This is a genomic window from Edaphobacter acidisoli (assembly GCF_014642855.1).
Classification (GTDB): domain Bacteria; phylum Acidobacteriota; class Terriglobia; order Terriglobales; family Acidobacteriaceae; genus Edaphobacter; species Edaphobacter acidisoli.
This window is the reverse complement of sequence record NZ_BMJB01000001.1, coordinates 2,936,080-2,993,750: the sequence shown is the minus strand read 5'-3', so window position 1 is coordinate 2,993,750 and position 57,671 is coordinate 2,936,080. Positions and strand designations below refer to the sequence as shown.

The window sequence follows — 57,671 nt, the reverse complement described above, 5'->3', positions numbered from 1 at the left end:
TGCGCGCTGTGGCTATGCTGCCGCTCATCACTGGGGCGTGGCAGTACAAGGGCGGCGGCGTGCAGCTTTCGACCTCTGGCGCATTTCCCTTCAACTCGAAGGCGCTGCAGATGCCCGAGCTGATGCAGGCGAGCCCGCTTGGCCGTGCGGCCCGCGTGGTGAACATGGCGCAGCTTGGCCGCGCTCTCACTGCGCTTGGCGAGAAGGCAGAAGATGGCCCGCCGGTGAAAGCGCTCTTCGTCTACAACTCGAATCCGGCGGCGATTGCACCGAACCAAAACGATGTGTTGCGTGGGATGCAGCGCGACGACCTCTTTACCGTCGTGCACGAGCAGTTCTTCACCGACACGGCCGACTACGCTGACATTCTGCTGCCAGCCGCAACCTTCCTCGAAACCAAGGACGTGCAGGGAGCCTATGGGCATCTCTTCGCGCAGTTGAGCGAGCCGGCGATTGCGCCGCTCGGCGAGGCTCGCAACAACGTTGCCCTCTTCGGCGCGCTGGCTCAGCGTATGGGCTTCCCTGAGGCCTGCTTTCGCGACGATGAAGACGCGCTCATCGACCAGACACTGGCGTCGGGCAATGCGTGGTTCAGCGGAATCACGCGCGAGCGGCTGGAACGTGAACACCGCGCTCGCGTGCAGCTTCCAACGAATGCCGCTGGCGATGCGCTTCCGTTCAGCACGCCTGACTGGTTTCGGACGCCTAGCGGCAAAGGCGAGCTGACGCCTGTGCCGGTCTTCAACGCACCGGCGGAGTCACGCGCTAACGCCGGCAGCGCATATCCGCTCGAGTTTCTGCCACGCAAGGCTGATAACTACATGAACTCGACCTTCGCCAACATTCCGGCGCACCAGCATATGCAGGCTCGCACGGCGGGTGTGCTGGAGATGCACTCCGCTGACGCAGCCGCGCGCGGCATCGCCACGGGAGATGAGGTCGAGGTCTTCAACGCACGCGGACGCATCGCTCTGCGCGCAGTGATCAACATGCAGGTGCAGGCTGGCGTCGTCTCGGCGCGGCTGGACTGGAACAAGCTCTCTGCGCATGGCGGCAATGTGAACCGCCTGACTTCAGACCGCCTAACTGATATCGGTGGCGGGCCTACGTTCTATTCGACGCTGGTCGAAGTACGCCGCGCGTAAGCTCAGAGCCGCGCCAGCGTTGCCTGGGTGATCTCGCGCAGACGCGATCCGAGTACAGGATGCGCCAGGTATGCTTTTGCCTCTGCGAGGCTGGAGATAGCGAATTGTACGGCCATCGCGCTGGACCCCAGCCCGTGAATCTGCGGGAAGATGAACCACATCCAATGGCTGCGTTTTTCGCCTGCCTGGACCTCAGTCAGAGCACGCGAGTATATTCCCTCCTGGGCCTCGATAAACCGTTCCAGATCATACGCTTCGCGCATCTTCGCCTCTCCCCGTCCATGACCCGCAATCCGCTGTGGACAAGCATTTACCACGATGGTGCGGCTTTATCGCAACCCGATATCTGCCTCAGGCATCTATACTTTCGAGCCATCTGGAGCGGGTTTGGATCAGAGCGCCTTCGGCTGTGGAAAGTATTTTCCTTTTCACTATGCTGCAAATTGCTTTGATTCGTCTAAACTTCGCCCGGGTGAGGAGACAGGGTATTGAAAATACTCGAATGACCTGTTCTCCGCCAGGATTGGCACGAGACGTGCTGCTATGCAAAACGTAGCACACGGGGTCGGAACGCCGACCCAGGAAAGCAGGAAAACAAATGGCAGTATCACCAACATTTACGTGCGTATGTGGGGTCCAGAAGAAAACCAGCAATCACTGGATTCTGGCCAAGGTAACGTCGCGCGGTATCACCTTTATGCCGTGGGACTGGGACCTGGCTCTCTCCAACGACATTATCACCCTCTGTGGAGAGGGCTGCGCTTCGGCGCTACTGAGCCGTTCCCTGGGCGATTGGAAGCGCCCGGCAGTCTCAACCACTGAGCCCACGCCCATCCGGGGTGAGGAGCGAGAGCTGGCTGTAGCCTGACGACCCGGCAGCGGCGAGACAATCCCCAATCTTCCGCCTGATCCAACCTGTGCGCTAAAACCTGAGCATCACTCGCGCTACGAGCAGGCCCAACTATGCAAACTGCCCCATTTGGCATCTGTGGGGAGAACGCAGCGCTGTGCCTGCGGGGCGCGAGTGGCTGACTACTCTTTCGCCTTCAGGCTCGCTTCGTTCTTCTGGATGAAGTCCTCGATCTCGGCTGCCATGCCGAGGATCTTGCGCCACTGCTCCTTGTAGAGCGTCACGGGAAACCGTCCGATGCCGTAGAGCGAGACTGCGCCTTTTTCGCTGACCTTCAGGCTCAGGCCGCGCACGCCCTTGCTCTTCAGCCGCTCGTTCTCTGCCTTCAACCGCTCCAATTCTGCTCTCAGGTCTTCTTCCGACATGCGTGTCTCCTATTTGTGCTGAATCTTCGTCCCTATTTCATCACATGGACACGGACTCTCACCACTTCTCATAACCACCTCTGCACTCCGCGCGGTTTTCCGCAAACAAATCTCTGACAATTGTTAGAGACTTGAACCAGAATATGACGAAAAAGCATCCAGCGAAAAAGCTCCGCGTCGGTGTCCTGTTTGGCGGCCGCTCGGGCGAACACGAGGTCTCGCTCCTCTCCGCAGCCTCGATTCTGAAGGCGATCGATAAGAAGAAGTACGAGGTTGTCCCCATCGGCATCACCAAGCAGGGCCGCTGGGTTACGTCGCACGACGCGCATGCGCTGCTCACAGGCCGGTTCCCGCCGGAGAACCCGCTCCAGGCAGGCGATCCGGAGGCTACGCCCACGGCTGCAGTGCTGAAACGCGGCGAGGCTATCATCGTTCCACCTGTGCCGGCGGAGTCGCTGCAACCGCTCCAGCTTTCGACACGCACCGATCTTGCGCCTGCACATGCGAGCGCGCCGCTTGATCTGGATGCGATCTTTCCTGTTCTGCACGGCACCTTCGGCGAAGACGGTACGATTCAGGGCTTGTTTGAATTGGCTGACATCGCTTATGTCGGCTCCGGGGTGCTCGGCTCGGCCACTGGCATGGACAAGGCCGCGATGAAGAAGCTCTTTAGCGCCGCGGGCCTTCCGCAGACACCGTATCTTGCCCTGCTGCGCAGCGAGTGGCGCGCTGACCCAAAGAAGTGCAGGAAGAAGATCGAAGCCGCGCTTCGCTACCCGCTCTTTGTGAAGCCCGCGAACCTCGGCTCTTCGGTTGGCATCAGCAAAGTCCACGACCGCAGCGAACTTGCCGCAGCGATGGATCTTGCCGCCGGCTTTGATCGCAAGCTTGTCGTTGAGCAAGGTGTCGGCGGACCGGGAGCGAAGCCGCGTGAGTTGGAGGTCGCCGTGCTCGGCAACGATGCGCCTGAGGCGTCGGTTGTTGGCGAGATCGTTCCCGGCGCTGAGTTCTATGACTACGAAGCAAAATATGTCTCTGACACCAGCGTGCCGATCATTCCGGCGAAGCTTACCAAGGCCGAATCGAAGCAGATTCGTGAGATGGCCGTCGCCGCCTTTCGCGCATGCGACTGCGCCGGACTCGCGCGTGTCGACTTCCTGATGGAGCCTGCGCGCAAGGGCAAGAAGCCGCGCATCTATCTGAATGAGATCAACACCATGCCCGGCTTCACCTCGATCAGCATGTATCCGAAGCTGTGGCAGGCCACGGGCATCCCCTACAAACAGCTTATCGACCGGCTCATCGGCCTGGCGATGGAACGCCATCGGGAGAAGCAGGAGACGACGTTCACGCGGAATTAGAGTGTGTCTTCTATTGCTTTCTCAACCGGCAAAGGAACCTAAATCACACGGCTGTAGATATAACCGCCGGAGTCTAGCGCAGCCAACAGCTCTTTTACCTGCTCCGGGCCGCGTGTTTCAAGGGTGATGTCGATGGCTGTGTCGCCCAGGTTCACGCCATAGTAAGCGCGGTTGTAGAGGGTGTCGACGATGTTGGCGCGATGATGCGCAATCAGCCGCGTCAGCTCGGCCAGCGCGCCGGGCTTGTCGAGCAGGTGGATTCGCAGACGAATCATGCGGCCGTCCTGCACCAGACCGCGCTCGATGATCCGCGACAGCAGCGTGACGTCAATGTTGCCGCCGCCAACCACCACCGCTGTGCGCCCGCCTTTGAGCGAGGTCTTCCGCTGCAAGAGCGCAGCAAGTGCCGTTGCGCCTGCGCCCTCGGCGAGCATCTTCTCGCGCTCCAGCAACACCAGAATCGCCGATGCGATCTCGTCTTCATCGACGGTCACAATCTCGTCGACATACTTTTCGACTACTGGAAATGTAATGTCTCCCGCGCGGCGCACGGCGATGCCGTCGGCAATCGTCGTTCCAGGCTCGACCGTTACGATCTTGTGCTCCGCTACTGCCGCAGCCATCGAAGGCAATCGCGAGGTTTGTACGCCCACGACGCGGACTTCGGGCCGTGATTCTTTGATGGCGCACGCAATGCCACCAATGAGGCCGCCGCCGCCAATCGGCACTACGATGGCTTCAAGATCGGGCACCTGCTCAAGCACCTCGAGCCCAATCGTGCCCTGGCCCGCCATGACGACCGGATCGTCGAACGGATGGATAAACGTCATGTCCTGCGCCGCGCACAGCCGCAGCGCTTCTTCGCAGGCTTCGTCATAGTTGGCACCATGTAGCACCACCTCTGCGCCGAAGCCGCGCGTTGCCGTCACCTTTACCAGCGGAGTCGCCAGCGGCATGACAATGGTGCTGCGAATCCCGCGCTTGGTCGCGTGATAGGCCACGCCCTGCGCGTGATTTCCGGCGCTTGCCGCCACCACGCCGCGCGCTGCCTGTTCCGGCGTAAGTGTGGCGATACGGTTCAGCGCGCCACGCTCTTTGAACGCGCCCGTCATTTGCAGGTTTTCGAGCTTGAGAAAGACCTCTTGCCCAGTCAACTGTGACAGCACCACAGAGTGTGCGCACGGTGTGTAGTACACGGACCCACGAAGGCGCTCGCGAGCTGCCGCGATGTCGGCCAGCGTGATATTGAGATTGCTTGTTGAACTCACAGGGTTAGACATTCCTTCCCGTTTCAGCTTATGACATCTCGAAAGGCTTAACACCGATTTGCACCGATGCCACCGATTCGATTACGGATCGACGCGGGCTCGAGTCATGAATTGCTTTGCTTTGCGCGGCACGGCATGGAGCAATCCGCGTCTATCCGTGGTCGTTCTTAAGATCGGTGCTCATCGGTGTCCATCCGTGTCAGGCCTTCCTTACCGCCGTCGCCGGAACTGATTTGCCAGCTCAAACTCTTCGCGCAGCTCAGGCGTGCGCAGGTTTTCGCGCAGATGTGTCAACCTCTGCTCGAGCGCCAGCAGCGTGTCGGCAATCGGCTTCGTGTTGGTCATCGCTACATCGCGCCACATGCTGTACGGGCTCGCGCCCAGCCGCGTCGTCTCGCGCAGCGCGCGGCCGCCGATTGCACTAATCTCCGCTGCATCGGCGAACGTGTCTTCTAGCAGAGCTGCCAGCGCCGTCGAGAGCATCTGCGGCAGATGGCTTACCCACGCGCAGATCTCATCGTGCCGCGCAGCATCCATGTCGAGCGAACGCGTGCCGAAGCAGCCGATCCAACCCCGCCACTCCTTCTCCGCAGCAGTCGGCTTTTCCGAAAGAGGCGTGAACAGCCACATCGCGCCGTCGAACAGCCCGGCCTCCGCCAGCATAGCGCCGCCGGACTCCTTGCCCGCCATTGGATGGCCCGGCAGAAAGACCGCGCGACCATCGCCTCCATAAAGCTTCGCTGCCAGCTCTCTGATCTCGAGCTTTGTGCTGCCAACGTCTGTGATGAGCTGCCCGGCGCCAACGATCGGCGCCAGCGCCTGCATCCAGTCCTTGATTGCAAGCACCGGCACAGCCAGCACAATCACGTCGGCAACACGCGCAATCTGAAGCGCAGCCTCGCGACTGGCGGCCTTGCCATCGATAGCGCCCATCTGCTCTGCAGCGGCAAGCTCCAGCGAGCTCTGGTCCCAGCCATCGATGCGACCCACGAAGCCCGCCGACCGCAGGGCAAGCCCCACTGAGGCGCCAATCAGCCCTGTGCCAACGATCAGAACCCGTTCCATCATCGCGTGCGCCGTCCTTTATGCAGGCTAAGCAATCTTCCGCCCGACCACTGGCGCCAGCTTCCGCAACTGCGCCATCAGCTTCTCCAATTGTTCAGGATACAAGCTTTGCGCGCCGTCGCTCATCGCCTTCTCCGGGTCCGGATGCATCTCCATCAGCAGGCCGTCTGCGCCGGCAGCCACAGCGGCCAGCGCCATCGGTGGCACCAGGTCGCGGATGCCCACGCCGTGCGATGGGTCGCCAAGCACTGGCAGGTGCGTCAACTTCTTCAGCACCGGAATCGCCGAGATGTCCATCGTGTTGCGCGTGTAGGTCTCGAACGTGCGGACGCCGCGCTCGCACAGCATCAGGTCGTAGTTGCCGCCGGAGAGAATGTACTCCGCGCTCAAGAGGACCTCTTCAATTGTCGCCGCGATGCCGCGCTTCAGCAGACATGGCTTGCGCACGTGGCCCAGCTCGCGGAGCAGGTTGAAGTTCTGCATGTTGCGCGCGCCGATCTGGAAGCAGTCGATGTAAGGCAACATCACCTCGATCTGCGATATCTCCATCACTTCAGTGATGACCAGCAGCCCGGTCTCGTCGGCAACTTCGCGCAGCAGCTTCAGGCCTTCGAGGCCCATGCCCTGGAAGCTGTACGGCGAACTGCGGGGCTTGAACGCGCCTCCGCGCAGGAACTTCGCACCCGCGGCCTTCACCTTCTTCGCGCTGTCCAAGATCTGCGCGCGCGATTCGACCGAGCACGGCCCGGCCATGACGACAACCTCTTCGTTGCCCACGACGACGCCATTCGGGAAGGTAATCTTTGTGCCCTCGGGGCGGAAGCCGCGGCCGGCGAGCTTGTATGGCGACGAGATGCGGTACGCATCCTGCACCCCGGTCAGCACCTTGAACTCGTTTACGTCAAAGTGTGACGGCGTCCCTACGCCCGCAAGGATTGTCTGGATTTCGCCGGTTGTTCTGTGGACGTTGAAGCCAAGCTCCACCATCCGCTCGATGACGTGTTGAATATTCTCTTCAGTTGCATGGTCCTGCATCGCTACGATCATGGATTTCGCGCCACTCTTTCTGTATGTAACTAAAATTGATACAAATGACGCCGTCGTTCAGGCCAGCTAGGCGTCCCGTCGTTGCAGAGTCCGCATCACGTCGATGATGCGCTCATACACGTGCTGAATCTCGGCGTCCGCCAGAGGTCCAGCATTGACGGAACGAACGTGGTCAAACACGATCTGTTCGCGCCTGGGCTCATAAACGGGAAGGTCCGACACGCGTTTGAGCTCTCCAATCGCCCGCGCCGCCTCTGCGCGTTGGTTGATGAGCCGCACAATCTGCTCATCGAGCTCATCAATCTTCTTCCGCCAGTCGGAGATCTCCATTGCCATCCCTCATGTTCGAGCTGCGCGCCATCATGCGTCGCGTGCCGCGAAAATTTTCCGTACGCACCATGATAAACGGCGGAGTTGCCTGCGTTCTTGCTGTCAGCTATCACCCGCGCACCTCCCGGATGAACTTGCCTACGGCTGCCGCGGCTCCGTCCGCGCCGGTTTTTTCAATCAGCGCCACCAGCGCGCTGCCGATCACAGCCGCATCGGCAAACTCGCCTACGGCGCGCACATGCTCGGGCGTCGAGATGCCAAATCCCACGGCGATCGGCAGCTTCGTGAACTTTCTGAGGCGCGCCACCAGCTCCGGCGCGTCGCTCGCCACCTTCTGCTGCGTGCCCGTAATTCCCACGCGCGAGATAGCGTAGACAAATCCCTGAGAGACTTCGGCGATTGCCTTCAACCGTGCATCGGGGCTCGTCGGTGCGGCCAGAAACACCGGAGCAAGCTTGTTCGCGTGCATCGCTTCGAGGTATTCGCCCGCCTCTTCGACGATCATATCGGTCAAAAGCACTCCGTCCGCACCCGCCTCGGCAGCGCGCTCCGTGAACGTCCGCATCCCCATCCGTACCACGGGGTTCAGGTACGAGAACAGCACCAGCCCTGCTGAAGGACGCGCCGCGCGCAGCTCCTTCGCAAGAGCAAGCACATCCACCAGCCGCGTTCCACGCGCAACGGCCCGCTCGCTCGCCCGCTGAATCACCGGCCCATCCGCAAGCGGATCGCTGAAGGGCACGCCCAGTTCAATCACATCCGCGCCGTTATCAATCGCCGCCAGCGCAATTTCTCTCGTCGCCGCAAGATCAGGATCACCCGCGGTCAGATACGCAACAATTCCTGGCTTCTTCTTAAACTCAATCGCCATCCGTTTCTGCTCCTGTCCCTATACGCCCTGTATCTTCAGCTCTCTCGACAAAATCCCCATGTCCTTATCGCCTCGTCCTGACAGATTCACCATCAGGACATCCGTCTTCGCCATTGTGGGAGCAAGACGAATGGCTTCGGCGACTGCGTGTGCGCTTTCGAGCGCGGGCAGGATGCCTTCTGTGCGCGAGAGCGTTACCGTAGCCTTCAACGCCGCGTCGTCCGTGCATGATGTGTAGGTGGCGCGGCCTGTGTCGTGCAGCATCGCGTGTTCCGGGCCTACGCTCGCGTAGTCGAGACCCGCGCTTACTGAGTGCGTTGTTGCCACCTGGCCGTTCTCATCCTGCAGGACGTAGCTGTATGTTCCTTGCAGTACGCCTGGCACGCCGCCGTCTACCTTCTGGAAACGCGCCGCGTGTTCGCCCAGCTTTGGCCCGCGTCCGCCAGCTTCGACGCCAATGAGTTGCACATTCTTGTCGCCAAGAAATTCGTAGAACGCGCCAATGGCGTTCGAGCCACCGCCTACGCACGCGACGATCGCGGTTGGCAGCTTGCCCTCGCGCTCGAGCATCTGCGCCTTCGCCTCGCGGCTGATGACGCGGTGAAAGTCCCGCACCATCGTCGGGTAAGGATGTGCGCCAAGCGCCGAGCCGAGGATGTAGTACGTTGTCCGCACATTCGTGACCCAGTCGCGCATCGCTTCGTTGATCGCGTCCTTCAGTGTCGCCGACCCCGCCGCCACGCCGCGCACCTCAGCGCCCAGCAGACGCATCCGGTAGACGTTCAGCTCCTGCCGCCGCATGTCCTCTTCGCCCATGTAGATGACGCACTCCATGCCCAGCAGCGCGCAGACGGTGGCCGTGGCCACGCCGTGCTGCCCCGCGCCCGTCTCGGCGATGATACGGTGCTTGCCCATCCGCCGCGCCAGCAGCCCCTGGCCGAGGGCGTTGTTGATCTTGTGCGCGCCGGTGTGGAGCAGGTCTTCGCGCTTCAGGTAGATCTTCGCGCCGCCACACTGCTCCGTCAGCCGTTTGGCGAAGTAGAGCGGCGTCGGCCGCCCGCAGTAGTTCCTGAGCAGATCGTCCAGCTCTGCCTGAAACGCTGCGTCTTCCCTGGCCGCGTTGTACGCTGCTTCCAGCTCCTCAAGCGCCGCCATCAGCGTCTCCGGCACATACCGCCCGCCGTACGCTCCAAACCGTCCAGCCACCGACCGCGCTGGATTCACTATCGTCGCTGTCGTACTCATCACACGCTCCTTACCGCACAAAGCAAGGGCCGCGACTCTTGTGGTCGCGGCCCGGGTGGATTTCGCTTCAACTGAATACTGCTAACAATCCTTCAGATGAGCCTACTCCGCCGTCGCCGCTACCGTGCGCCAGTAGCGGAAGATAAAAATTTGGCTGGAGAAGTTTGTCATCTTGTTATCCACAATACACGCGAGCGCCCTTTCACCGCAACCCGCCGCCCTAAATCTTCTGTGCGCGCTGCACGTCGAGCACACCTGGCACGCGCCTGAGCCGTTCCACCAGACGATTCAGGTGGCGGAGGTCCACTGTCTCGACGACAAAGTCGACGACGGCGTTGCCATCGTCGACATCGCGCGTGTCCACACTGCGGATATTGGTTCCATCGTCGGAGATGATTGCGGTGAACTCTTTGAGCATCCCCGTGCGGTTTTCGCAGGTCACGGACAGTTTCACAGGGTAGGTTTGCTGCTTCACTGTTCCTGGCTCTGTTGGTGTCGGCGCCCACTCGACCTGAATTCTGCGGTCGGACTCGTACAGCAGGTTCTGCACATTTGGACAGCTTCGCGCGTGGACCGCTACGCCCTTGCCGCGCGTAACGTAGCCGATAATCTCTTCGCCGCGAATCGGGTTACAACAGCGCGCGCGGTACACGAGTAGGTCGTCCTTGCCCTCGACTTGCAGCGACTCCGAACCTTTGCCGAAGAAGACGCGCTTCACTGCCTCGGACATCTGGCCCAGCGCGTTGCCTACGCCGGCCTCGGGCGCAGCCGGTTCAGGAGAGGCCGTGGCGCCGGGTTCGAGCTTGTTCAACACCTGCCGTGCGGAGTACTTCCCAAAGCCAACCGCAGAGAGCAGATCCGCGTGCGTGCCCAAACCGTACTCGCCAGCCACGCGCACATAGTCTGTTTCGCCGAACTTCGTGAGTGCGACCTTGTACTTGCGCGCCTCACGCTCGATCAGCTTTCGGCCAATCTCCACGGCGCGCTCGCGCTGGTGTTCGTTGAGCCAGTGCTTGATCTTGTTGCGTGCTCGCGAGCTCTTCACGAAGCTCAGCCAGTCGCGGCTCGGCGCGTGGCCGGTCTGCGTGATGATCTCGACGATATCGCCGTTGCGCAGCCGTGTCCGCAGCGGCACGATGCGCCCATTTACCTTCGCGCCGACTGTCGTGTCGCCTACCTGCGTGTGAATCGCGTAGGCGAAATCGACTGGGCTTGCGTCCTTGGGCAACACTACGACCTTGCCCTTCGGGGTGAAGGTGTAGACCTCCTCCGGGTACAGGTCGATTTTGAGTGTCGACATGAACTCGTTGGGGTCGGACATCTCGCGCTGCCACTCCATCAACTGCCGCACCCACGCCAGCCGCTGCTCGTCCTTTGCGCTGACGTTGTCGTCGGCCTTGTACTTCCAGTGCGCTGCAATGCCCTCTTCGGCGACGCGATGCATCTCCTCGGTGCGAATTTGCACCTCAAACTGATGGCCGCCTTCGGCAATCAGCGTCGTATGCAGCGACTGATACATATTCGGCCGCGGCATCGCGATAAAGTCTTTGATCCTGCCCGGCACCGGCCGCCATATCGAGTGCAGCAGGCCGAGCAGCGCATAGCAGTCCTGCACCGTCGTGCAGATGACCCGCACGGCCAGCAGGTCGTATACCTGGTCTACAGGAATTTTCTGATCGTTCAGTTTTTGCTGGATCGAATAGAGCCGCTTGATTCTCCACTCAACGCGGCCCTTGATCTTGAATTCTTTGAGCTTCGCTTCAAGCTGCGTGCCAATCTTTTCAAGGAACTCTTCGCCAGCGCCACGCAGCGCATCGACCTCATGCGACACGCGCTCGTATCCGTAAGGATCGGTATACCGAAACGCGAGGTCTTCCAGCTCGCCGCGCAGCTTGCCCATGCCGAGCCGGTGCGCCAGCGGAGCGTAGATGTCCAGCGTCTCCTTTGCAATCTTCTGCTGCTTCTCGGGCTTCAAGTGCTCCAGCGTGCGCATGTTGTGCAGCCGGTCGGCCAGCTTGATGATGACCACGCGCACGTCCGTCACCATGGCCAGCAGCATCTTGCGAATGTTCTCCGCCTGATGGTCCTCGCGGTTGGCAAATTTGATCTTGTCCAGCTTCGTCACACCTTCAACGATGTGCGCCACCTGGTCGCCAAACCGCTTCGCAATCTCCGGCGAAGTCACATCTGTGTCTTCGACAGCATCATGCAGCAGCCCGGCCGCAATCGCCGTCGAGTCCATCTTCAGCTCGGCTAACACCTGCGCCACTTCGAGCGGATGAATCACATACGGTTCGCCGCTCGCGCGCTTCTGACCCTCATGATGTTCGAGACAAAACGCCCACGCCTTGCGAATGATTTCGAGATCATCCCCCGGCCGGTTCTCGTGGACCGTCGCCAGCACCTTCTCAAACTTGTTATCGATGGTCTTGATCTCGTCAGGTGAAAGCCCCGTCAGACGCGAAGCAGCCGAATTCGGCACTACAGACTCTTCTGGCAACACCGCGCCAGCAGTCGGCGAAATCCCTTGCGGAAGAGCCACTTCCGGCCCGGCTCCATTTGGCCCAACGGCCAAATCCCGAGATTTCGTCTCATCCTCAACGCGCGACTCGACGCCAGCCCCCGATGGGACTGAATTTGCGGGAACCATATGTAATTATAGGCCGACCCGTCAACCTCGCGCCGTTCGTAGCATTTGCGGGGCTTAATCAGAGCATCGTGGAAGCTCTTCGAGCCATCGACAAAAATAGAGCCTCCACTACGTGCCGTCGGACGGCACGTAGTGGAGAGGGTTTATCGCCGAACTGACTACACGACAGCACTAGCCAAGCGAGATCATGCGTCGCCGCACAAGACCCGCGATGCCAAGCATGCCGGCACCCAGCAACGCGATCGAAGCTGGTTCCGGAACTGCGGCCGGTGTAGCAATGGCTGAAGCCGAGTACGTGGTACTCGTTTGTCCATTCACGAGTTGAGAGGTGAAGGTAAAGCTGCCTGGGCTCGACGTGTATGCGGTTGGGCCCGAGGCTGTGAAATAGCCATCACCTGTTACGTCCAGACAAACTGCTCCGCTCAGACATCCGCCACCGCTGGAATAATCGGCGGTGTAGTCCTGCATGATGAAGTTGAAGATTTCATTGTTCGATGCAGTCGTCGTGAAGAGCGTGAGCGGCTGAAGAGTGGTCGGCACTGTGTTGAACCCCTGGTTGTAAGGCAGGGGGGTTGATGATGGAAAAGCAGGAAAGAACGTAATGTGCGTTCCATCGGACAGGACACTGAAGCTGCCTGTATTTGCGCCTGCTCCTCCATTCACTTCTCCATCTGTGCCGAACGTGATCGTAGAGGAAGTGAAGGTATCACTGCCCTGGGCCGACAACGTTCCAGAGATAGGATCAGCAAAAAGAACAACAGGCAACGTCAACGCGGCAGCCAAGGCTACGAGTGATTTGAGCATATTGAACCTCCGGGGGAAGTGCGGATGCGTCTTCCGTCGTGCTTCTTGCTCGCATCGATACTTATTACGGATGCCCGTGGTTCGCGCGATGTCGCCTATTCACGTTGCCTGCAGATGATGATGTTTCTCGTCCTGACGAACAAGAAATTCGTCATGCGAAAATATTTCGAGGCCGATGGCGAGACAGCGCATGAAACTCCTTGTAGACAAGGACAATAACTACTCTGTGCATCATCCGCGCACATTTTCTTCTCATGCACGAACGATGTAGGCATATCAAAAACGAGGAGGAGAACGTCTTCACGCTCTCCTCTCACTTCAATTCAAATTCGCAAAAAAATGTGCACGCTGAACTACCACTGCAACAGAAGTAATTCTGAACAGAATGCTGGTCCCATGGCGCCCATCATGCTGTAGCAGCCTGGACTGCCCGGACGATTCAGCAGAAAGTCCTGCATCACTGTCAGGACCGATGCAGACGACAGATTGCCTCTTTGCCGCAGACTGTTCCACGAGGCGGACAGTGCATGCGGAGGCAATCCCAGACTGCTTTCCATTGCCTGCAACACTTTCGGTCCTCCGCTATGGAAGATGAAGCTGCAAATCTGCTCCATGCGCATACCGTTCTCTTCCAAAAAGCCTTCTACCGTGGAACGCAACTCCGCCTTCACAAGCTGAGGCACATCTGCGGACAGCACAATGTTGAAACCGCTCTCATTGATGTTCCATCCCATCAAGTGTTCTGTGTCGGGATAAAACGTTGAGCGCGTTGCCAATATCTTTGGACATGGGTTCTTCACGCTTGTCGGTCTCTTCGCCAGCTCGGTCTCTTCGCCAGCCAGAACCACGGCCGCCGCGCCATCGCCAAAGAGTCCGCAGGCAACAAGTGCGGCCATCGAGCTGTCATTCTCCTGCCACGTCAACGAGCACAACTCGACAGAGAGCAGCAAGGCATACTGCTTCGGATAAGCACGCACATAGTCTGCCGCACGCGAGATTCCTGCTGCACCGGCCACGCACCCCAGTCCAAAGATCGGGATCCGCTTCACGCTGCGCGGAAAGCCCATCTTGTTTACCAGCCGCGCATCAATACTTGGGCAAGCAATGCCGGTCACTGAGGTAAAGAAGATCGCGGAGATGTCCTTCGGCCTGAGTCCCACGTGATCGAGCGCCTTCTGGATCGCCTTCTCGCCTAGCTCCATCGCTCCCTTGATCCAGAGATCGTTGGTTGGGCCAAATCCCGAGATGGTTCCCAGCGTATCCAGCGGAAACATGATGTGGCGGAAGTCGACGCCGCAATTTCCGTGGAGCCGGTCCATCACGTCTGGCATGTCCAGCTTGTCTCTCATCTTTTCTTTAATCGCTCCCGTGATAACGGCTTGCGGATAACGGTGAGGAGGAAAAGCTGTGCCTACGGATGCAATATGCATGGAGTCGTTACCTCTGCGGTGATCTGAGAGGGGAAATACCCTCAATGGACGCGACACAAAAAGGAGTTCGTGTCCTATTGGCAGGAAAAAATACCTGTGGGGTATTGGGCCGGCGACTCGTCAGCCAGACACAGGTGAAGCGCCGGGGGAGGCAATAGACGAAGTATAGAACAGTGCAAAAGGTTGCCTATTCATGCGGGGATTTATTCAACATCGGGTCATCTCGCATGAAATGACCGACTTCCAGTATTGCTCTCAATTGGCGCGAAGGTGTCTGAAGTGTAAGAGAAGATGCTAACTCATGCATAACAGGCTATCTATCTGTACGAGGCCGGTGCGCACTCATCTGTCAAGGCCCTATTTTGAAAATTCGCGCTACGCTGCTCGCGCCAGCTTGCATGCTTAAAATATTGATTGCAGATCCTGTGCTTGCTGAACCGAATAGTTGCAAATCATTGCAACAAAAGCCGGCTTGCACCTGCGACACGATCGAGTCTCAGTGAGTCTCGTTTGATGGGGTAAAAAGAAAACCGCTTCCTATCAATATCTCCATTGTTTTCCTCATCCGCATCGCATCCATTCAACCAAAATTGACCTTCCTGCAACGTCTTCACCACAACCTCCGCATAAATCTCGTTAGCGGAGGTATGTAATGAAAAAAGCGATCGCTCTCCTTATGCTTGCAGCTCTCTCTTCAGCAGGCATCGCCGCCGCGCAGGACTTTGACCATGGCAATCACGACCGGGTTAAGCATGTGCTTCTCATCAGCATCGACGGCATGCACGCTGTCGACCTTGCCAACTGCATCCACGGCGTCAGCACGGTGAATAACGGCGAGTCTTACTGCCCTGCGCTCGCCGCGCTTTACAGCACCGGCGTTAACTATGTGGCGGCCAGCACCTCACGGCCATCGGACTCTTTCCCAGGCCTGACGGCAATCGTCACCGGCGGCAGCCCCGCGCTGACCGGCGTCTATTACGACGTTGCCTACGCTCGCAACTACGATGCCCCCGCGACAACCACCGGCAACGGCGTCGCTGCCGGCCCCTGCACTCCCTATGCTGCACCGACCGGCACGACGACCGAGTATGAGGAAGGCATCGATATCGACAAGACCAAGCTGAACGGCGGCGCACCCGGCGCTTCGCTCACCGATGGCGGCCTCAATTCCATCGACCCGAAGAAGCTTCCCCGCGATCCGGCCACTGGCTGCCAGCCCGTCTTTCCGTGGCAGTTTGTCCGCACCAACAGCATCTTCAGCGTCATCCATCAGGCTGGCGGCTACACCGCGTGGTCCGATAAGCATCCGGCGTACTCGTCGGTTGCCAGCGGCGTTGGGCCTTCCGCGCTCGACGATTTCTATGCGCCTGAGATTAACTCGACCGTCGTAGCGCTTCCCAACGTTCAAACACCCACCGGCCTTGCCTGCAGCACTATTCCTGACCCAGGTTCGGACGTAACCGCCTGGACCAATAGCTTCCAGAACATCCAGTGCTATGACACTCTCAAGGCCAACGCAATCCTGAATGAGATTGACGGCAAAGACCACCTCGGCGTCAAGAGGACCGAGGTGCCCACGATCTTTGGCATGAACTTCCAGGCCGTCAGCGTTGGCCAGAAGCTCATCGAGGCGAGCAACAACACCAAAGGCGGCTACCTCGATGCGGCGGGAACCCCGTCTGCAGCCCTCGTTGGCGAGATCAAGTTTGTCGATGCGTCTATCGGCAAGTTTGTCGCCGAGCTCAAATCGAAGGGCCTCTACGACTCGACCCTGATCGTCGTCACGGCCAAGCACGGCCAGTCGCCGATCGATCCCAACCGCTACGTCTCCAACCTCATCAATGCCTCTTCGCCCGTAACCCTGCTCTCGAATGCAGGCTTCATTCCCGACTCCGAGTCGACCAACAACCCGACCGGTATCGGTCCCACCGAGGACGATGTCTCGCTGATCTGGCTGAAAGACTCGTCCTACACAGCCCAAAGCGTCTCTATTCTTGAGCAGAACGCGGCACAGATCGGTCTCGGGCAGATCTACTATGGCCCCTCGCTCGCGCTCAACTTCAACGACCCGACCAAGGACCCGCGCACGCCGGACATCATCGTGACCCCGAACGTCGGCGTCACCTACTCCGGCAGCACGGCGAAGCAGGAAGAGCATGGCGGATTCGCCCATGACGACACCAACGTCATGTTGCTGGTCTCGCACGACGACTGGCAGCCCAGAACCGTCTACGTGGACGTCGCAACCTCGCAGGTGGCTCCAACCATCCTCAAGGCGCTCGACATCAACCCGGCGTATCTGGATGCAGTTCGCATTCAGGGTACGAGCGTTCTGCCCGACCTGAACCTTGGACGATAAATCATCCTGAATTAACCAGACAGCGGACGCCCTCGGGCGTCCGCTATTTTTTCTGATCGTGCTGTTGGTCCTGAGGTTTTGGTCCCCTTTTTAAAAATCGACTACGGTCAGGTCGAGAGGAAATTCCTGACTTCTGCTGGAGGAAGTTTTATCGAGGCCCTCGTTCCACTCGCCATCGATCCCGGTCTTGTCGAACTGCTCGCGGGAGAGCTGGCCAGCGACCTGAAAGTGGTCGATGACGTAAGGCAGGCCGGATGAGCCCAGCACCGAGGGGCCGTCCATCAGATGAAAGTGCAGGTGCGGCGCGGAGGAGTTGCCCGTGTTGCCCAGCAACGCCAGAACCTGGCCGCGCTTTACGTGCTGTCCTTTGACGACCAGCAGCGAGTTTTTCTGGAGATGCGCGTAGAAGGCGTAGCGGCCATGTCCGAGATCGAGCACGATGTGGTTGCCGTCCACATTTTCGAGCGTGATGGTCTTTGGATCGGGCAGCGAGCCGACCGGCTGGTCATCCAGGTTGGAGAGCGTCTCGACCACGGTGCCGTCGGCCACGGCGATTACTTTGGCGCCGTAGTCCGCATAGTCGTGGACGTCTTTGCCGTCTCCGTGGCTGAATCTTCGGTCGGCGTCGAGCTGCATCCAGTCGATGGCGAAGCGTTGCGCATAGTGGATCTCACCGTTGACCGGCAGGCCTGTGCCCCGATGCGCGCCTGTGGGCTCGCAGCAGCCATTCAGCGCGACCCAGTCCTCGCCGGCAAGCGGCGGGCTAATCACTGCGATGTCTGTGCTCACTGCGATTGGGGCGATGGTGTAGGTGTACGGCACGGCCTCATCTTTCGGCGAGCCGGGCGGCCCGGAGGCCAGCAGGTGAAACCGGTGCAGGAGGGTGTGGGGCACGTGGCTGTTCCCGTCCAGGGTGAAGTCGGCGAGGAAGAGCCGCGTTCCGTTTGGTTCGATCTGCGGTGTCGTTGCGAGTGCGCGTCCCGGGGTCCACAGGCGCACGAGGAGCGCCTCGCCTTCAAACACAGCAAGTGCCTTTGCGGGAGAGTCCTTATCGACGACCTCGATCTGCTGGAGCGTCGCTGGTGCGCTGCCTGTATTGGTGATCGTCAGCTCGTAAACAAGGTGCTGTCGATGGTCCGTCCCTTGAAAGGCGAACGCGGTGGGACGGAGCGGAGACGCAATTACAGGAGTCAGAACATCCTGCGGCTGCGCGGGCACGGTTGACAGAAGAAAACAGAGAACCACCGCGAGAGAAGAGACGACACGCATGGCAGCACGCCCTGGTAACGGAGATTTTCGCTGACAGGCCCGGCTCAGAATAAAGAGCAGGCACATTAAAGCAGAATCTGTTACACGATGGCACCTGTCAGTGCGGCGGGCGCCCCGGTGAGGAGCACCCGCCATGCGCGTTCAGCCTACGCCTTCCCTGCCAACTGGCGCAGCACGTATTGCAGGATGCCGCCGTGCTGGTAGTAGAGAATCTCCTGCGGCGTGTCGATCCGGACCGTCGCGGAGAACTCGGTTGTCTTGCCCTTGTCGGACTCGGCGAAGACGGTGATCGTGCGACCGTTGGCGAACTTGCCGTCGAGCATTGCGCGCAGCTCGCCTGGCTCGCCTACGCGGAAGACCTCTTCGCCCGTCAGGTGGAGCGATTCGGTGTTCTGCCCGGGGAGGAACTGCAGGGGCAGGATGCCCATGCCGACCAGGTTCGAGCGGTGGATGCGCTCGTAGCTTTCGGCAACGACGAAGCGGATGCCGAGCAGGCGCGGACCCTTCGCCGCCCAGTCGCGCGAGGAGCCGGAGCCGTACTCCTTGCCCGCGAGGATGGCGAGCGGAGTGCCGCGCTTCGCGTACTCGACCGAGGCGTCATAGATGGACATGCCTGTGCCCTCTGGCAGCAGGCGCGTGACGCCGCCCTCGGTACCCGGAGCGAGCTTGTTGCGCAGCCGCACGTTGGCGAAGGTGCCCCGCACCATGACCTCGTGGTTGCCGCGACGGGAGCCGTAGCTGTTGAAGTCCGACGCCTTCACGCCATGATCGGTGAGGTACTTGCCCGCCGGGCCGTTCAGCTTGATCGAACCTGCGGGGGAGATGTGGTCGGTCGTGACGGAGTCGCCGAGCAGCGCAAGCACACGGGCACCGTGGATGTCCTCGACCGCCGCAGGCGTCGCGGGCATTTCGTCGAAGTACGGGGCCTTGCGGATGTAGGTCGAGTCCTGCTCCCATCCGTAGGTTTCGCCCTCGGGGAACTTGAGACCCTGCCAGTTCTGGTCGCCCTTCGAGACGGTCGAGTACTCCTTGTGAAACATCTCGGAGTCGATGGAGGCGGCGACGGTCTGGGCGATCTCCTGCTGGGTGGGCCAGATGTCGCGCAGGAAGACGGGCTTGCCGTCCTTGCCCTTGCCGAGCGGGTCGGTGTCGAAGTTGTGGCCGATGTGTCCGGCCAGCGCGTAGGCGACGACCAGCGGCGGCGACATCAGGTAGTTGGCGCGCACGTCGGGCGAGATTCTGCCCTCAAAGTTGCGGTTGCCCGAGAGCACCGAGACGGCGACCAGGCCGTGGTCGTCAATCGCCTTCGAGACATCGGTGGGCAGCGGACCCGAGTTGCCAATGCAGGTCGTGCAGCCGTAGCCCACTATCTGGAAGCGCAACGCATCGAGATACGGCATCAGCCCGGCCTTCTCGTAGTAATCCGTCACGACGCGCGAGCCTGGTGCGAGCGAGGTCTTCACCCAGGGCGGCGTCTTGAGTCCCTTCTCGACGGCCTTCTTCGCCAGCAGACCAGCGGCGAGCATCACCGAGGGGTTCGAGGTGTTCGTGCATGATGTAATCGCGGCGATGACAATCGAGCCGTGGTCGAGGTACTTGTCCGGATCGATCCCGAACCGCGACCTGATCGACACGTGAGGGGCTTCGAGCGCTCCCTCAACCAGCGTGGCCACAGGTACGCTGGGCGACTCGACAACTGCGGCCGCCATGCCAACACTGCTTCCAATATCGCCCGAGGCAGAGGCGGTGCCGCCTTCGCCCTCCCAACGGACCATCTGCCGCGCCTCGTTCTTGTTGCCGTTGGGTCCGAGCAGCGCAGGGAGCTGCTCCTTGAAGTTCGCGCCTGCCTGCGAGAGCAGCACGCGGTCCTGCGGACGCTTCGGTCCGGCCACGCTTGGCTCGACTGTGGCGAGATCGAGCGAAATGGTCGCGGAGTACTCAGCTTCCACTGCATCCTTCGTGTGGAAGAGTCCCTGCTCGCGGAGATAGGCTTCGACGAGCGCGATGTGCTCTTCACTGCGGCCGGTGAGGCGCAGATAACGCAGCGTCTCGGCATCGACCGGGAAGATGCCGCAGGTGGCGCCGTACTCGGGCGCCATGTTGGCGATGGTGGCGCGGTCGGCCAGAGGAAGCTCGGCGATGCCGGGGCCGTAGAACTCGACGAACTTGCCGACGACGCCGAGCTTGCGCAGCATCTGCGTGACGGTCAGGACGAGGTCGGTCGCGGTCGCGCCTTCGCGCAGTTTGCCGGTCAGCTTGAAGCCGACCACCTGCGGAACCAGCATCGAGACTGGCTGGCCGAGCATTGCGGCCTCTGCCTCAATACCGCCGACGCCCCAGCCGAGCACGCCCAGGCCGTTGACCATGGTTGTGTGCGAGTCGGTGCCGACGAGTGTGTCAGGATAGGCCCAGACTTTTCCGCTCGCGTCGGGCGCGGTGGTGAAGACGACGCGCGCGAGGAATTCGAGGTTTACCTGGTGGCAGATGCCCATGCCGGGAGGCACGGCAGAGAAGTTGTTGAACGCCGACTGGCCCCACTTGAGGAAGGCGTAGCGCTCGCGGTTGCGCTGGAACTCGAGCGCGGCGTTCATGTCGTAGGCGCGCAGCGTGCCGAACTCGTCCACCTGCACGGAGTGGTCGATGACCAGCTCGGCGGGCTGGAGCGGATTGATCTTCTCTGGGTCGCCGCCGAGCGTCTTCATGGCGTCGCGCATGGCGGCGAGGTCAACGATGGCAGGCACGCCGGTGAAGTCCTGCATGAGGACGCGAGCGGGCATGTAGGCGATCTCGCGGGAAGGCTCGGCCTTCGGGTCCCACGCGGCGAGGAATTTGATGTCGTCCGCGGTGACGGAGCGACCGTCTTCGTGGCGAAGCAGGTTTTCGAGCAGGATGCGCAGCGAGAACGGAAGGCGCGAGAGATCGCCGGGTTTCTTCTCCAGCGCCTTCAGGCTGAAGTACTGGCAGGTGGTGGAACCGGACTTGAGCGTAGCGAGGCTCTTGAAGGAATCGGGATGCGATTGAGTGGGCATGGTTTCTTCTCCGAAGGCGCGGCTGATTGGTCAGATGCGTCAGCGCGCGAGGTGAGGGCCGTGGCGGCGAACTCAGGCCACGGACAGCGACGGTTGGAAGCTTAACAAAACTTTGGGTGGGTAATCGAGCACAAGGCGATCAGCGCCCGCGGTCGGGGCGGCCATGCCGAAAGCGCTTCGGTCTGGGCAGGCGGCGTGCCATCGGGTTTATTTTACTGCCGATTTGCTGTGGCGCGGTAGCCCCTGTTGCCCGAAGGCTCCCCGCTATGGCCCCACTCGTGCAATCATTCCAATGCCACGAAAAATCACTGCTATCTCTTCCGAAAACAGGAGAATCCCATGAAGCGCCTTCTTGCAGCAGCCCTGATGATGATGACCGCAACCTTCGCCCTCGGCCAAAGCTCGGGAGCGCTCCGTGTCTACTTTGCCGATGTGGAAGGCGGGCAGGCCACGTTGTTCGTGATGCCCTCTGGAGAGAGCCTGCTGGTCGATACCGGCTGGCCCGACCACAACAACCGCGACGCCGATCGCATTGTTGAACTCTGCAAACAGGCCGGCGTGAAGAAGATCGACAACCTGCTGATCACGCACTTTCACATTGACCATGCGGGTGGCATTCCACAGCTCGCCGCGAAGATGCCTATTGGCCGCTTCATCGACCATGGCCCGAATCGCGAGACCACTGACAAGCCGACTGAGGATAGCTGGAATGCCTATCAGAAGGTGTTGGCTGATGGCCACTACCAGCATATGGTGGCGAAACCGGGAGATATCCTACCTGTGAAAGGCATGCATGTCGAAGTCATCAGTGCGGACGGCAACCTTATCAGTACGCCACTTGCCGGTGCGGGACAAGCTAACCCGTTCTGTGCCTCCAGTCCGCTGAAGCCCATCGAGAACTCAGAGAACGACCGCTCGCTTGGCACGCTGATTACGTTTGGTCAGGTTCGCATCCTCGATCTTGGCGACCTGACGTGGGGCGAAGAGCGGCCGCTGATGTGCCCGGTGAACAAGCTTGGCAAGGTGGATATTTACGTCGTCTCGCACCATGGCTTCGACCGCAGCTCGAGCCCGGCGCTGGTGGATGCGATTGCCCCGCGTGTCGCCATTATGGACAACGGCGCAGTCAAAGGCGCCGATCCCGGCGCGTGGACGATTATCCGCAACTCGCCGCGCATCAAAGACCATCCGGGCAATCTGTGGCAGCTTCACACCGCAATCCACAACGATGCCGCGCACAATACGGAGGATTCGCGCATCGCCAACCTTCCTGGCCCTGACGCGGGACACTACCTTGTGCTGACGGTTCGGCATAATGGCAGCTTTTCGGTCACGAACGAGCGCACGCAGACGACTGTTGACTATCCGGCCAAGCACTAATCCTGTGATTGCTTTAAGATTCTCTTGAGCTTCTCTTTTTCTGCCTTTAACTACTGCTGTGCCCTAACCCGCGCCGAATCAGTTAATAAGAAGAATCTGCGGAGGCCCTGGCGACAATGCGCGATGAAGCGCATCTCACAAGCAAAATGCGGGTTTAACCCGGCAGGAGAACGAGGAAGATGCTAGACCCGGTCACCAAATCGATTACGAAGTTAGGGCGCGGCACGATGCTGAGCGCCGCGCTGGCCATGACCACCTTTACCGGAGCAGTGCTGCTGTCGGGATGCCCGAGCAGTTCGGCTCATGCCCAGCAGGTTGACAACTCCAACGTTGACCCCGCGGATGCCAATATGGCTCCAGTCGACGGCAGCCAGGCTGCTGATGCGCAGCAACCGGTCCAATCCAACCAGGACCCGTATCAGGACCAGAGCCAGCAGGCCGTCCAGCAGCCTTCGACCGGCGGCGCGCCCGTCTATCGTCAGGCCCCGCCCGAGAACGAGAGTCAGCAGCAGGCTGACCAGTACAACCAGAATGGACAGAACCCGCCGCAGGCTGCGCCGAGCGATCAGGGTGACCAGTCCTATAATCCTGACTACGACAACCAGGTCGATGCAGGACAGGCCGCACTGGATGATCAGGAGACTGCCCCGCAGGCGCCGCCACCGCTGCCCACCTATCAGCAGCCCGAGGCCCCAGCGCCTGACTATATCTGGACGCCAGGCTATTGGGATTGGGCGCCGGCAGGCTACTACTGGGTGCCGGGCGTGTGGTGCGCTCCGCCGTACTATGGCGCGCTGTGGACCCCCGGTTATTGGGGCTTCTACAACGGCGTCTTCCGCTTCCATCGCGGTTACTGGGGCCCGTACATCGGCTTCTATGGCGGCATCAACTACGGCTTCGGCTACGTTGGCACCGGCTACTACGGTGGCTTCTGGCGTGGAAACCGCTTCTACTACAACACGGCCGTCAACCGCGTGAATGTGACGCGCATCACGAACGTGTACAACCGCACGGTGGTCGTGAACAACTACACGCGCGTCTCTTACAACGGCGGACGTGGCGGCCTGACGGTGCGTCCAACTACGTCGGAGATGGTAGCGATGCGCCAGACCCGCACCCCCGCGATGAGCCTGCAGGTGCAGAACCGCCGCAACGCTGCTGCAGACCGCTCGCAGTTCTACAACACAAACCGCGGACGCCCCGCCATTACCGCTGCACCGCGACCTATCGCTGCCGACCGTGGCATCGCACGTCCGGCGATCCGGCCTGCAGCGCAGGTGCTGCGTCCGTCCAATCGTCCGAACCAACCACAGGTAAGGCCGAATCAGCCGCAGGTTCGACCCAACCAACCGCAGGGACGGCCTGAGCAGCCGCAAGTACGTCCGAACCTACCGCAACAGAGGCCGAATCAGCCGCAGGTAAGGCCCGAGGCTCCGCAGTCGCGGCCTCAGCAACCGCAGGTGCGCCCGAACCTGCCTCAGGAGAGACCGAACCAGCCGCAGGTGCGTCCTGAGTCGCAGCCGCGGCAACAGGAAGCGAGGCCACAGCCTCAGCAATATCGGCCGCAACAACAGCAGTACAGGCCTCAGCAGCAACAGCAATACCGGCCTGCACCGCAGCAGCAAAGACCGCAGCCGCAACAGCAGTATCGACCACAGCAGCGCACGGAACAACGGTCGGCACCTGCACCTCGCTCGGCGCAGGAGCACGGCGATCGGCGTTAGTTCGTTGCAACATCAACAGAGAGGCCACCTGAAACAGGTGGCCTCTCTTCTTTTGCTATCGGAAGAACGCTACTGGCATCCGGCGAACGCCAGTGCTGTCACAGGCAGCGTGGTTCCTGCGACCGGCGTGATCGGAGTTGCCTGTTGCTCGCTCGGTGAGCAGTCCAGCGTGCCGCCTGACGATGGAACTAACGCGATTCCATCAACCGTGTAGGACGCGGGCAAGACGCTCTGCGCAAGTGTCGTGCCGCCAGCCGCGAATGCACCGACATACGGCACGGCTGCGGGCAGGAGCAGCGTGTAGCTCACACAGTCCTTAGCGGCCGGACATGTAGTACTGCTTCCCGTCGTCAGGGCCAGGACTGCGTTAGCTGTGCTTGGAACCTGCGGCATTGTCACCGTCAGGCCAGTGGCTACCTGCTCCAGTGCGCTCACCTGCACGTCGATGCTGGTTGCCGCCGCGGGCGTAGCTCCGTTCTGCGAGGTCACCATGCCTTGCAAGCTTGCGGCCGCCGAAGCAACTGTCGAGGGATGGAGTTGCACTGTACCCAGTGCTGAACCGGTTGAGACACCGGTGATTACGGTCGGTGCATAGACGGCCGATGCGCTCGTCTCGCCCACGATCACCACATCGTAGGTGCCGCTGGGCAACGGACAGAAGACGAACTGGCCGCTGGTGTTGGTCAGTGTGTTCATGAAGACACGATCCACACCATTGGCGTCCTTCTGCTCCAGCGCTACCAACACTGGGCCAGTGGTCGGATTGCCGGTGACGCTGTCGATCACCGTACCGTTGATCGAAGTCGCCGATGTGGTCACTTCGCCGGCGTGAAGGACGGGCTTCAAGCGAAACACGCCGTTGCCTTGCTCGACGATCGACACGCAGGTGTTGAAGTCGATATCGAGCTCCTTGGTGTCGCCTGCCGCTACTGTCAGACCACCATTGGCGATCTGCCCGGGTGGGATTTTGATGCCGGTGTTCGCCTCACTCGAGAGCTGAAGCGTATGTACTGTGTTGTCATTCAGCACAACGCAGTTGGCCACTCCGTTCGTGCAAAGGTTGTTGGGCAGCTCTTTACTGTCCGTGGCCGAGGTGTTGTCTGTGAGGATGACGCGAATCTGCTGATACTTGCCTGGTTGCAACTCCTGCGGATCGCCGAGCGAGGCCAGAAAACACTGGTTGGACGCCTGCCCCAGCAGGTCGATCTGCACCGGGTGACCGGAGAGCCCGGGAGTCAGATCAACCCAGCCTGAATCGCTCGAGCCCGCGCTGCTGCTGACGTTCGCCTGTACATCGGCGATTGTCACATACACATGCTCGAAGGGCCCATTCGGCGCCTGGCAGGTCGAAGGATCGCTTACCTGCAACTGCACGTGCGCCATGCCTGAGGCCGGCGCCGTAGTGTTTCCACTGCAACCTGCGATGACGGCGGCGACAGTGCCTACGGACAGCAATGCCGGTAACAAATATCTGGTGGAGAGAAGAGATTGTTTGAGTCGAGAGGATTGTCGATCACAACTTTTTGCTTCCATGGCCGGATTCACCCTATTCTTTCGGTTAATATTTCTGGGATTCGGTCAAGGCAGCTTCAAAGAGACTCAACGAGACAGGCAGGATAATTGGCATCTTTGGCAGAGTAGAGACGCCGCTCCGGGTGACATACAACTCTTAACGATTCGCGCTGCTCGAAGGAACGGGTCGTAGTCCTGAGGTCTGCAAGCGGTGTGATGCCAAAATCTTTGCGCAAGGTTTTTCATAGTTGTAAGCTATTGCACCTTCTACTAGCAACCGCGAAGCATCTGTGGCATATTCCTGGCTCGATTCGCACTATTGGCTATTTACTTGCTCCACTGGCTATTATTTGCTGCAAATCCAGCGGATACAGCAAGATAAAACGCACCGAACGAACAGCCCGGTATCCTAGCTTGTGGGAGACAATACCTCCATGCGCATCGCGCTCTTTGGCGGCACGTTTGATCCACCTCACCGTGGGCATCTGGCCATTGCCAAAGCCGCCGCTGACGCCTTGGAGCTTGATCGCGTTCTGTTTGCGCCGGTGGGGCGTCAGCCGCTTAAGCTGGACGCTCATTCGTCCACTTACATTGATCGGCTCTCCATGGTGATGCTGGCCTCGAAGCACGACCATCGCTTCCAGCCTTCGTCGCTCGACGCACCCAACCCCAACGGCAAGCCCAACTACACCGTGGATACACTCACGCTGCTGCGCGCGCTTTATCCCGACGCAGCTCTATTCAATCTTGTCGGCGCGGATAGCTTTCTGGCGCTGCCGCATTGGCGGGAGCCTGCGCGTTTGCTTGAACTTGCCGAATGGATCGTCGTCAGCCGTCCTGGCTTTCCGCTCGACAGCATCGCTGCGCTCGGCCTGACTCCTCAGCAGAGAGCGCGTGTTCATCTGGTGGAGAGCGTTCACGACGATGTATCGGCTACGGAGCTTCGCCAGCGCCTTCATGATGGTGACGCGTGCGAGGACCTTCTGCTGCCTGAGATACTCGCTTACATTCGCGAGCACAACCTTTACGTTTGAACTTCGTTTCCATAAGACAGGCAGGCGGCAACGTGCTATCGTGTGGAGTCGCACGAAGGGATTGCTGCGCCCATGTCGCTAACTACACCTGCGAACCTCACGCCCGGGTATGCGCCGGATGGATCGGCGCAGGTAGATGTCGTTGACCTGCAGCAGCAGATTGCGCGTTTGCAAGCGCTGCTGGAGACCTCGCGGCAGGTGCACTCGACGATTGAGCTGAACGAGGTGCTGGAGGCCGCACTGCGCATCGTTGTGCGCGAGCTGGAGCTTCCCGGCGCGCTCATTACCGAGCCGCGGACGCTCTACGGCATGATGCCGCCCGAGCCGTGGAATGGCTGCGAACGCTTCCCGCTGCGTGCGAAGGATGGCTCTACCTGGGCCGAACTGGTTGCGGCGCCTCCGCCAGATCGTGAGCTTTCGCTCTCTGAGCAGGACTTTCTCGAAGGCCTTGCGCTGCAGACTGAAGTTGCCGCTGAGAATGCGCGGTACCACCAACGCAATCTGGAGTGGATGCGCGTACAGCGCGATCTTGAAGCTGCGCGGCTGATTCAACGCAGCCTGCTGCCACAGACGCTGCCCTCGATTCCTGGCTACTCCATCGCCTTCCGCTCGACGGCCTGCTACGAGGTGGGCGGCGATTACGTGGATATTGTCGAGCTGCCCGGAGGCCGCCAGATCATGGCTGTGGCCGACGTAGCGGGCAAAGGATTGGCCTCAGCCATCGTCTGCACTGCATTTCGTGCAGCGTTTCGTGCGACTGCCTTTGCTGGCGTTCCTCTGGCCGAGCTTGCCGCACGCCTGAACGGGCAGCACTACGCCGAAGGCCCGGAGACGCGCCGCCGCTACGTAACGGCAATCTTTCTTGGGCTCGATCCTGCTACGCATACGCTTGAGATCGTCAATGCTGGCCATAACCCGGGGTTCCTTTTGAGCAAGGGCGAGGCACATCAGATTGCCGCCAGCGGTACACCTATCGGGCTGGTGCCCGGTATGCAGTACGCTGCGGAACAGTTTGTCTTTCCAGCAGGATCGCGGCTGCTCTTCTACACGGACGGCCTGACAGAGGTATTTCAAGGCGATGATGAATTTGGTGCCGATCGGCTGCTGGCCTCATTTCAGCGATGCAACCTGACCGAAAGTGCTGCTATTCTCGAAACGCTGTGGCACGAACTCGACGATTTTTCCGGCGGAGCGCACCAGCAGGACGATATGACCGCACTCGCGCTCGTCAGAGAGCAGGCGTAGACGCAGATGGCCAACCCCAAAGGCAGACCTGTTGAACTGCACATCCCCTCCCGCATCGGGTACGAGAAGATTGCTATGGGCACCGCAGCCAGCGTGGCTAAGCTCATGGGCTTCCCCGACGACCGCATCGAAGATCTGAAGACCGCTATCTCTGAGGCGTGCATCAACGCAATCGAGCACGGCAACAAGCTGAACGAGAACCTCTCGGTCGGCGTCAAGCTGGCCGCCCACGGCGACAGCCTTGAGGTAAAGGTGCTCGACAACGGATCCGGAATTCGCAACCAGCCGGCTAAACCCGACATCGACCGCAAGATGCATGGCGAAGAGGACCCGCGCGGCATGGGCATGTTTCTGATCCAGGCGCTGGTCGACGAGGCCGAGTGGGTCAACGATGCAAACGGCGAGGGCAGCTATGTCCGGCTGGTAATTAAACTCGACAAGGAGGCCGACTAACGTGACGACCGAGACCCGTACCAACATCGACCAGATCTCCGATGGCAACAACGGCCGTATTACCGTGCTGCGCTTTGCCGGCGATATCTCCTCCACCTCACGTTCGGCGGTGCTTGGCAGCTATGCCGGCGTCGACAAGTCCTTGCCTGTTTTGCTGGATTTCTCAAAAGTTGACTACATCAACTCCAGCGGAATCGCGCTCGTCATCCAGATGCTGATGGAGGCCAACAAGCTCGGACAGAAGGTAGCAGCCTTCGGACTTTCGCCCCACTTCCAGAAGGTCTTCACCATGGTGGGCATTGCCAAATATGCCGGGATTTACCCGGATGAAGCCGCGGCCGCTTCATCGATCTCGAGCTCTGCCAGCGCTTAAATCGCCAGACTCCTATTCCGCCGCAGAGAGTCAAGATGGTGCGTTGTCTCGCCTCCAACCGCGTTTCTTTGGGCCCACCTGTGCTGTGAGACGAACCGTTTGTCTGGCCTGAAAACGCACCCCGATTTCCGCCTTAACTGCAATCTACTGCGCTGAGAAAAAGCGGGTCTTCCGCCAGTTACCTTGTTTTTCAGGGATTTTCCTGTTGTATCCGACGTTTGCCTTTGGCATAGAACGTGCTCCGTTTTTAGCAAACGAACCGAGTTCATCGAGAATTTTCGCCTGGCGCTTTGCTCGTCGAAAGTGTGTTCGGAGGGATACAGCATGAAGCACCTTCTTCGCCTCTTCTTTGTACTTGCCTTGGTCTTTGGGTCCACTCACTATGCCCATGCAACCAACTTTCATGTAACTGTTCTCGACCCAAGCAATATCTGCGTATCGAACCCTTCGGCGTGCGTTATCTTTGACACAACTGCCCCATTCTCTGCGACGTTCTCTGCGAGTACGTGCCAGATTGCCGGCGTGCCAGGTCTTCCGTCTGACCCTACGACCTATGGTTGTCTCGGGTTATTTAACGCGACGAGCGACCCCATCACCTCGATCAACCTGAGCTTCCCTGGCCTCGGGGCTCTGACTTTTCAGTGCGACACGACTGGACCCGGCGTTATCTTCTCAGGTGCCAGTTGCGGATCATCTGGAGGCGTTGACACTTTCGACTTCTATGATGGTTCGCTTGATCCCCTTCACTTAGCCATCATCTATGAGAACGGCGCAGACCCAGACCTATTTGACGGCACTGGCACCGTCAATACGCCGGAGCCAGCCTCGCTCCCATTGCTACTGACTGGCCTGCTCTTTGCGGGTCTCTATCTTGGCAAGCGCCGCAATCTGCTTTTGGGCATTACACAGAAATAGTCGACCCGATTCATGTGCATATGAGAGACCTACACCTCCGCGGTTAGGTCTCTTTTTTTTCTGCAAACACAATCCGTTGCTACTTCCTTCAGTAAAATCCTGCCGACGACATTGCCTGCCGTGGTGTAGTCTCTAGTCGCCTCATTTTTTGTGTCGCGAGGGTCGGGTAATGCTTCGCGCTGGTCTGCTTCTGCCGCTGATGCTGTTGCTGCTGTCTCCGTCTCTGCCGGGCGAAGCTCAGCCTGCGGCGGGCGGGACTAGCGGCGTCGCATCTGCCGATCACGTGGTCTACGTGAAGCTGGGCACATCGGCAATCGAACTTTATGGTCCGTGGAAGTTCCATACTGGAGATAATCTCTCCTGGGCGCAACCCGGATTTGATGACTCCGGATGGGCGAACATGGGCCTGGTGCCGCCTGAAGGGTCCGACGGCTATGTACCCGGCTGGACTGCTCGCGGGTATGCAGGCTACTCCGGCTATGCCTGGTACAGGCTGCAGGTCGTCGTCGAAGGCACGCCGGGGCCACTTGCGCTGAAGATGCCTGAAGGCGTCGATGACGCCTATCAGGTCTTCGTTGACGGCGCGCGCATCGGTGAGTTTGGCTCCTTCGGAACAAGGCATGTCACTGCATACAGTGCGCTGCCTCGCGCCTTCCGACTTCCGCCGGACATTCGTGACAGAACAATCACCATCGCCATCCGCATGTGGATGGACAGCGCCACGCCCTTCAACAGCCCCGACGCCGGCGGGCTGCATGGCCCGCCCGTGCTGGGCTACGCCTCCATCATCGGGGCGCAGGTGCAACTCGATTGGGATGCGATCGCACACTACATCGGCAGCGGCTTTCTGGAGATGCTGATTCTTGTCATGGCGCTGGTGATGGCGCTCACCCTGTTCTGGCTCGACTGGGATGAGAAATCGTATGTGTGGCTCGCGTTCGTCTGCCTGGCCACCATCATCAGCAACGGCGTCGTGCTGCTCGACAACTTCACGACCGCCGTGGGCCAGACTGCAAGCGTGCTGGTAACGGATGTCTTCGCGACACCGTTACGCATCGGCTGCTGGGTGCTCTTTTGGGGATTTTGGTTCGGCCTGCCGCGCATTCGCAGATTGCACAGCGTCGTGTGGCCTGCTGTCTTCCTGCTTGCACTTGGAACAGCCTTGTTGCGCGCGCCGCTTTACGGGCAGCATGTGCCGGTGCATGCTGCGACGTGGATTGAGCCGCTGCGCCTCTGTCTGAAGCTCTACCTTGGCGTGCTGCTGCTGGTCGTCGCCTTTCAGGGGTTTAAGCGCAACAAAGCTGAAGGCGGTCTCGCTGCAACGGCCGTCATCTTTGCTGTCTTCGCCAACTATCAACATGAGCTTCGCATCGTCCACATACCGACGGCATTTACTATCGTCGGATTCAGCATCTCGCTGGGATCGCTCTCGACCATTGTCTCGCTGCTGCTTATCACGATCATGCTGCTGGCACGGTTTATCGCCGCACGGCGCGCGGAAGAGCAGTGGAAGCTCGAGATCGCACAGGCCCGGCACGTACAGGAGGTGCTGATTCCCAACAAGCTGCCGCAGGTCGCCGGGCTCAGCATCGAAAGCGAGTACCATCCCGCGCGCGAGGTTGGCGGTGACTTTTTTCAGATCATCCCCGGCGAGGACGACGACTCGGCGCTGGTCGTCGTTGGTGATGTGACCGGCAAGGGTTTGCAGGCAGGCATGCTCGTTGCATTGATCGTCGGCGCTGTTCGCCTGCAGGCGCAAGTGGACAACAACCCGCAGCAGGTGCTGGCGGCGCTCAACCGGCAACTCTCTGAGCGCGAACATGCCAGCGCTACATGCCTGGCGCTACGCTTTATGCCCGATGGTCTCGTTCAGTTGGCCAATGCAGGCCACTTGCCTCCGTATCTCAATGGAGTAGAGATGCAGATCGAGGGAGCGTTGCCGCTCGGCATTCTGCCAGATATAACTTATCCGACGCTCTCGTTCCGGCTCGATTCGGGTGACTCTCTTGTCCTCATGTCCGACGGCGTGGCCGAAGCTCAGGACACTCATGGAAACCTCTTCGGCTTCGGGCGCACCGAAGAGCTGCTACGCAGTTCTTCCTCACCCTCGAAGATCGCCAGAGCAGCAAAAGAGTTTGGCCAGACGGATGACATCCTTGTCTTGAAAGTGCAGCGGACCACAACAGAAGCGGCCTTTGCTGATAAAGCTGTTGCACTTGCGAACTGATCCTGCACTGGATTTGAAAGAAAAGGCCCGCCTATGGAGGCGGGCCTTTTTCACTTGATTTGTGACACCTCAGAACGTGAACTTCGCCCAGAAGCGAACGTTTCTGTTCGTGGCCACGCGGACATTCGAGGCATTCAGAAACGAGTTGCCGTTTCCGATATGCAAGACGTTCGTATCCATGATGCCGACGTCGTTGTGGTTGAAGACGTTCTGCGCCTCGCAGCGGAGCACGAACGAGCCGGACTCCAGATGCGTCCACGGAGCCGGAATGTCCTTCTCGACCGCGACGTTCCAGTTGGTTGTGCCCGGGTTGCGATAGCTGTCACGGCCGATCATCAGCGGCGTGACCTCTGCGCCGCCGTTCGGAATCAGCCAGTGGACCTGGCTGGTATCGACCGGCTTGAACGGGTTGGCTGGAGTGAAGCTCTGGTTGCTCTGGGCCGCAGCCGCAGCCGCCGAGGCGTTGGCTGCCTGCGTCTGGTAGTAGTACGTCTGGTCGTAGTAGGTGCCGTGCGCGCCGCTGTAGATCGGGTTGTTGTTCTGGTCGAGGACCGGAGCCAGATTCAGCCCATCGCTGCCAGCCGTGTTGATGGCAGCATGTGCATTGCCCACCAGCGGACGATCGTTGGCGGTGCTGCCATCATGGTTGATGTCGAGGCCGCTGACATTGAAGCTGCTCGGCGGCCCGGCCTGGAGCTGGGTTGTGCCCGAGAGGGTGAAGTTCCGGGTAAACCCGCCATAGAGGGCGTTGACCAGCGAGTTGTCGGAGTGCAGCCCGGAAGGCGACCAGGAATAGAGCACCGAGAAGTAGTTCGGGAAGTTATACGCCGAGTCGCTCCAGTCCTGCCTGCGTCCGCCCGGCGCAAGGTTGGCCGAGTAGGACGTGGGCGAGTTGAACGTGGCGAATATCTCCGAAGCATCGTCCATCGTCTTGCTGTACGTATAGGTCGCGCGGAAGTAGAGCCCGTGCGAAACCGAACGCGAGACCTCCGTCTGGAGGCCGTCATACTCCGATGCTCCCGAGTTCGTGCGGCCGTTGATGATGCCGCGCGCCGTATTGAAGCGGTTGCCTGCTGCAACTGCCGCCGGAGTAGTGTTGTTCAGGTAGTTGAGTTGCTGGTTCGCATAGAGCCTGCGTCCGCGAGTGCCGACGTAGTTGACGGTCAGCTTCAACTGCGCAGGCAGCTCGCGCTCGAACCCGAGGTTGAACTGGTACGTGGCCGGGTTGCGCAGGTTCTTGTCGATGCCGCTGGTAATCGAAGAGTACGGCCCCAGCGAGGACGGGATCGTCGGAATCAGGCCAGTTGCGGGCCCCTGCGGATTGGTCGCCGTCGCCACGAGTGTACCCACGGTCGCGTTTGGAGAAGACTGGGCGCTGTTGATGGCAATGTTGGCAAAACTGTTGTCATAGAAGATGCCGGCGCCACCATGAAATACGGTCTTGTTGCCTCCAAGCCAGCCGCCACCGGCAGGCGAGTAGGCGAAGCCAAACCGCGGTCCCCAGTTGTTGGTGTCGTTCTGGATCTTGTAGACATTCGTGATCGGTGCATACGGGTTGCTGAAGTCGAGTCCGGGATACGGAAGCGAATTCGCCGGCTCGGTCAGGTAGTCATAGCGCAATCCGAGGTTCACCGTAAGCTCGGGCGTGAGCTTGATGTCGTCCTGCACAAAATAGGCGCTCTTCCAGATGTGTGGATCGACGCGCGTCGGGCCGAGGCCTATCTGCGCATAGCCGCTCAGACCCAGTCGGTTGTTCAGGAAGTTCGCCAGCCCGGATCCGTTGTTGTCGACAGCGAAGTTCAACTGACCGTAAGGCTGCTGCGCCACCAGCAGCGTCTCGAGCACGCGGCCCACGTCCGCACCGATACGCAGTGACTGTCTGCCGATGGTCCAGCCGACCGTGTCCTGGTACTGGTAGTTGTCCTCCTTGGTGCCCTGGGGTATGTTCTGCGAGAGTCCCAGCACCGGCATTCCATTGTCAGTGAAGTTGATATTGAAGGTCTTCGCCAGCGGATTCGCCAGAGCGTCCGGCGTCGGTGCGAAAGTGAACGCGATGCGCGTCTCCGACACGCGGAACTCGTTCAGCAGAGTCGGCGTGAAGATGTGGGTCCAGTTGCCCGAGCCCAGATCGGTGTAACCGCCCACTTCGCCGTCAAAGCCCGGCAGCCCGGAGGTATTCAGCTGAATGTCCGGTAGGAAGTTATTGCGATCGTGCAGGTAGCGAAAGCCGAAGCTGTCCTTCTGGGTGGGCGTGAAGTCGATCCGGTAGAACCACTGGGTATCCGGCGACTGCTGCGCCACGGGAGGACGCTCGAAGATCGCCGTATTCACGATACATCCGCCAGCCGGGCAGCTCGCGCCGGACGGATTGCCCGCGTTCAACTGCTCCACCGGCTGCGAGGACGGCGTGAGCTGCTGGTAGTTCTTCAGGTACGAACCGTTGGCCAGCAGACCCTGCAGCAGGGCCACCTGCGGACCACCGATGGAGGTCAGTGTGGCATATCCGTCCGCATCGGGAAGCTCGATCGAGGGCGAGTTCGTGTTGCCGTAGTAGCGGGTGAACATCGTGCCGCCAAAGGCGAAGAGCTTGTCGCGAAGAATCGGGCCGCCGAGCTCGAAGCCATACTGATGCTGGTCATACCGAGCCTTGTTGGCTCGGCTCATGGAACCTTTGCGCGTCTGGCCATCGACCGAGTTCAGGCCGGAGCCCGAGTACAGCTCGAACGCCTCGCCGTGGTAGTGATTCGTGCCGCCGCGGGTGACCATGTTCACCACGGCGCCGCCTGCGCGGCCAAACTCCGCCGGAGCGGAGGTGGTATAGACCGTCTCGGACTCAAACATGTCCGGAATCTGCGGCTGGAAGGCCTGACCGTTCAGGCCGATGTCGTTGATGTCCTGGCCGTCGAGCAGGTAGTTGTTCGCTCGCGGGCGGGCGCCGTTGACCTCGACTTGCTCATACTGCCCGCCTGCACCCGCAAGGTTCAGCGACATCTGATTGATGTACTGTGCACCGGCGACGGTCGAGACCAGCTCGACTGGATTCAGGGAAAAGATGGGCACCTTCGACAGCTCCGTCGTACCGATGCTGGTCGAGAGTGCGCCGTTATCCAGATTGATACTGTTCGAGTTCGCCTCGACGTTGACGGTGGTGTTCACCTGGCCGGGTTGCAGGACTGCGTCGTAGCTGGTCACTACTGAGGGCGTCACCTTCAGCCCCTTGACGTCGAGCGCCGTAAATGCGGCTGCTTCAATATGCAGACTATAGGTGCTTGGGTTCACTGCTTCCAGACGGTATGCACCCTCTCCATTCGAAAGCGTGTTGCGTACCTCGCCAGTTAACTCACTTGTTATGACAATTTTCGCGCCGGGCACAACGGCTCCGGTCTGGTCGCGGACTACCCCCGCCAGAATTCCCTTGCTGGTTTGTGCCAGGCTGACGCCAACCATTACTGTTAGCGCAACCAAAATTGCTCCTAAATATCGAAAACGCATAGAGATGCCTCCCATCTAAAGCTACAAAGCAAACTTCAGGCGTAATCAATTTTAGAGAAATCGATCGCCCAATCGGATGCAAAAAGATACCTATCTATGGACCTTACGTTAGATATGAACCTTCGGTTCAATACGCAAATGCACAATCAGCTCTATCTTCTGTTGAAAACAATCGCTCTCCCATCTCCAGTGAAGGGCATTATTCTCCTAAGTATTTAGAAACATGCGAGTTGTTTCTACCTGTTGTGCGGGATTCCCATTCTGAAATCCAAGCATCTTTTGAGAATTAATCATGTTGCAGATTCGGACAGAAGTGGCCGATAAGTAGGTCAGAGGAGCAGTTGATCCATTTCGCGACACTAAGAGGTGAATCTTTCATCAATAGCTTCCCGTCTACCCCTTTTGCGTAACGACGAGAAACTATTGAAAAAGCTTGGTGTTGGAACCTTCAGTCCGCGTAGTCCGCATATAAGTCAGGGGCCATTATGTCTTTGAAATTGAGATACTTCGCTGTAACCGCCGTACTCTTCGTTGCCTTGGCATGTACTTTCGAGCGTCAGGCCTATGCCTATGTCGACCCGGGCTCTAGTCTGCTCATCTTCCAGACCTTGAGTGCTCTGGTCACAGGAGCGCTCTTCTACCTGCGGCGTCGCATCAAGGCGTTGTTCACCCGACAGTCCGCTTCTAATAAATCCGCAGAGTAAGTTGAGCAACGATGCCAGTAACGCCTTCGCACGCACCACTGCCTACCTTTCGCGACCCTGCCGGCAGCCTTGAGATTCGTTCCGACGGCGTGTTCCGTACCGTCCGCGAACCGTACGGCAAAGAAATCTCCGAATTCCTCGCTCTGCCGCTGGCTGCGCGTCTCGTTGCCGAGCAGCGCCTGGTAGCCAGCGAGCCTGTCGCTTCAGATCCGAGCCTGGTTCTTCGCCATCCTCGCGTCTCCTTCCAGTCTTACCCGTGGGAGTGGGCTCCGGTGCTGTGGCTGGCTGCGGCTGAGCTAACCATCAACCTATGTATCGACCTGGTGCGTGAAGGTTGGCAGCTTAAAGACGCAACTCCGCTCAATGTCCTGTTCGAGGGCACCTCGCCAATTTTTGTCGACGTGCTCTCGATTGAGCGACGTGACCCGCGCCAATCCATCTGGTTGCCTTACGGCCAGTTCGTCCGCACGTTTCTGCTGCCTATGCTCGCTTATGCGCGGCTGGGATGGCCGCTCAAGACCACGCTTACCCGCCGCGATGGCTACGAGCCGGAGGACATTTACTCCGCGCTGGGATGGCCTGCACGATTGCGCCAGCCTGCGTTCTCGGCGGTTACTCTTCCTTCGCTGTTGGCTGGAAACAAGAAGTTGGCTTCTGGCAATCTTGCGGCGCACTCGTCCAAAGACCCTGAACTCGCGCAGCATATCCTGCTGAAAACCCTCAGCGGGTTGCTCCAGCAGATGCGCCGGGTCACGCCGCACCACAAGACATCCACCTGGTCTGACTACGCCGAGACAGCGACACACTATAGTGACGATGACCATGCAGGCAAGCGCGCCTTCGTCAGTGCGGCGCTTGCTCAGGCCAGGCCGGCACGCGTGCTCGACGTTGGCTGTAACACCGGCGTTTATTCGATGCTCGCGGCTGAAGCCGGAGCGGCGGTTGTCTCCGTCGACACCGATCTTCAAGCTGTAGATCGTCTGGCAGCAAACCTCAAAGACTCGGGAAAAAACATCCTGCCGCTGTGCATTGATCTGGCTCAGCCTACGCCCTCGACTGGCTGGGAGAACCGCGAGACACGCTCCTTTCTCGACCGCGCCGAAGGACACTTCGACACGGTCATGATGCTTGCCGTCATCCATCATCTATTGCTGGCGAGCCAGGTGCCTCTCGTTCAGATCGCTTCACTGTGCAGTCGGCTCACGACGCGCCATCTCATCATCGAATGGGTCCCGCCTACGGACCCGAAATTCAAGGAACTGCTTCGTGGACGCGAATCGATCTATGGACATCTAACGGAAGCTGCGTTCCGCGAAGCATTTTCACAGCACTTCACCATCACGCAGGAAAAGACATTGGCGAACGGGCGTGTCCTGTTTCATCTCTCAAGGGCCTAAATGAAGAGATTTCTCAAGCAGCCAGCCATCACGGCTCTCGGGCTGACCCAGTTGTATCTGCTCACCCTGGTTGGACAACTGCTCTCGCCGAACCATCTCTTCCTGTATCACTGGAGCGGATCTGCACCTGGCATATTCCTGCCGACAGCGCTTGTTTACTGCACGCTTTGGATCTCACTGACGCTGCTTCTTCTGCTCGTGCGCCGGCCGGGATGGTCGAGGACAACAGTATGGATCATGCTGCTAGCGATTGCTCCAATTCAGCTCATCAAAAGCTGGCCACTCGTGTCTGGCCAAGCGCTTCCTCGCGGATTTCTTCTCACCTTCTTCGGGCTCGCCATCGTTGTCTTCCTCATCATGGTGGTGAAGTGGAGACACGAGTTTCTACAGAAATTCGATCGCGTCATCGGCATCTTCCGCACATGTCTTGGCTTTGTAGCTCTGATCGGCCTGCTCGCGCTGAGTCAGATGCTTTGGTTCGGGTGGAGGGCACGCAGGATGAATGCTGCTTTGCCGCTCCACAAGCCCCAGTTATTTGCAAAAGCAAAGCCACGAATCATCTGGGTGCTATTCGATGAGCTTTCCTATCGTCAGGTTTACGAGCGGCGTTATCCGGGACTCGAGCTTCCTGCCTTTGACCAACTCGCCGGACAGTCTACTGTTTTCACCGATACCGTTCCCGCGGGGTATTTCACCGAACGAGTGCTCCCGTCTCTGTTCACTGGGATTCCGGTCGCTACCATCAAATCCTCCGTGGATGGACATACGCTCTTTCTCTATGAGCCAGACTCTCGTTCGTGGGTGCGCTTTGATCCGACCCGGACGGTCTTTGCCGACGCCCTCAATCATGGTTACAGCACAGCCATCGCAGGATGGTACAACCCCTATTGCCGCATCATGCCCGGTGTGCTCGATCATTGTTTCTGGACCATCGATATGCCGAACTTCAGCGTGATGTCCCCTCAACATACCATCCTCGAAAACGCGCGGGACACACTGCTTCAGAAGGCTCGAACTCTGTTGCAAATGTTCGCCAGGCCTAAAAGCCCCGTATTTAATGCCGAAGACACCAGGCTTCATCAGATGGACTATACGCACGTTTCCGCGGCTGCGGATCGCCTTATTGAAGACCCGTCTGCCACCTTTGTTCTTTTGCACATGCCGGTTCCTCATCCGGGCGGTATTTATGATCGCAAGATTGGCCGATTCACCACACACGGCGCCACGTACATCGACAATCTCGCTCTGGCGGATAGATATCTCGCTCATATCCGTTCGCTTCTTGAGCAGAATGGCACATGGGACGCGTCGACAATAGTTGTCATGGGAGATCATTCCTGGCGTACCAACCAATGGAAGCTCCTGTCCAACTGGACCCCTGAAGAACAGCGTGCCAGTGATGGTGGCCAGTTTGACCCACGTCCGGGTTACATCATCAAACTCCCTTATCAGCACACCCCTTACCGCGTTAATTTCGCTTATCGAGCAATTCATACGCGCGCTTTGTTCGACGCCCTCATTGCTGGTGAGATTCATTCTCCGGAAGAGCTCTCCAAATGGGCTGCGCAGTGGCACGATAGTCCCTCTTCAGCACTGAATTCCTCTGCCAAGTAGTGCCTGACCCGAGAGGTGCACTTTGACTTGGTGTTTCGCTCGACATTTTCTCCAATCGAAGCGGGCAAACCGCTACCATGGATTGGAAGGAGCAACATGGCGTCCATTGAAACCAGCAAACTTCTGCTCGCAGCCGCGGCAGCCTGCGAAGACAAGAAGGCCGAAGACATCCGTATCCTCGCGCTCGACCCAGCAGAGAGTGGCCTGGCCGACTACTTCCTCATCACCAACGGCACCAACGAACGCCAGAATGTGGCCATCGCTGATGAGATCGAGCTGCGGCTCAAACGAGAATTTGGCATCTACGCGAACTCGGTTGAAGGCCGTCGCCAAGCAGAATGGATCCTGCTCGACTATGCGGACTTCATCGTCCACATCTTCTCTCCCGAAAAGCGGGCCTTCTACGGCCTCGAACGCCTGCGCAAATCAGCCACCTCGCTGAGCGTCGCCGACCTGAACGCAGAGCTGAAGTCCCGCATCGCAGCCTCCCGCGCGAAGCCGGCAAAGAAGAAAGTAGCGGCTAAAAAAGCAGCGCCAAGCAAAAAGACCCCGCCTGCAAAGAAAGCAGCTACAAAGACCCCCGCGAAAAAAGCTGCAAAGAAGACACCTGCAAAGCGAGCAGCACAAAAAAAGAAATAGCGCAGGCATTTACACGCGCAAAACGAAGCGGCCCGCCTTGAATGCTCAGGCGGGCCGCTTTCGGCTTATCGAAACCTAGAAGCTAAAGCTCCCATATAGTTGAAGAGTCCGTCCGTTGCTGCTGAACAACAACTCTGGATGGTTGAAGGCCGGGTTTGAAACGACCTGCATCTGCGTGGAAGACGTAAACTGGGTCGTGTTAATGTTGTCGATCGTGCCGGGTGTGTACTGCGGGTGATTGAGCACATTGTAGGCCTGCGCTCCAAATTCAAATGCAAGTCTTTCTGTGAAGTTAATCCGCTTCTTCGCCGAGATGTCGATATCGTCGATTGGACGGGTCGCAAGAGTATTGCGCGCTGCATCAGGTAGTGTGCCGATGCCAGCCTGAACGTAGTAAGCATTCGGGTTGGTTGCAACATAGCCGACTAGATTGCCAGCGCAGGTGTCTACTCCACCACAGTTACCGACAAGAGTGCTGCTGTACACCGGAGAAACGCCGGTGCCGACTCCACGTTGACCGGTAGAGTTTACAAGCGGCCGGTCGATCGCGCTGGAATCGCCATTCATGTTAGAGTTCACGCCTGACAACGTCGTTGCATATTCTGGCGATTCATAAATATAGATCGGTGAGATGTTCCAATTGCCGACCAGGTTCTTCATGAACCAGTTTGAGTTTTTGAAATATGGAAGGTCGTAGACCACAGCCAGCGTCACGCGGTTCGTGCGGTCGAGAGCCGAGCGGCTATAGTCAGCAGCAACATCCTGCGAGTTCTGCGGACGGCGCGGTGTCAGCACCGTCGCAAATACCTCAGCCGTGGCATCGTCCATCGTCTTGCTCCAGGTGTACGAAGCATTGACTCCGAGACCATGCTGGAAACGCCGCGTCAAACTTGTTTGCAGCCCGTTGTAGTTGGACGAGGAGTACGGTTGATATGAGGTGATCTTACTCGTGAAATTGTTCTTAGCGTATGCAGGAACAATATACGAGAGCGCACTTAGATTGGCCAATGTGTTCGCATTGGCAGCCGTTGTCGTTGTGAAATACGGGTTTCCATCCTGATCAGTTGCCTGAGAGATGCCTGCGCCATCGAAGGAGGTAAATAGTTGGTTAGCCGCAGTCACCGCTGGCTGAACATTAATTTGATCCTGCGTGGGCAGGTGAATGCCACGAGTTCCAACGTACCGGACTTCCGCAGTGTAGTTGGTCGCAAAGACGCGCTGAACACCGACGGTCCAGGTCTCTGAATAAGGCAGAACCTGATTCGGCATGTATGCCGAAGTTGCCGCTTGCTGATCTGCAATCGTCGGGAAGGTGGCAAGCGTTCCGGTTCCTGGAGGCAGGCCTCCCTTGGCAAGGAAGTTGGGGTCGCCGGCAGTTGGATTCGCGCCAGCCCCTACATCATTCGTTGAGGAATACTGTGGCGGAAACGAGAGCAGGCCAAGGTTGTCGAAGAGGACGTCCTGAGCCATGCCGAAGCCTACACGCACTGACGTCTTGTCATCTGGCGCCCAGTCAATACCCACGCGCGGATCGAAGTTTTTATACTGCGGCTGCGGAGAGGAAAATGTAATCAGGCCAGGAACACTAGCAGCCATATTCAACTGCTGCTCACGCTCTCCCACCGGAACCGAAGTGAACTCATATCGCACACCGTAGTTCAAGGTAACGGTTGGAAGAACACGCCAGGTATCGTTGAAATAGCCGTACAGAGCTGTCTGGTCGCCATAGTAGACAAAGTTCCCTGTCGAGCGCTCGCCAAATGCGGTGGGAGCAAGATCGTGCAGATATTCCGTCAGGTAATACCATTCATAGTCGCCGCGCACACGCTGCGTAAAAGTCTGCGGCGCGATGAATTTGCGGCCATCAAACCCGAACTTGAACTGGTGCTTGCCCTTGAGCCAGCTAATGTTATCCGTGAACTGATACAGGTTCTGAACAGTGCTCTGGGGAGCATTATCGTCGGGACCAACATCGATCCCACCAAGGTCGTAAAGATAAAGATTCGGGAACGCATCTAAGCCTGGATATTGGTAATTCCCAGCCGGATAGATGGTGTAGTAGCGGTTATAGCCCAACCTCATTTCATTTGTGAGATTTGGTGTAAACGTGTGGTACTCACTCAGCGCAAACAGGTGATACCGGAATGGCAACGTCTGGTAGAACGCTGGCAGTTCCGCGGCTGTGTCCTGAGTTCCCTCTGTATTGAAGAGGTATCTTACGCGTAGGCTGTCCTTCGACGAGATAGTCCAATCGCCACTGGTGGTCAGAGCATCGAAATTCGAAAAAGTTGGCGCGCTCACAAGATAATTGCCCACAGGAACGACATATTGTGTGCCCGAACCGTAAACAGGAGCACCTGCATTAAGCGATGTAACCGGCCCTGTCCCCACGCCAGTTCCGTCTCCACTGTTGGCTACGCCACTCCAAATGGTGATCGTCTGTGGCCCAGAAGCCTGATTGAAGCAAGCCACATCATTAGCATCCGTCACCTGCGATGGCGATGCTGGCATATATTTCTCAAAGATCGAGACGTTGGTTGTACTCAGGCCAGGGATGCTCTGGATTTGACTCATGCCCGCTGTAGTAGGCGTGCAGAGATAATGCTGCAGACTCTGCCCTGTCGTGGTGCGCTCGTAGTTGGCAAAAAAGAAGAGCCTATCTTTTAGGATTGGGCCACCGACCTGTCCGCCATAGCGGTTGTAATCATAGCGGGGATTCGGAATGTGTTGAGTCGCAGGAACATTCTCCGCATTCAGGTTACGGTTGTTCATGTACTCGTAGGCCTGGCCATGGAACTGGTTCGTGCCGCTTAGGACGTTCGTATTGAACTGTCCGCCTGAAGAGTGTCCAAATTCTGGCGAGAACTGATTTGTAATGAGCGTGAACTCTCCGACAGCCTCAGTCGGAATATAGACCAGCGGACCCGTTGTTCCCTTATCGTTATTGTCGATGCCCTCGATCGTGTAGTTGTTATTTCTGGGCCTCTGGCCACCTACTGAGGGGCCTGTCCCGATGCCGATAGCCCCGGCCGAAGCTACTCCTGGGCTGAGCAAGGACGCATTCAACACTCCATTGCCTCCACTCGCGACTAGAGGCAGGCTCTGAAGCTCCTGAGGTTCGAAGGTCTGGGTCAGGTTGGTAGTCGTCGTATCCAGAGCGACTGGTGCAACTGCCGAAACCTCCACGGTCTGAGCAGTCGACACCGACATCACTATTGGCAATGTCGATGACTTACTGACGTCGATGCGGAAGCCCTTAAGAGTGTAGTTCGTGAAGCCGCCCGCAGTTACAGTGACGTCATAATTGCCGGCTGGAAGATTCGGAATCGACACATCACCAGCGGCGCCTGTCTTCGCGGTATATGCAACGCCGGTATCTTCATTGACCGCAGTCACGATTGCATTGGGGATGACCGCACCGGTTGTATCCTTCACTGTCCCGCTCAGGTTGCCACTCGTAGCCTGCCCAAAACCGATTCCCACCGCGCATAGCAACACAACTGCGATGCCTAACAATCTTTTCATACGACGCTCCTAGAACTTCAAGACTTCAAAACTGCCAACGTTTTCTGCGACTGAACACTATGCACCTATTTAGCGATCTTGCGCCACTTAAATCCAACGTGGCCAACTGTAGACAAATCGAAAAATAGTTGTTGTGCACAGGTGTACACACCAACGTTCGCTTAGCGAGAGCTATGCAAGCAATCAACATGCCAAAGCGAAATCTCTGGATTGACCCATTACCCAAAATCGCATAACTGAGCGGTAATTCATTTATTTACATCATCTCTAAATTTTGCAGAATTTCTGATTAATATGAAAAATGAAATAAAAATGTCGGCTTCTTTGACCTCACCAACTGAATATGGAATGTTCTAAAAACTGATTCTCCAGAAAGCCGTAGAATTTTAGCCTCCTCAGGCTCGAAATCGACTCCCGCTCCCACCTGTCTCACCGACTATCAGCATGAAAACGGGCCCACCCAACGATGATCCGACCCACTTCATAACCATCCAAAGCCTTAACATGGTTCAACTGCCGCTTCGGACTCTACCTTCTCTATGAAGATCTCGCTTGCCGCCGTCGTTCCCCGCCGCGCCCGGACCAAGGCCGAGGCGAGTGAACGACTCTTTGAGGACTACGTGGAACGCGCAGCTCGCTATCTTCCCTGCGATTCGCATCTCTTCGACACCGAGGCAGCCCTGCTGGCCTGGCTTGACCGCCAACCCGGTCGCGCCCCAGCGTACGCCGTCCTGCTCGACAGCCAGGGCCAGATGTACACCTCGGAGGAGTTTGCCACCCAGATCGGCACGCTGCGCGATGCTGGAACCCAACGGCTGGTGCTCGCTATCGGTCCGGCGGATGGCTGGTCGAATGCGGCGCGTGTCCGGGCGAACAAGCTCTTTTCACTGGGCCGCATCACCCTGCCGCACCAGCTTGCCCGCGTCGTCCTGGCCGAGCAGGTCTACCGTGCCCTGACAATCCTCGCCGGCCACCCCTATCACTCCGGCCACTGACGCGACGCTCGCGGCAAATATTGCCGCCGCTACGGCTTGATTCCCGCCAGAAACTCAAGCAGCACAGAGTTGAATCGTTCTGCCGCTTCGAGATTCGGCATGTGACCCACACCCTCGAAGACCTCCAGACGAGACCCACGAATTGCCGCGCGCATCCGCTCCGCCCGTTCGCGCGTGACGTACTTGTCCTCCGTGCCAACAGCGATGAGGGTTGGAACAGTTACATGCGTGAGCGGCTCGACATAATCCTTACGCAGTGCGCGTCCTCGCAGAGCAGCAGCTGACCCCGCTGACGGAGCATGCGCAATCATGGTGAACACTTTGATGGCCAGCTCCGGATCGCGCTTCAGAGAAGCAGGTGCGAGCAGCCTCGGCAGCATCTCGCCGCCCGGCAGTACTGAACCTTCGTTGATGAACCGCTCCGCCATTGCTCGCCGCACGGCAACGCCCTCAGGCGTCTCGCCCTCGGCGAAGGTCGCGGCCAACACAAGCCCTGCCAGCCGCTCCGGATAGAGATCAGCGAAGGCCATCGCCACCTGACCGCCCATGGAAAGCCCGGCGACAACGGCACGGTCTATATGTAGATAGTCGAGCAGCGCGCGGATGTCCTTGGCCATCGTCTCCAATGTGACGGTGTCGGACTCTGGCACCTCGGATACTCCGTAGCCACGCAGGTCCGGCGCGATGACGCGATACTTCGAGCTCAGCGCGGTCACCTGCGGGTCCCACATCGTGTGGTCGAACGGATGCCCGTGCACGAAGACTACAGGCAACCCATTGCCTGCTTCGCGCCACGCCAGTGAGACACCATTGATTGAAGCCTGCTTCATCGAATCTGCGCCTAGCGCCACGATTACGCCTCCTTCTGCAACCGGATGCCAGCCATCTCCTCCATCGCCTGTACCAGCGCGTGGTTGCCAAGCCCGCCTTTGCCCTCCCGCTGCAGCTTGTTATAAAGCTGATGCACGATGCTCGTCGCCATCATGGGCACGCCCAGCTCTTCGGCAGACTCGAGCACCAGCCGCAGATCTTTCTGCTGCAAATCGATGGTGAACCCAGGCTTCCAGTAGCCGTCGATCGCCTGCGTCCCACGCTGCGAGAGCATCCAGCTTCCCGCAGCGCCTGCCTCGACCGCCGCAACTGCCTTGCGCAGGTCAAGATTCGCGGCGCGTCCCAGAAGCAGTGCCTCGCCCACCGCTAGCATGTTCACCACGACCAGCACCTGGTTCATCAGCTTCGTCATCTGGCCCGAACCGACTGGCCCCAGATGCGTAATCCGCGTGCCCATTGCCTCCAACACAGGCTTGGCGCGGTTGAACTCGTCTTCCGGTCCGCCCGCCATGATGCTCAGGGTGCCCTTCGCCGCGCCCTCGCTGCCGCCCGAAACCGGAGCGTCCAGAAAGCCGACGCCCTTCTCGGCCAGCCGTGCAGCAAAACGTCGCGCGGCCGACGGGCTGATCGTGCTCAGGTCAATCACGGTTGTGCCCTTGCTCACGCCTTCCACTACACCATCGGGACCAAAGAGCACTTGCTCCACATCCGGGGTGTCGCTGACACATACCAGCACAAACTCGCGGCCCTCGGCCACTGCGCGTGGAGACTTCGCTACGGCAACCTTCAGCTCCTTGCTCAACGCCTCGGCGCGTTCATGCGTCCGGTTCCAGACGGCGACCGAATGACCCTTCTCGACGAGGTTCTTCACCATCCCCCGCCCCATGATGCCCAATCCGATAAAGCCAATCTGAGATGCCATCGAAATCGTCTCCTTGAATCGCGCTTATGTTTCGAAGTTACACGACTCCTCGCGGCTATATAAAAAGCCGAAGTGCAGACATTGATCTGTGCAAATGCACTTCTTAGATGGATAAGATGCGGCTATAGATTCGACCGGAAAGCATTTGCCCGTCACTAGCCGTTCGTTGTCGATTTGTTCTTCACGAACAACCATCAACCTCTCGCGAGCTTCTTGAACGCGCCATGCACGAACGATCCCAGATACCATCCGTCGAGATACTTGAACGGCGTCTCGCCGGTTGTGTAGTGGCCGCACGGCAGCACCTTCGACACGTAGTCGATCCCCAACGCGTCGAAGTTCTTCAACACGTCGAGAGAAAGCTCCAGCGGAAACGTCAGGTCGTATGTTGCATGGACCACAAGCGTTCGCTTCGGATGAGCAGCGAAGCGCTGCATGTACGACATCGGACTGATGACGGCGAAGAGCTCCCGTACCTGCTCCTGAGTGAGCCCTGCCTGCTCGAACGCCGCGCGAATGTGCCGTGTGCTTTGGCCCTGCCATACCACGTCGCCGAACCACGTTGAGGCATGGTTGAACGCGCACACCTTAAGCCGCGCATCGAACGCAGCCGCGATGAAGGCATAACAACTGCCCAGCGACGTTCCCAGCACACCGAACTGCTCATAGCCCTGCTGTTCCAGCCAGTCGAGACAGCTGCGAATATCAACGACAGCCTGGCGGCATGCTTGTAGCGTGCGCCCAATGTTTGAGCTGACGGCATAATCCGAGCGCTCCAGCTCCGCAGGACGGCGAATGTCGTGGTACGGCTTTGAGAGGCGCAGTGCCGAGATGCCGAAGCGGTTGAACAGCGTGCACAGCGCATTGTGCGAGAAGGCGTCGGCGTTCCACTGCGGCATCACAACGATGGCCTGCTTCGGCTTGCCCTGCCGCTTAGCCTTCTCTTTGGCTGAAGGCTCCGGCGCAGGATACCAGCGCGCATTCACCTGGTCGTTTTCCGCGTAGCGCGTGCGCACTGCCGAGGTGAAACGCAGAAACTCTGCTTCCTCAAGCTCGCCTGTCTCGGCTTGACGCTTCAGCTCTGCGTCCTGCGCCAACGTCTCCGGACGCACGTTGGTCGGAAACAGTTGCGGATGGCGCTGTTCGATCCGGAAATCTGCTGGCGTCTCATAGCTGAAGAACTCGTCCGCGTGCGCGACAATCGCGGCGTTGAGGTCGGCCATGCGGCGCAGGTCTCCGTCGCCGGACGCTATTGCGGTCAGCGGACTATCGCCTTCAAGCCAGTCAAAGCCCCATTCGAGCGGGCGGACGATGCGGTTCGTGTCGCGTGTGGTTAGCGCCGTTTCCCAGGCATACATCCACTTCGCGTAAAGCCCTTGATGCATTGCTCCAGTTTAACGTCTACGAAAGACTTAACACCTATTCACACCGACGAGCACCGATTAAAAACGAAGACAAAATCTGAGCATCAATCTGGACAATCGTTCTTAAAAGTCGGTGCGATCGGTGCGGATCGGTGTTAGGTTTCCCCCGGATTTCGCGGCTTTTTGCTCTGTAGTGGGGCAAAAACCGGAAAAACCCGTAAAAAACCTGTGGAAACCGAAGAAATGCCATTGACAAAGCTCTCGGAAAAGCTGAAGGTGAATTGCGGTACGGTTCTCCGCGCCCGCATGAACACTGATGATTCCGCGCCAGCAAGCGGCACACGATCGGTTCACGCGAGGAGCAGATGAGCGGGCCCTTGAATCTATCTTTGAACAACGAAGGAGCAACACATTATGGCAAAGGGAATGACCAAGACTGCACTGGTACGCCACATGGCAGAGAAGCTCGAGATCACCAACAAGCAGGCAGCCGCTGGGCTGGAGCTTCTTGCCGAGACAGCCGTGAAGGAGACCAAGAAGAACGGCGAGTTCACCATCCCCGGCATCGGCAAGCTCGTCAAGGCTGAGCGCAAGGCGCGCCTGGGCCGCAACCCCCAGACCGGCGAGACGATCAAGATCAAGGCGAAGACCGTCGTCAAGTTCCGCGTCGCCAAGGTCGCCAAGGACACCATCGCTCCGCCGAAGAAGTAGTCACCGAGGGCTGGCGCCGATGGGCACCTTTTCGCACCAGTCGTAGCAACGCCCTCCCAAATCGCAGTTTGAATTACGGTTCGACCAGCAAGCTAAAAAGCCCGTTGTGACTGCCACTCAGGCAGAACACAACGGGCTTCTTTTATGGTTCGGAAAACTAGAACGGCAGATGGAAGACGATGCCGGAGCTGACCGTCTTCACCGGATAGTTGTGTCCATTGGTGCCCAGCGGATTCAGTCCGCCATAACCAAACTCCACCAGCCGGAAGTCCATCACCGGCAGCACCTTGATATCGACGCCAGCGTAGCCCATGTACTGAAAGTTGTTGTGGATTATTGGGTCGGTAACGCCATAGTCGCTTTTGGCAAAGCCGGCTGATCCCTGAATATATGGACGGATAGGGGCCCAGCGCGTCTTGAAAGACGCACGAACACCACCCAGGCCATCGTAAAGGCGGGAGCCTGAACCATTGGAAAACGTCTCGGCGCCGCGCTTGGCGCTGGAAAGCGTACCGCGCACATCGGCGCCCAGCCTGACTGGTCCAAAAGACTTGAAATCGTAATACGCGCCGAGAGTGCCTCCGAGGGTCACAACGCTGTTGTTGTAACTGATGCAGCTTGGATTAAATATGGGCTGCGTCGTGGAACAGGACCCGGAGGGTAGCACGGGAGAGCCGACGATATTGCTCAACTGGTTCACTGTGAAGGTGCCGTACACTGCAGCCTGCGCATGGGCGGCTGGTGCGGCAAGCGTGGCAATGGCGGCGGCCGCCAGGAAGAGGACTGCATTGCGGAAATTCATGTGTCGTTAGTTTACTAGTTGGACGCAGCCCTGTCCTTCCGGGAATCACGGAAATGTACTGATTTGCCAGATGCTCCGGCTGCCGGACGCGGGTGAGATTTGCTGCCTCCGGCCTCAAGGATGGGTATCACAAGCTCGAGGATCGGCCCGACCGCCTCTGCTGCGGGCGGATGCTTTGGCGTGTAGAACCACTCTTTTACCGCACCGTAAATGGCCCAGCTTGCCGTGGTCGCAACCAGCTCCGGTGAAGGCCCTGAACGCGCAGACTTAGCCGACAGCCCCTGCAAGAGCACCCGCCGAATAGCCCCGACAACAGCAGCTTCCATCAGCGGCTCGAAGAAAGTGTTGCAGTTGCAGCCCCCGGAGTTCGAGTGCGCCATCACCAGGTAGTCGCAAGCCGCGAGGATAATGGCCTCGGCCGCCGACGGGCACGATCCATCAAAGGTGACGTTGCGCTCGGCAAGCAGCTTGTGAAATCCACCCCCCACCATAGCTGCCAGCAGGGCGAACTTGTCGGTGTAGTGGTCGTAGAAGGTGGCGCGATTGACCGTGGCAGCCTCGGTAATGTCCTGCACCGATATCTCTTCCAGGCTCTTCTTTTGCATCAGGTCGCGGAGCGCGCCCTGCAAAAGCTGACGGGTGCGCCGGACTCGCGGGTCGCGCACTTCACAGTCGGAGATGGGCATGGTGGACACGAAATTCGCTCTCTTCACTTTATTAGAGGTTCAAACGAGCAAAAAGAATTAGAGGCCCAGAAGAACAAAAAGAATCCCAAAGACGACAGATGTTGTCTAAGACGATTGAACGACGTTTGTTGGTTATACGTCGCATGTTGTTCGAAGGAGATACCAGTCATGCCCACACTGCTTGAAATCAACACCAGCCCTCTCGCAACTTCCATTACCCGCGAACTTACCGCAGAATATGTCAGCGCCTGGAAAGCCAGCCACCCAGGCGGCGAGGTCGTCGCACGCGATCTTGCGGCTAACCCGTCGAAGCCACTGGACGGCACATGGGTTGGGGCTGCCTACACGCCCGAGGATGCACGCACGCCGGAGCAAAATGCGCGGCTCGCAGAGTCCGACCAGCTCATTGAAGAGTTAAAGAAAGCCGATGAATATGTGATTGGCGTCTCGATGCATAACTTCAGCATTCCGTCGGTGCTCAAGCTCTGGATTGATCAGGTGGCGCGCGCGGGCAAGACGTTCTCCTACGGACCAGATGGTGTGAAGGGCCTGCTCAAGGGCAAGAAAGCGACCATTCTCGCGGCCAGTGGCGGAGTGTATGAGGTAGGAACGCCAGCAGGCGCGTTGAACTTCGTGGAGCCGTATCTACGCTCGGTTCTCGGCTTTCTGGGCATCACGGACGTGACCTTTGTCACGGCCAGCGGCGTCTCCCAGGTGAATACAGGCAAGGTGGACCGCACAACGTTCCTCAAGCCAACGCTCGAGCGCGTGCGCACGTTGGTCGCGTAACCGGGAGCACTCGGCTAGGGAAGTCGAACGACAATGCCGGTCGTCAGGATGGTAGCGCTGGTAGAGGCTCCCTCTAGTGCACTGTAGCTGTACTCGATCACACGCCAGTCGACGCGAGGCACGATGGTGGCATCGACGCCGAAGAGCACCTGATAGTTCAGGTGTGTTGAGCTCGTGCCGCCTCCACTGGTACCGCCTACACCAACGAGTCCTTCAAGGTATGGCTTGATGCGCGCCAGCGGAGGCGTGATGGCGACGCGAGGGCCAGCGGCTCCGGTATAAAACTGCGAACCGTTGCGCGTCAGGAACGAGCCGCGCGCATCGAGCCCGATGGAGAGTGGACTGCCCCGCTGCATGTAAGCGCCGAAGAGCGGGCCAAACAGCGTGTTCGAAGCGGAGGTAACGTGACCTCCGCTGAATCCGGCATAGACGCCAATCTGTGCCGCGGCAGTTGCGGCAAAGAGTGTGGTCACAATTGTGACGAGGAGTGCTGCAGAGACGGGAAGGCGGGTCTTCATGGCGACGTCCCTCTGAACTGCTTGCAGCCGTATGATGCTGTCTGACACCGCAGCCGTTGTGAGCCTCATCGATAAACGGCGTCGGATGCTATACTCGGCGCAACTACCGCCTCATGGCTGGATCAGGCTCAACGAATGCTCTTCAAGGCCCGCAGCGCTGCCGTCTATGGAATTGACGCGCACATTATCGATGTCGAAGTCGACTACTCCGGCATTAAGTTAGACAAAGAGATCTTCAGCACCGTGGGACTGCCCGATGCAGCGGTGCGTGAGAGCCGTGACCGCGTTCGCTCGGCCATCAAGAACTCCGGCTTCGACATTCCTCCCACGCGCATCACCATCAACCTTGCTCCGGCGGACCTTAAAAAAGAAGGATCGGGCTTTGACCTGCCCATCGCCATTAGTATTCTGGGCGCGTATGGAGGGCTGCTCAAGAAGGACCTGAGCGACTTTCTCCTTGTCGGCGAGCTTGGACTCGACGGCAGCCTGCGCGCCGTGCAGGGCATGTTGCCCATCGCCGTCGCGGCGCGGGCGCAAGGCATTCCGAACCTCATCATCCCTGCCAGCAACGCGCGCGAGGCTGCGGTGGTAGAGGGCGTGAACGTCTATCCAGTCGCTTCGCTGCTGGAGGTGCGCGAGCTGTTGAACTCCGCGGCGCTGGGTGCAATGAAGGCCGCGCCACTGAAGGTTGCGGCATCGAACCTGCTCAATGAGATGCAGCACTTTCCGCACGACTTCAAAGACGTTCGCGGACAGCACGTGGCCAAACGCGCGCTGGAAGTCGCCGCAGCTGGCGGACACAACATCCTGATGATCGGGCCGCCTGGCTCGGGCAAAACGATGCTCGCCAAGCGCCTGCCGTCGATCCTCGCGCCGCTTCGCTTCGAAGAAGCATTGGAGACGACGAAGATTCACTCAGTCGCCGGTGTGCTCGACGCGGAGCAGGGCCTGGTGATGCATCGCCCGTTTCGCTCGCCGCACCACACCATCTCCGATGCCGGGTTGATCGGCGGAGGCATGATTCCACGCCCGGGCGAAGTCTCACTCGCACACAACGGCCTGCTGTTTCTCGACGAGCTGCCAGAGTTTCCCCGCAACGTGCTGGAGGTGCTCCGCCAGCCACTGGAAGACGGCATGGTGACGATCTCACGTGCGGCCATGAGCCTGAACTTCCCCGCACGCTTTATGCTGGCCGCGGCCATGAATCCCTGTCCGTGCGGCTACTTCAACGACAAGTCGCGCGACTGCATGTGTACACCACCCATGATTCAGCGCTACGTCTCGAAGGTCAGCGGACCATTGCTGGACCGTATCGACATTCACATCGAGGTTCCTGCAGTGCAATATAAGGAGCTGCGCGGAGGAGCTGCCGCCGAAGGCTCCGAGCAAATCCGAGCCCGCGTGCTCGAGGCGCGCAAGCGGCAGCATCGGCGATTCAGCCAGAACGGCGGGCAGGCGCTGCCCGCGAAGGGTTCAGCACGACCCATCTTTGCCAATGCCCAGATGGGCACCGAGCAGATTCGCAAGCACTGTGAGCTTTCGCCCGACGCCGAGCGGCTGCTCGAACGCGCCATGCAGCAGCAAGGCCTGAGCGCTCGCGCTCATGATCGCATCCTCAAGGTCGCGCGCACCATAGCCGATCTGGAAGGAGCGGACGATATTGCAGTAAAGCATATAGCTGAGGCGATCCAATACAGAACGCTTGATCGTAGTTATTGGTCATAGAGCGATGATGTACGGAAATTTCATCGTAAATGATTGTAAATAAATATATTATTTGAAAAATTTTCCCAAATAGCGAAATGGCCAGGTTATTACTATCCCGTTTCTGGAAGATTGATAACCGCACGGTTCCCAAAAAAAGTATTGACCCACGGGTGAAAACAAGATACTTTTCAACAAGTCGCAACAAACTCCGGGCTACTTTGTGACGTCCTGAATCGGGCGCGGAGTCGGCGACGCAAGATTTGTGGTCAGCAAAATCTGATCCACCTTCTGTTTCACCCCGGGCGCGGCGAGCGCGGAATCATTCGGACGAGACAGGCTTCCCAGGATGTAGCCGGTTCAGACTGGCAATGCTCTCTTGTCTGCGTGTTTGCAACAAGTTGCACGTTGACAGTCGCTGGAAAGACGCATAAAAAGAAGAACCCGAAACGCTTCTTTTGCGTCTAACAGATGAACGGGAAGATAGTGGTTTAGCTTCTGCTGAATTGCTTGAAATGTTTTTGGGGCTTGTGAGCGCACGTGTTTAGAGACGCCAGACGCCTTCAAAAGAAAAGAGGAGATTACCTATGCGCTCAGATCTTATTTTTGGAGCACTTACGCACGTAAATAACCGCTACCAGCTTTGTCAGCTGGCATCGAAGGCAACCCGTAAGCTGCACAAGCCCAATACCCGCCTTCAGGATACGACCAACGATGTCCTTGACCGCTTCCGCGAGACGGTACCGATGGATGAGTCCAGCTCGGTTCCCGTGGAGAAGATACAGGTTCAAGAGCGCCGCGCGGCTTAGTACACAGTTTTTCCTTCTCGTAGCGTGGCCCGCAAGGGCCACAAAACTTCAACCCTCAAACTCCCCTCCGCACGACAAGGCTCCCACTCACATCCTGACCTTCCGCACGATCCCCTTCACGCGAAGTCCGTCCCGCAGGTCCCTCCAAAGCCCCACATCATCCCTCCTAAAATTTCAAAATCTCCAGGTACAACATGACGATTGCTGAACTCAAAGAGCACAACATAGCGGAGCTGGGTAAGCTCGCGCGCGAACTCGACATCGCCGGCACCAGCGGCCTGCGCAAACAGGACCTGATCTTCAAGATTCTTCAGGCCCAGAGCGAAAAGGAAGGGCACATCTTCGCCGAAGGCGTGCTCGAGATCCTGCCCGACGGCTACGGCTTCCTGCGCTCGCCTGACTACAACTACCTGCCCGGCCCGGACGACATCTACGTCTCGCCCTCTCAGATCCGCAAGTTCGACCTCAAGACCGGCGACACCATCTCCGGCAATGTCCGCCCGCCGCACGAGGGCGAGAAGTACTTCGCGCTGGTCAAGATCGAGGCCATCAACTTCGAGTCGCCCGAGGAGACGCGCAACAAGATCCTCTTCGACAACCTCACGCCGCTCTACGCCGAAGAGCGCGTCAAGATGGAGACCGTCCGCGATAACATCTCCGGCCGCGTCATGGACCTGCTCACGCCCGTCGGCAAGGGCCAGCGCGGACTGATCGTCGCACCGCCGCGCACCGGTAAGACGATGCTGCTCCAGGCCATCGCCAACTCCATCACGTCGAACCACCCCGAGGTCGTCCTCATCGTTCTGCTCATCGACGAGCGCCCGGAAGAAGTCACCGACATGCAGCGCTCGGTCAAGGGCGAGGTCATCAGCTCCACCTTCGACGAGCCCGCCGCGCGTCACGTGCAGGTGGCCGAGATGGTCATCGAGAAGGCCAAGCGCCTGGTCGAGCACAAACGCGACGTGGTCATCCTGCTGGACTCGATCACCCGCCTGGCCCGCGCCTACAACACCATCGTGCCGCCGTCGGGCAAGGTGCTCTCGGGCGGTGTCGACTCAAACGCGCTCCAGCGTCCGAAGCGCTTCTTCGGCGCGGCGCGCAACATCGAGGAGGGTGGCTCGCTCACCATCATCGCCACCGCGCTGGTCGATACCGGCTCGCGCATGGACGAGGTCATCTTCGAAGAGTTCAAGGGCACGGGCAACATGGAAGTGATCCTGGATCGCAAGCTGGTCGACAAGCGCGTCTTCCCGGCCATCGACATCCAGCGCTCCGGCACCCGTAAGGAAGAGCTGCTGATCCCGAAGGAAGACCTGCAGCGCATCTGGATTCTGCGCAAGGTGCTGAACCCGCTCTCTCCGGTCGAAGCGATGGAGCTGTTGACCGACAAGCTGGCCAAGACGCGGAACAACCAGGAGTTCCTGCACAACATGAGCTCAATCTAACCCACACTATTTCAGGACTAAGCGGCGCGGTGCCTCTATGCATCGCGCCGCTTTGCATTTATCCGCAAGAAAAAGTTGAGGCCGAGCATCTTTTTGCGTTCGAAATCGGTGGGGAATGCGTATTAGAGATTGAGCGCGCCTGATGAGAGTGGACGACCAGGGCTTTCGCGGGTTGGTCGAAGAGCACCAGTCGATGGTGTTTTCGATTGCTCTTCGCATGTTGGGAGACCAGGGCGCGGCAGAAGAAGTGGCACAGGATGTGTTTGTGGAGCTACACGACAAGCTTGAGCGGTTGGAGTCGAGCGAGCACGTGCGGTTCTGGCTGAGATGTGTGGCCTCTCACCGCGCGACGGACTACCTGAGGAGGCGGCGGGCGAGGCCCGAGTCGTTTGCCGAAGAGTGGACGGAACAGCACGAGAATGCCGTAACCATTCGAATGGCTGCAAGCGATGCAGTAGAGACGCGGTTGGAGCGGATGTTGCTGTCATTGCCGGAGGCGATGCGCACGGCAGTTGTGCTGCGGTATCAGGAAGAGATGACTCCGGCGGAGATCGCCGACGTGCTCGCGCAGCCAGTGGCAACCGTGAAGAGCAACCTGCAGCGCGGGCTGGAGATGCTGCGGCGCAAGGCAGAAGTGGTGTTGAAGGAGTTTGCCCGTGAACGATGAGTTTGAACAGCAGTTGAAGAAGGATCTCGAACGCGTGGCTGCGCCGGACGGCTTTGCGGACCGTGTGATGCGGCGCGTTCAGACGGGCGAGAGCGCCCGGCTGCACATCATGCCTCGCCGGATGCTGCATGTCTGGCAGGCTGTTGCCGCCGTGGCACTGATCGGGGTTCTGCTCGGCAGCGGGCTGGCCGTGCGCCAGCGGCAGGAACGTCAGAGGGCCGAGGTCCTGCAGCGGCAGTTCGATCTCGCCATGCAGATTACACAGAGAACGCTGAGCGGGGTGGGTCAGAGGATCAGTGAAGCCGGAGTAAAGCAAGACGGGGAGGAACAATGAACGGACGGACGAGAGTTGTGCGCACTGGAATCACGCTGGCAGCCGCGGTGCTTTTTATCGCTGCGCCCTTCAAAGCGATAGCAGCACCTCCGCAGCAGAAAGACGACCTGTTTGCTGGTGCGGAGAAGTTTGCGAAGAACGCAAAGTCGTCGACCGAGGTGAACCTGGACAAGAACATGCTGGGCATGGCGGGCAAGTTCAGCAATGACGACGACGATGGAGCCTCGAACCTGACGAAGAAGATGGACTTCGTCATCGTGCGCGACTACGAGTATGACAAGCCTGGCGACTACAACATGGCCGACGTGGAGGAGTTCAGTAAGCGACTCGACGGCAACGGCTGGTCGCATGTGGTGAAGGAGCGAAGTGCCACGGAGAGCACCGACGTCTGCATGAAGACTGACGACAGCGGGACGGTGAGCGAACTGGTGGTGATCGATGCCGAGCCGAAGGAGCTGACGTTTGTGCACTTGAAGGGGCACATGTCCATGTCTGACCTCGAAAAGGCCGGCGGGAAATATGGCGTCCGCCAGGCGAAGAAGGACGCGAAGGTGAAAGAGAAGGTGAAGTGATGCGGCGAATCGGAGGATTTCTGCTCGTGGCCGTGGGCGTGGCGCTGCTGGTCGTCACGAACGTAGAGGCTTCAAATGGCGGCTCGGAGCGCTTTGACGCCATGGTGAGGGCGCTGAGCACACGCTATGCCGTGCAGCCAACGAAGATCCCTCTGATGTGGATGGTGAGCCTGTGCGCGCGCGGCGCGACTCACGGAGGAGTGCGGGGAATGAAGATCGCACAGTTTGAGCACTTCGGTCCGGTAGCGGACAGAGATGAGTTCGACGCAATTGTGCAGTCGAAACTGGGTGGCAGCTGGACGCCGACAGTTCGTGAGCGCGAGTCAGATGGCAAGGAGTCGCTGGTTTACACGCGCGAAGATGGGCGGCTGACGGAGTTTGTAGTGATTGACCTGGATCACGACGAACTGAATGCGGTACGGATGGAGATGAACCCTGAACAGCTGGCGAAGTGGGTCAACGAGCGCGAACACACTGCGGTTCACAACGTATCGACTCAGTAGCCGTTGGCGATGAGGTATTGCTCGGTGAGGACGAATTCGCTCGTTTGCTGCTGACGTTCGGCGTATTTGCTGAGGATGTCGACCTCGATGTTGAGCGGTGAGCCGGGTGCGAGCGTGTGCAGGCTCGTCGCCCCGTAGGTGTGCGGGATGATTGCTGCCTCGACGCGGTTGCCCGTGATGGCCGCTACGGTGAGGCTGATGCCTTCGATGGTGATCGAACCCTTTTCGACGACGTAGCGCGTCAGCTCGTTGGGGATGGTGAGGGAGAGGCGCCAGTCGGTCGCGTCGGCGCCGGGGTTGATCGGTTCGAGCGAGACAAGCGCGCCGGTGCCGTCGACGTGACCCTGCACGACGTGGCCGCCGAGAGGCGAGCCGGCGGGTGTGGGCAGCTCAAGGTTGACGGTTGAGCCGGGTTCGAGGCGCGAGAGCGTGGTGCGGGCGATGGTTTCGGCGGCGAGGTCGGCAGAGAAGCGCGGCGGGAAGGCGTTGGGCTCGATCGAAAGCGCCGTGAGGCAGCAGCCGCTGACGGCGATGCTGTCGCCGGTGGCCAGGCGCGAGGTGAGCGTAGGCGAAGCGATGGTGATGCGCGTCGAGCCGGCGTTGGGCGTGACGGAGAGCACGGTGCCGGTAGCTTCGA

At 59.0% G+C, this 57,671-nt stretch carries 48 protein-coding genes (2 of these 48 only partly in view); 25 read left to right on the top strand and 23 right to left on the bottom strand.

Annotated elements, in window-relative coordinates; translation table 11 throughout:
• A protein-coding gene (locus IEX36_RS12200; protein ID WP_188759549.1) for a molybdopterin-containing oxidoreductase family protein crosses the window boundary here: on the top strand, positions 1 to 1,145 show its 3' portion. It extends 1,015 nt beyond the left edge of the window; 1,145 of the gene's 2,160 nt are visible here — the last part of the coding sequence; its start codon lies off the left edge, out of view; its stop codon occupies positions 1,143 to 1,145.
• A gap of 2 nt (positions 1,146 to 1,147) precedes the next feature.
• Here the strand turns inward: IEX36_RS12200 and IEX36_RS12195 are convergent, their stop codons facing one another.
• Positions 1,148 to 1,408 carry a DUF1810 family protein gene (locus IEX36_RS12195; RefSeq protein WP_188759548.1) on the bottom strand — a complete coding sequence of 87 codons (261 nt, stop codon included), beginning with the start codon at positions 1,406 to 1,408 and terminating at the stop codon, positions 1,148 to 1,150.
• A 335-nt stretch (positions 1,409 to 1,743) separates the two neighbouring features.
• On the opposite strand from IEX36_RS12195, the gene IEX36_RS12190 reads away from it, so the two are divergent.
• A complete protein-coding gene (locus IEX36_RS12190) occupies positions 1,744 to 2,013 on the top strand; it encodes a hypothetical protein (protein ID WP_188759547.1) in 270 nt (89 codons plus the stop codon).
• 164 nt (positions 2,014 to 2,177) lie between these two features.
• Here IEX36_RS12190 and IEX36_RS12185 read toward each other — a convergent pair whose 3' ends face one another.
• Complete coding sequence (locus IEX36_RS12185) at positions 2,178 to 2,420, bottom strand: hypothetical protein (protein ID WP_188759546.1); 243 nt, start codon at positions 2,418 to 2,420, stop codon at positions 2,178 to 2,180.
• Positions 2,421 to 2,563: 143 nt separating this feature from the next.
• Between IEX36_RS12185 and IEX36_RS12180 the strand changes: the two genes are divergently transcribed.
• A complete protein-coding gene (locus IEX36_RS12180) occupies positions 2,564 to 3,781 on the top strand; it encodes a D-alanine--D-alanine ligase family protein (protein WP_188759545.1) in 1,218 nt (405 codons plus the stop codon).
• A gap of 38 nt (positions 3,782 to 3,819) precedes the next feature.
• Here the strand turns inward: IEX36_RS12180 and IEX36_RS12175 are convergent, their stop codons facing one another.
• From IEX36_RS12175 to IEX36_RS12135, 9 genes are all read right to left on the bottom strand, one after another.
• Positions 3,820 to 5,049 (bottom strand): threonine ammonia-lyase, encoded by a 1,230-nt coding sequence (locus IEX36_RS12175; RefSeq protein WP_308422303.1) that lies wholly within the window; start codon positions 5,047 to 5,049, stop codon positions 3,820 to 3,822.
• Between the two features lie 210 nt (positions 5,050 to 5,259).
• Positions 5,260 to 6,117: a prephenate dehydrogenase gene (locus tag IEX36_RS12170; RefSeq protein ID WP_188759543.1), complete on the bottom strand. Its 858-nt coding sequence runs from the start codon at positions 6,115 to 6,117 to the stop codon at positions 5,260 to 5,262.
• Between the two features lie 24 nt (positions 6,118 to 6,141).
• Positions 6,142 to 7,161, bottom strand: coding sequence for a 3-deoxy-7-phosphoheptulonate synthase (aroF, locus tag IEX36_RS12165; RefSeq protein WP_188759542.1), 1,020 nt, complete (start codon positions 7,159 to 7,161; stop codon positions 6,142 to 6,144).
• Positions 7,162 to 7,227: 66 nt separating this feature from the next.
• Positions 7,228 to 7,491: a chorismate mutase gene (locus tag IEX36_RS12160; protein WP_188759996.1), complete on the bottom strand. Its 264-nt coding sequence runs from the start codon at positions 7,489 to 7,491 to the stop codon at positions 7,228 to 7,230.
• A gap of 109 nt (positions 7,492 to 7,600) precedes the next feature.
• Positions 7,601 to 8,362 (bottom strand): tryptophan synthase subunit alpha, encoded by a 762-nt coding sequence (gene trpA, locus IEX36_RS12155; RefSeq protein WP_188759541.1) that lies wholly within the window; start codon positions 8,360 to 8,362, stop codon positions 7,601 to 7,603.
• An 18-nt stretch (positions 8,363 to 8,380) separates the two neighbouring features.
• Positions 8,381 to 9,607 (bottom strand): tryptophan synthase subunit beta, encoded by a 1,227-nt coding sequence (trpB, locus tag IEX36_RS12150; RefSeq protein WP_188759540.1) that lies wholly within the window; start codon positions 9,605 to 9,607, stop codon positions 8,381 to 8,383.
• 220 nt (positions 9,608 to 9,827) lie between these two features.
• Entirely contained in the window at positions 9,828 to 12,257 is a 2,430-nt protein-coding gene (locus IEX36_RS12145; protein ID WP_373283038.1) for a RelA/SpoT family protein, read from the bottom strand.
• A 171-nt stretch (positions 12,258 to 12,428) separates the two neighbouring features.
• A complete protein-coding gene (locus IEX36_RS17500) occupies positions 12,429 to 13,061 on the bottom strand; it encodes a PEP-CTERM sorting domain-containing protein (protein WP_229668923.1) in 633 nt (210 codons plus the stop codon).
• 353 nt (positions 13,062 to 13,414) lie between these two features.
• On the bottom strand, positions 13,415 to 14,491 hold the full coding sequence (locus tag IEX36_RS12135; RefSeq protein ID WP_188759539.1) for a type III polyketide synthase: 1,077 nt from the start codon (positions 14,489 to 14,491) through the stop codon (positions 13,415 to 13,417).
• 652 nt (positions 14,492 to 15,143) lie between these two features.
• On the opposite strand from IEX36_RS12135, the gene IEX36_RS12130 reads away from it, so the two are divergent.
• Positions 15,144 to 16,850: an alkaline phosphatase family protein gene (locus IEX36_RS12130; protein ID WP_188759538.1), complete on the top strand. Its 1,707-nt coding sequence runs from the start codon at positions 15,144 to 15,146 to the stop codon at positions 16,848 to 16,850.
• Positions 16,851 to 16,940: 90 nt separating this feature from the next.
• On the opposite strand, the gene IEX36_RS12125 is transcribed toward IEX36_RS12130, so the two are convergent.
• Together IEX36_RS12125 and IEX36_RS12120 are read right to left on the bottom strand one after the other, a co-directional pair.
• Positions 16,941 to 18,119: a M23 family metallopeptidase gene (locus tag IEX36_RS12125; protein WP_188759537.1), complete on the bottom strand. Its 1,179-nt coding sequence runs from the start codon at positions 18,117 to 18,119 to the stop codon at positions 16,941 to 16,943.
• Between the two features lie 146 nt (positions 18,120 to 18,265).
• Positions 18,266 to 21,148, bottom strand: coding sequence for an aconitate hydratase (locus IEX36_RS12120; protein WP_188759536.1), 2,883 nt, complete (start codon positions 21,146 to 21,148; stop codon positions 18,266 to 18,268).
• A 339-nt stretch (positions 21,149 to 21,487) separates the two neighbouring features.
• On the opposite strand from IEX36_RS12120, the gene IEX36_RS12115 reads away from it, so the two are divergent.
• Entirely contained in the window at positions 21,488 to 22,528 is a 1,041-nt protein-coding gene (locus tag IEX36_RS12115) for a ComEC/Rec2 family competence protein (RefSeq protein WP_188759535.1), read from the top strand.
• A gap of 179 nt (positions 22,529 to 22,707) precedes the next feature.
• Positions 22,708 to 24,252, top strand: a complete 1,545-nt coding sequence (locus IEX36_RS17495; protein WP_229668922.1) for a YXWGXW repeat-containing protein — start codon at positions 22,708 to 22,710, stop codon at positions 24,250 to 24,252.
• A 69-nt stretch (positions 24,253 to 24,321) separates the two neighbouring features.
• Here the strand turns inward: IEX36_RS17495 and IEX36_RS12105 are convergent, their stop codons facing one another.
• Complete coding sequence (locus tag IEX36_RS12105; protein WP_229668921.1) at positions 24,322 to 25,719, bottom strand: DUF4382 domain-containing protein; 1,398 nt, start codon at positions 25,717 to 25,719, stop codon at positions 24,322 to 24,324.
• 479 nt (positions 25,720 to 26,198) lie between these two features.
• Here IEX36_RS12105 and nadD point away from each other — a divergent pair, with 479 nt between their 5' ends.
• The 6 genes from nadD to IEX36_RS12075 all read left to right on the top strand — a co-directional run bounded on the left by nadD (position 26,199) and on the right by IEX36_RS12075 (position 32,011).
• Complete coding sequence (gene nadD, locus IEX36_RS12100; RefSeq protein ID WP_188759534.1) at positions 26,199 to 26,798, top strand: nicotinate-nucleotide adenylyltransferase; 600 nt, start codon at positions 26,199 to 26,201, stop codon at positions 26,796 to 26,798.
• Between the two features lie 72 nt (positions 26,799 to 26,870).
• Positions 26,871 to 28,043: a PP2C family protein-serine/threonine phosphatase gene (locus IEX36_RS12095; RefSeq protein ID WP_188759533.1), complete on the top strand. Its 1,173-nt coding sequence runs from the start codon at positions 26,871 to 26,873 to the stop codon at positions 28,041 to 28,043.
• A 6-nt stretch (positions 28,044 to 28,049) separates the two neighbouring features.
• Entirely contained in the window at positions 28,050 to 28,496 is a 447-nt protein-coding gene (locus IEX36_RS12090; RefSeq protein WP_188759532.1) for an ATP-binding protein, read from the top strand.
• A gap of 1 nt (position 28,497) precedes the next feature.
• A complete protein-coding gene (locus IEX36_RS12085; protein ID WP_188759531.1) occupies positions 28,498 to 28,869 on the top strand; it encodes an STAS domain-containing protein in 372 nt (123 codons plus the stop codon).
• A 324-nt stretch (positions 28,870 to 29,193) separates the two neighbouring features.
• A complete protein-coding gene (locus IEX36_RS12080; RefSeq protein WP_188759530.1) occupies positions 29,194 to 29,784 on the top strand; it encodes a PEP-CTERM sorting domain-containing protein in 591 nt (196 codons plus the stop codon).
• 169 nt (positions 29,785 to 29,953) lie between these two features.
• Complete coding sequence (locus tag IEX36_RS12075) at positions 29,954 to 32,011, top strand: PP2C family protein-serine/threonine phosphatase (protein WP_188759529.1); 2,058 nt, start codon at positions 29,954 to 29,956, stop codon at positions 32,009 to 32,011.
• Between the two features lie 69 nt (positions 32,012 to 32,080).
• On the opposite strand, the gene IEX36_RS12070 is transcribed toward IEX36_RS12075, so the two are convergent.
• Positions 32,081 to 35,476 (bottom strand): TonB-dependent receptor, encoded by a 3,396-nt coding sequence (locus IEX36_RS12070; protein ID WP_229668920.1) that lies wholly within the window; start codon positions 35,474 to 35,476, stop codon positions 32,081 to 32,083.
• A gap of 742 nt (positions 35,477 to 36,218) precedes the next feature.
• Here IEX36_RS12070 and IEX36_RS12065 point away from each other — a divergent pair.
• The 3 genes from IEX36_RS12065 (at position 36,219) to rsfS (ending at position 39,857) form a co-directional block, all read left to right on the top strand.
• The gene (locus IEX36_RS12065; RefSeq protein WP_188759528.1) at positions 36,219 to 37,604 is read left to right on the top strand and encodes a class I SAM-dependent methyltransferase; all 1,386 of its coding nucleotides are present in this window, start codon (positions 36,219 to 36,221) and stop codon (positions 37,602 to 37,604) included.
• Entirely contained in the window at positions 37,605 to 39,218 is a 1,614-nt protein-coding gene (locus tag IEX36_RS12060; protein ID WP_188759527.1) for a sulfatase-like hydrolase/transferase, read from the top strand.
• Between the two features lie 96 nt (positions 39,219 to 39,314).
• Positions 39,315 to 39,857, top strand: coding sequence for a ribosome silencing factor (gene rsfS / locus IEX36_RS12055; protein WP_188759526.1), 543 nt, complete (start codon positions 39,315 to 39,317; stop codon positions 39,855 to 39,857).
• A gap of 75 nt (positions 39,858 to 39,932) precedes the next feature.
• Here the strand turns inward: rsfS and IEX36_RS12050 are convergent, their stop codons facing one another.
• On the bottom strand, positions 39,933 to 43,382 hold the full coding sequence (locus IEX36_RS12050; RefSeq protein ID WP_188759525.1) for an outer membrane beta-barrel protein: 3,450 nt from the start codon (positions 43,380 to 43,382) through the stop codon (positions 39,933 to 39,935).
• Positions 43,383 to 43,921: 539 nt separating this feature from the next.
• Here IEX36_RS12050 and IEX36_RS12045 point away from each other — a divergent pair.
• Positions 43,922 to 44,377: a 23S rRNA (pseudouridine(1915)-N(3))-methyltransferase RlmH gene (locus tag IEX36_RS12045; RefSeq protein WP_188759524.1), complete on the top strand. Its 456-nt coding sequence runs from the start codon at positions 43,922 to 43,924 to the stop codon at positions 44,375 to 44,377.
• A gap of 29 nt (positions 44,378 to 44,406) precedes the next feature.
• On the opposite strand, the gene IEX36_RS12040 is transcribed toward IEX36_RS12045, so the two are convergent.
• From IEX36_RS12040 to IEX36_RS12030, 3 genes are all read right to left on the bottom strand, one after another.
• Positions 44,407 to 45,228 carry an alpha/beta fold hydrolase gene (locus tag IEX36_RS12040; RefSeq protein ID WP_229668919.1) on the bottom strand — a complete coding sequence of 274 codons (822 nt, stop codon included), beginning with the start codon at positions 45,226 to 45,228 and terminating at the stop codon, positions 44,407 to 44,409.
• A 2-nt stretch (positions 45,229 to 45,230) separates the two neighbouring features.
• The gene (locus IEX36_RS12035; protein WP_188759523.1) at positions 45,231 to 46,130 is read right to left on the bottom strand and encodes an NAD(P)-dependent oxidoreductase; all 900 of its coding nucleotides are present in this window, start codon (positions 46,128 to 46,130) and stop codon (positions 45,231 to 45,233) included.
• Positions 46,131 to 46,324: 194 nt separating this feature from the next.
• Positions 46,325 to 47,515, bottom strand: a complete 1,191-nt coding sequence (locus IEX36_RS12030; protein ID WP_188759522.1) for an alpha/beta hydrolase family protein — start codon at positions 47,513 to 47,515, stop codon at positions 46,325 to 46,327.
• A gap of 393 nt (positions 47,516 to 47,908) precedes the next feature.
• Here IEX36_RS12030 and IEX36_RS12025 point away from each other — a divergent pair, with 393 nt between their 5' ends.
• Positions 47,909 to 48,205, top strand: coding sequence for an HU family DNA-binding protein (locus IEX36_RS12025; RefSeq protein WP_026336550.1), 297 nt, complete (start codon positions 47,909 to 47,911; stop codon positions 48,203 to 48,205).
• Between the two features lie 157 nt (positions 48,206 to 48,362).
• Here the strand turns inward: IEX36_RS12025 and IEX36_RS12020 are convergent, their stop codons facing one another.
• Together IEX36_RS12020 and IEX36_RS12015 are read right to left on the bottom strand one after the other, a co-directional pair.
• The gene (locus IEX36_RS12020) at positions 48,363 to 49,007 is read right to left on the bottom strand and encodes a hypothetical protein (RefSeq protein ID WP_188759521.1); all 645 of its coding nucleotides are present in this window, start codon (positions 49,005 to 49,007) and stop codon (positions 48,363 to 48,365) included.
• 14 nt (positions 49,008 to 49,021) lie between these two features.
• Positions 49,022 to 49,693, bottom strand: a complete 672-nt coding sequence (locus IEX36_RS12015; RefSeq protein WP_188759990.1) for a TetR/AcrR family transcriptional regulator — start codon at positions 49,691 to 49,693, stop codon at positions 49,022 to 49,024.
• 168 nt (positions 49,694 to 49,861) lie between these two features.
• Between IEX36_RS12015 and IEX36_RS12010 the strand changes: the two genes are divergently transcribed.
• Complete coding sequence (locus IEX36_RS12010; RefSeq protein ID WP_188759520.1) at positions 49,862 to 50,482, top strand: FMN-dependent NADH-azoreductase; 621 nt, start codon at positions 49,862 to 49,864, stop codon at positions 50,480 to 50,482.
• 14 nt (positions 50,483 to 50,496) lie between these two features.
• Here IEX36_RS12010 and IEX36_RS12005 read toward each other — a convergent pair whose 3' ends face one another.
• Positions 50,497 to 51,000 carry a hypothetical protein gene (locus tag IEX36_RS12005; protein WP_188759519.1) on the bottom strand — a complete coding sequence of 168 codons (504 nt, stop codon included), beginning with the start codon at positions 50,998 to 51,000 and terminating at the stop codon, positions 50,497 to 50,499.
• Positions 51,001 to 51,135: 135 nt separating this feature from the next.
• Between IEX36_RS12005 and IEX36_RS12000 the strand changes: the two genes are divergently transcribed.
• The 7 genes from IEX36_RS12000 (at position 51,136) to IEX36_RS11970 (ending at position 57,034) form a co-directional block, all read left to right on the top strand.
• Positions 51,136 to 52,725 (top strand): YifB family Mg chelatase-like AAA ATPase, encoded by a 1,590-nt coding sequence (locus IEX36_RS12000; protein ID WP_188759518.1) that lies wholly within the window; start codon positions 51,136 to 51,138, stop codon positions 52,723 to 52,725.
• Positions 52,726 to 53,291: 566 nt separating this feature from the next.
• A complete protein-coding gene (locus IEX36_RS11995; RefSeq protein WP_188759517.1) occupies positions 53,292 to 53,513 on the top strand; it encodes a DNA-directed RNA polymerase subunit omega in 222 nt (73 codons plus the stop codon).
• 194 nt (positions 53,514 to 53,707) lie between these two features.
• Positions 53,708 to 54,958 (top strand): transcription termination factor Rho, encoded by a 1,251-nt coding sequence (rho, locus tag IEX36_RS11990; protein ID WP_188759516.1) that lies wholly within the window; start codon positions 53,708 to 53,710, stop codon positions 54,956 to 54,958.
• A 142-nt stretch (positions 54,959 to 55,100) separates the two neighbouring features.
• On the top strand, positions 55,101 to 55,625 hold the full coding sequence (locus tag IEX36_RS11985; RefSeq protein ID WP_188759515.1) for an RNA polymerase sigma factor: 525 nt from the start codon (positions 55,101 to 55,103) through the stop codon (positions 55,623 to 55,625).
• A complete protein-coding gene (locus IEX36_RS11980) occupies positions 55,615 to 55,959 on the top strand; it encodes a hypothetical protein (protein WP_188759514.1) in 345 nt (114 codons plus the stop codon). Before IEX36_RS11985 ends, IEX36_RS11980 begins: the two co-directional genes overlap by 11 nt.
• Positions 55,956 to 56,531: a DUF4252 domain-containing protein gene (locus tag IEX36_RS11975; protein WP_188759513.1), complete on the top strand. Its 576-nt coding sequence runs from the start codon at positions 55,956 to 55,958 to the stop codon at positions 56,529 to 56,531. The genes IEX36_RS11980 and IEX36_RS11975 overlap by 4 nt, the downstream gene beginning before the upstream one ends.
• Positions 56,531 to 57,034 (top strand): hypothetical protein, encoded by a 504-nt coding sequence (locus tag IEX36_RS11970; protein WP_188759512.1) that lies wholly within the window; start codon positions 56,531 to 56,533, stop codon positions 57,032 to 57,034. Before IEX36_RS11975 ends, IEX36_RS11970 begins: the two co-directional genes overlap by 1 nt.
• Here the strand turns inward: IEX36_RS11970 and IEX36_RS11965 are convergent.
• Positions 57,028 to 57,671 carry the 3' portion of a riboflavin synthase gene (locus tag IEX36_RS11965; protein WP_188759511.1) on the bottom strand. It continues 16 nt past the right edge of the window, so the window shows 644 of its 660 coding nt (coding positions 17–660); the start codon falls outside the window, past its right edge; it ends in the stop codon at positions 57,028 to 57,030. The two genes, IEX36_RS11970 and IEX36_RS11965, sit on opposite strands and share 7 nt — an antisense overlap.

Coding starts and splice junctions, on each gene's coding strand:
- IEX36_RS12005 (WP_188759519.1), bottom strand. CDS start 51,000: ATGAAGACCCGCCTTCCCGTCTCTGCAGCACTCCTCGTCACAATTGTG.
- IEX36_RS12065 (WP_188759528.1), top strand. CDS start 36,219: ATGCCAGTAACGCCTTCGCACGCACCACTGCCTACCTTTCGCGACCCT.
- IEX36_RS12185 (WP_188759546.1), bottom strand. CDS start 2,420: ATGTCGGAAGAAGACCTGAGAGCAGAATTGGAGCGGTTGAAGGCAGAG.
- IEX36_RS12170 (WP_188759543.1), bottom strand. CDS start 6,117: ATGATGGAACGGGTTCTGATCGTTGGCACAGGGCTGATTGGCGCCTCA.
- IEX36_RS12000 (WP_188759518.1), top strand. CDS start 51,136: ATGCTCTTCAAGGCCCGCAGCGCTGCCGTCTATGGAATTGACGCGCAC.
- IEX36_RS17500 (WP_229668923.1), bottom strand. CDS start 13,061: ATGCTCAAATCACTCGTAGCCTTGGCTGCCGCGTTGACGTTGCCTGTT.
- IEX36_RS11975 (WP_188759513.1), top strand. CDS start 55,956: ATGAACGGACGGACGAGAGTTGTGCGCACTGGAATCACGCTGGCAGCC.
- IEX36_RS12050 (WP_188759525.1), bottom strand. CDS start 43,382: ATGAAAAGATTGTTAGGCATCGCAGTTGTGTTGCTATGCGCGGTGGGA.
- IEX36_RS12195 (WP_188759548.1), bottom strand. CDS start 1,408: ATGCGCGAAGCGTATGATCTGGAACGGTTTATCGAGGCCCAGGAGGGA.
- IEX36_RS12115 (WP_188759535.1), top strand. CDS start 21,488: ATGAAGCGCCTTCTTGCAGCAGCCCTGATGATGATGACCGCAACCTTC.
- IEX36_RS12060 (WP_188759527.1), top strand. CDS start 37,605: ATGAAGAGATTTCTCAAGCAGCCAGCCATCACGGCTCTCGGGCTGACC.
- IEX36_RS12025 (WP_026336550.1), top strand. CDS start 47,909: ATGGCAAAGGGAATGACCAAGACTGCACTGGTACGCCACATGGCAGAG.
- IEX36_RS12190 (WP_188759547.1), top strand. CDS start 1,744: ATGGCAGTATCACCAACATTTACGTGCGTATGTGGGGTCCAGAAGAAA.
- IEX36_RS12080 (WP_188759530.1), top strand. CDS start 29,194: ATGAAGCACCTTCTTCGCCTCTTCTTTGTACTTGCCTTGGTCTTTGGG.
- IEX36_RS12130 (WP_188759538.1), top strand. CDS start 15,144: ATGAAAAAAGCGATCGCTCTCCTTATGCTTGCAGCTCTCTCTTCAGCA.
- rsfS (WP_188759526.1), top strand. CDS start 39,315: ATGGCGTCCATTGAAACCAGCAAACTTCTGCTCGCAGCCGCGGCAGCC.
- IEX36_RS12035 (WP_188759523.1), bottom strand. CDS start 46,130: ATGGCATCTCAGATTGGCTTTATCGGATTGGGCATCATGGGGCGGGGG.
- trpA (WP_188759541.1), bottom strand. CDS start 8,362: ATGGCGATTGAGTTTAAGAAGAAGCCAGGAATTGTTGCGTATCTGACC.
- IEX36_RS12010 (WP_188759520.1), top strand. CDS start 49,862: ATGCCCACACTGCTTGAAATCAACACCAGCCCTCTCGCAACTTCCATT.
- rho (WP_188759516.1), top strand. CDS start 53,708: ATGACGATTGCTGAACTCAAAGAGCACAACATAGCGGAGCTGGGTAAG.
- IEX36_RS11985 (WP_188759515.1), top strand. CDS start 55,101: ATGAGAGTGGACGACCAGGGCTTTCGCGGGTTGGTCGAAGAGCACCAG.
- IEX36_RS12160 (WP_188759996.1), bottom strand. CDS start 7,491: ATGGAGATCTCCGACTGGCGGAAGAAGATTGATGAGCTCGATGAGCAG.
- IEX36_RS12090 (WP_188759532.1), top strand. CDS start 28,050: ATGGCCAACCCCAAAGGCAGACCTGTTGAACTGCACATCCCCTCCCGC.
- IEX36_RS12020 (WP_188759521.1), bottom strand. CDS start 49,007: ATGAATTTCCGCAATGCAGTCCTCTTCCTGGCGGCCGCCGCCATTGCC.
- IEX36_RS11995 (WP_188759517.1), top strand. CDS start 53,292: ATGCGCTCAGATCTTATTTTTGGAGCACTTACGCACGTAAATAACCGC.
- IEX36_RS12135 (WP_188759539.1), bottom strand. CDS start 14,491: ATGCATATTGCATCCGTAGGCACAGCTTTTCCTCCTCACCGTTATCCG.
- IEX36_RS11970 (WP_188759512.1), top strand. CDS start 56,531: ATGCGGCGAATCGGAGGATTTCTGCTCGTGGCCGTGGGCGTGGCGCTG.
- IEX36_RS12120 (WP_188759536.1), bottom strand. CDS start 21,148: ATGCCCACTCAATCGCATCCCGATTCCTTCAAGAGCCTCGCTACGCTC.
- aroF (WP_188759542.1), bottom strand. CDS start 7,161: ATGATCGTAGCGATGCAGGACCATGCAACTGAAGAGAATATTCAACAC.
- IEX36_RS12095 (WP_188759533.1), top strand. CDS start 26,871: ATGTCGCTAACTACACCTGCGAACCTCACGCCCGGGTATGCGCCGGAT.
- IEX36_RS12145 (WP_373283038.1), bottom strand. CDS start 12,257: ATGGTTCCCGCAAATTCAGTCCCATCGGGGGCTGGCGTCGAGTCGCGC.
- nadD (WP_188759534.1), top strand. CDS start 26,199: ATGCGCATCGCGCTCTTTGGCGGCACGTTTGATCCACCTCACCGTGGG.
- IEX36_RS17495 (WP_229668922.1), top strand. CDS start 22,708: ATGCTAGACCCGGTCACCAAATCGATTACGAAGTTAGGGCGCGGCACG.
- IEX36_RS12075 (WP_188759529.1), top strand. CDS start 29,954: ATGCTTCGCGCTGGTCTGCTTCTGCCGCTGATGCTGTTGCTGCTGTCT.
- IEX36_RS12030 (WP_188759522.1), bottom strand. CDS start 47,515: ATGCATCAAGGGCTTTACGCGAAGTGGATGTATGCCTGGGAAACGGCG.
- IEX36_RS12125 (WP_188759537.1), bottom strand. CDS start 18,119: ATGCGTGTCGTCTCTTCTCTCGCGGTGGTTCTCTGTTTTCTTCTGTCA.
- IEX36_RS12045 (WP_188759524.1), top strand. CDS start 43,922: ATGAAGATCTCGCTTGCCGCCGTCGTTCCCCGCCGCGCCCGGACCAAG.
- IEX36_RS12015 (WP_188759990.1), bottom strand. CDS start 49,693: ATGCCCATCTCCGACTGTGAAGTGCGCGACCCGCGAGTCCGGCGCACC.
- IEX36_RS12180 (WP_188759545.1), top strand. CDS start 2,564: ATGACGAAAAAGCATCCAGCGAAAAAGCTCCGCGTCGGTGTCCTGTTT.
- trpB (WP_188759540.1), bottom strand. CDS start 9,607: ATGAGTACGACAGCGACGATAGTGAATCCAGCGCGGTCGGTGGCTGGA.